We start from the raw sequence: 55,955 nt of genomic DNA on the forward strand, positions 1-55,955 counted from the left end.
CGGGTCAGCGGCCGGGTGTGCCCCGCCAGTTCCTGGGCGAGCTGGTCCGAGACCGAGCGCGGGGTCAGCGTGAGGCCGCCCGGCAGCGACTCCGGATGGTCCCCACGGTCCACCGCGTCGAGGTAGTCCTTGATGACCTTCAGCGGCAGGTACTGGTCGCGCTGGAGTGCCAGGATGAAGCGCAGGCGGTCGACGTCCGCGTCCGTGTACTTCCGATAGCCCGCCGCGGTCCGCCGGGGGGTGATCAGGCCCTTCTCCTCCAGGAAGCGGATCTTGGAGGCGCTGGCCTGGGGGAAGTCCTCCTTGAGCTCGCCGAGGACCTCACCGATGTTCATCACGGCGCGGCTCGCACCGGTCCTGGCGGTCGAGACGGTGCGGCGGGAGGCTGCTGCGGTCACGGAGGGTTCCTCGGGTCTTCTTTCGGTGGCGTTCGTCGGTCTGGTCAGGCGCTGAGCCGCTGGGTGCCGGCGTAGAACGTCAGCCTGAACTTGCCGATCTGCACTTCCATCCCCGAGCGCAGGGCCACCGAGTCCACCCGGTCGTGGTTGACGTAGGTGCCGTTGAGCGAACCGGAGTCGACGACGACGAACCCCTCTCCCTGACGGCGGAACTCGGCGTGCTTGCGCGAGACGGTGACGTCATCGAGGAAGATGTCCGCGTTCGGGTGACGTCCCGTGGTGGTCACGTCCTGGTCCAGCAGGAATCGTGCCCCCTGGTTCGGGCCCGCGTGGGCCACCAACAGGGCCGAGCCGATGGGCAGGGCGTTGATCGCGGCGCGGTCCTCCGCGTCGAGCGCGCGATCGACCGGACCGCCGAGGTCAGGCAGTCCGATGCTGGTGGTCTGCGCCTCTGGCTCGGTACCCGGTTCCCTGCCGCCCGGGTGCTGGGTGCCTGACATTGCTCCTCCGAGGTGGTGTCCGACCCGCTCTGCGGCGGGCCGGACGTAGTGCTTCCGTGACCTGACTAGCCTACCTGCTGGCGGTAGCCCTCTGCATCGAGCAGGGCCTCGACCTGCGCCGGGTCCTTCACCGAGACCTCCATGAGCCAGCCCTCGCCGTAGGGGTCGGCGTTGAGCTTGGCGGGATCGGCGTCGAGCTCCTCGTTACGGGCCGTGACGGTCCCCGTGACGGGCGCGAACAGGTCGCTGACGGACTTGGTGGACTCCACCTCGCCCACGGTCGACTCCGCCTCGATCTCCGTGCCGACCTCCGGCAGGTCCACGTAGACCACGTCGCCGAGGGCGTCCTGGGCGAAGTCGGTGATGCCGATGCGGACGACGCCGTCCGCGTCGGGGCCGGAGACCCACTCGTGCTCGGCACTGTAGCGAAGCCCGTCGGGGATGTTGCTCATGATTCCTCCAGGTGATCGGGGACGCTGGACCGTCCTGAGTGGGTCCACGCGGTACAGCACCGAGACTACTGGGGTCCCGTGCCGGGCGCCAATGGCATCCTGCCACCCTCGGCGACGCGCCCCAACAGGGTCACCAGCCGGTCCCGATCCCCTTCCGGCACCGGCGCCAGGATGCGCTCCTGGACGCGCAGGACCAAGGGGTCGACTCCCTCCAGGAGTGCTCGGCCCTCCGGGGTCAGCGCCACTTGGCGGGTCCGCCGGTCGAACGGATCGGCCGTCCGCTCCGTCCAGCCGCGTGCCTCCAGCCGGCCCAGCACGTCCGAGGCACTGGAGCGGTCCACGGCCGAGGCCTCGGCCAGCGCGCCCTGTCCCATCCCCCCGGCCCGCCGGAGCACGTCCAGCACCGCGAACTGGGGTCCGGTGAGCTGCCCGCCCACCTCCTCGGACCACAGCACCGAGTGCCGCTGCTGGGCCAGCCGGATCAGGTGACCGGGCCGGCGGTCCCGGCCCGACGGACCGACGTCGGCCACCAGCGCCAGCCGCTCCGTGAACCAGTCCCGGGCCCCGGACGGCAGGGGCTCCAGGAAACGTGACTGGACGCGTGCCACGGGCACGGCGAGTCCCGCCAGCGCCGCGCCGGAGGGCGCGGTCAGCGTGATGACCTGCCGCCGGCCGTCGCGGGGGTCCCGGGACTGCCGGATCCACCCCTGGTCCCGGAGTCGCCGCACGATCCCCGCCGTGGTGGACCGGTCAAGCCCGGCCCGGAGGCCGATCGTGTTCTGGTCCAGGCCGTCGTCGGCCGCCGTGAGGGTGGCCAGAAGAGAGTACTGGGAGGGGGTGAGCGTGGAGCCGACCTCCTCGGACCACAGGACGTTGTGCACCTGCTGGCACCGGCGCAACAGGTGTCCGACGAGTGCCCCCGTCCCCGGGCCCCGATCCTGCCCGTCCCCTTCCGTCGCCACCATGCACTGCCTTTCCGAGTAGGTTCCCTCCGCCGCGTCCATGCGTAGGCGGACGATGCAGCGCCGGGCGTCCGTACCTCACCGGACGACGGGCGCGGACGCGTCGGACCCAGCATACTGTGGCTCGAGTCACGCGACTGCGTTATGATCGCCACGGAATCATTCAGCACACGGACGATTGGTGGGCGACCCGCCACGCACCTGTCCCCTCCGGCGAGAAGGAGCCTCATGCAATATCACCTGAACGGCTACCGCTACGGCGATCCCACCATCCAGCCCGCGGCCACCGGTCGTGAGGGCGGGCAGGGCCCCCTGCCCGAGGAGGTGGACGTCCTCGTCGTGGGCACCGGGCCCGCCGGTACCGTCCTGGCCGCCCAGCTGGCCGAGTTCCCCGAGATCACCACGCGCGTGGTCGAGCGCCGCCAGGGCCCGCTGCCGGTGGGCCAGGCCGACGGCGTGTCCTGCCGGACCGTCGAGATGTTCGACGCCTTCGGGCTCGCATCCACGCTGGTGGACGAGGCCTACTGGGTCAACGAGACCACCTTCTGGTCCCCCGACGCCGCGGACCGCACGGGCATCGCCCGCACCGGACGGGTCCAGGACGTCGCCGACGGGCTCAGCGAGTACCCCCACGTCATCGTCAACCAGGCTCGGATGCAGGAGATGCTGCTGGACAAGGCCGCCAAGTCCCCCTCCCGGCTCGAGGTCGACTACGGCTACAAGGCCCTGGGCGTCGAGGTCCCCGAGGACCCGGAGGCACTGGTCACCGTGACCCTCGAAGAGACGGACGAGCAGGGCAAGGGCAGCGGCATGACCCGCACGGTCAGGGCGCGCTACGTGGTGGGCTGCGACGGTGCCCGCTCCGCGATCCGCACCTCGATCGGCCGCGCCCTGCACGGGGACGCCCAGAACCATGCCTGGGGCGTCATGGACATCCTGCCCGTCACCGACTTCCCGGACGTGCGCAAAAAGGCGGTCATCCAGTCCGGCACCGGATCCCTGCTGCAGATCCCGCGCGAGGGCGGGAACCTGGTGCGCTACTACGTGGACCTCGGGGACATCCCGGAGGGTGACCGCAGCATCCGTGACCGGACCACCTTCGAGGACATCCTCACCGCGGCGCAGAGGGCACTTCACCCCTACACCCTGGACGCCCGGGACGTGGCGTGGTGGAGCGTCTACGAGGTGGGCCAGCGCGTCACGGACGGCTTCGACGACGTCACCGAACCGGGCAGCCGGGACCCGCGCGTGTTCATCGCCGGCGACGCCTGCCACACCCACTCGGCCAAGGCCGGCCAGGGCATGAACGTCTCCATGCAGGACACCTACAACCTGGGCTGGAAGCTCGCCGCGGTCCTACAGGGCCGATCCCCCAAGTTGCTGCTCACCACCTACTCGGAGGAGCGCCAGACGATCGCCCAGGACCTCATCGACTTCGACAAGCGCTGGTCGAGGATGATGGGCTCCAAGGTCGCGGACCCCGACCGCCCCGAGGCCGGCGGGGTGGCCGCCACGGACGTCGAGGCCCACTTCGTGGCCGGCGGCGTGTTCACCGCGGGCCTGTCCACCGTGTACCGCCAGTCCCTGCTGACCGGCGGGACGGCGCACCAGGACCTCGCCACCGGGTTCGAGGTCGGGACCCGCTTCCACTCGGCCCCGGTCATCCGGGTGGCCGATGCCAAGCCCGTACAGCTCGGGCACGTCCACGAGGCCGACGGCCGGTGGCGCCTGTACGCCTTCGCCGACGCCGCGGACGCCGGGTCCGAGGGTTCGGCGCTGCGCGGGCTCGTCACCTTCCTGGACGAGTCCGCGTCCTCCCCCGTCCGCCGCTTCACCCCGGCTGACTGGGCCGACGACGCCGTGTTCGACGTCCGCGCGATCCTGCAGCAGGAGCACCTGGACGTCGACCTGAACGCCCTCCCGCAGTTCCTGCTCCCCGCGAAGGGGAGGTTCGGCCTGCGCGACTACGAGAAGGTGTTCTCGGCGGAGAGGACCAACGGCCGCCTGCTCGGTGACGTGCCCGGACTGACGGCCACGCAGGACATCTACGACCTGCGCGGCATCGACCGCGAGCGCGGCGCCCTCGTGGTCGTCCGGCCGGACCAGTACATCGCGCAGGTGATGCCGCTGGATGCCCACGAGGAACTCGCCGGGTTCTTCGCGGCCTTCATGGTCGAGCAGTCCTGACCCCTCCCCGGCATCACCCGTGAGGGCCGGCCCGCCCCGTGGCGGGCCGGCCCTCGGCGTACCCGCCCGATGTCAACCGGCACGAGATGCGGCGCCGCGGGCTCAGTCGCCGTCCGGCATTCCCGCCACGTAGGCCGCCTGGCCCACGTGCTGGAGCGCATCGGCGAAGATGCTGACCAGGCGCACCCCCCGCGTGACCGGCGGGTGCCAACCCTCGTCGACGACCACGCCGAGGTCTTCGGACCGCAGCCGGCCCAGGTAACCCGTCGCGGCCTGCGTGACCGCGACGAGGTAGTCCCGGAGCAGGCCCTTGTCCGTCACGACGACGGCCCGGGCCTCGGCCGGTGAGTGACCGAAGCCGTGGCCCTCGGCCGGCACCGTCGGCCCGAAGCGGCCGGACCAGTCCCCCGCGGTCCACGTCTCCTCGACGCCGGCGAGCGCGGCGACCTGGGCGTCGGTCTCGCGGCCGGCATGCCAGACGAGCCAGGCGATCGAGTTCGGGTGCCCACCGGAATGCGCATTGAGCCGGGTGGGGTGCACGTCACCCCAGAACAGGTCGAGCTGGTCGAGGGGCCTGCGGGCCAGGTCGGTGAGGATCTCGGTGGCGTCCATGGCGCCAGTCTGGTCCATGGGCGGGCTCCCCGTCAGGGCCGGGCGGGCACGGGTTCGGCATAGGCGGCCGAGATCCGGTGATAGGCCGGCGACAGCCACGCCACCACCGCCGCGAGGACCATGACCAGTCCCGCGACGAGGAAGACGAGCGCGATCCCCCGGGCCGTCCCCGCGCCCAGCAGTGGTTCCAGGGCCGCGCCACCCTCGGCGCCCCGGGCGAAGGGGATGATCCAGACCTCGGCGATCGGGGCCACCACGAAGGCCGTCACCGGTGCCGCCGCCGACTCGACGGCCGCGGCGAACCCGAAGACCCGTCCCTGGCGGTGTAGCGGCACGACCTTCTGGATGACGGTCTGCTCGGCGGCCTCCACGGCCGGGATGCCGAGCATGTACAACCAGATGCCCAGGACGTACAGCCACCCCCACTCCCGGATGGTGAACAGCGCTCCGATCACCCCCATGATCGCGACGATGCCCAACAGGGTGCGGATGGGGTTGGGCCCCAGCCCGAGGCGTCCGACGAGGACTCCGCCGAGGATGAAGCCCGTGGCTCCGAGGGCGAACCAGGCGCCCCAGAGCTCGACCGTGAACAGTTCCAGGCCGTAGGGGTCCATCAGGGCCAGGTACACGCCGCCGATGAAGTTGTTGAACGTCGTGAACAGGATCAGCGCGACCATGCCCGGAATGTCCCGGATCGCGGACCATGCACCCGCGAGGTCGAACCCCCCGTGGGCGTCGGAGGAGGCCGGTGCCGCCTCCTCGGGCAGGCGCAGGACCGCCAGGTGAGCCAGGGCCAGGGCCGAGAGGACGACGGCGACCAGCACGGTCGGGCCCATCCCCAGCACCCCGATCGAGAGCCCGGACAGGACGGAGGTGGCGATGAAGGCCAGCCCCTGCACCATGCCCACGTAGCCGTTGGCGTTGGCCCGCCGGTCCTGGTCGATGAGCAGGGTGACGGTGGTCGACAGCGCGATGTTCCGCAGGTTCTCGACGACGGCCCCCGCCAGGACGGACAGGGCGAACGCCCAGAACCACGGGCGGTCCAGGGCGTTGCGCTCCTCGGCCGGCGCCACCAGGAACACCAGTCCGGCCACGGTGAACATCGCCAGCGTGACGACTGCCGCGAACCGCATCACCGGGAGCTTGCGGAACCGGTCCACGTAGGTGCCGAAGCTGATCCCGGTGGCGGCCAGCAGCAGCATGTAGGCGCCGCCGATGACTCCGGTGGCGATCACGTTCCGCGTCTCGAGGTAGATCCAGAAGGTGATGGCGAACCACAGGTAGCTGGTGGTGAGGTTGGCCAGGGCAGTGTTGGCCAGGATGCCGGCGAAGGTGCGGTTGCGCTCCCCCGCCGTGCGCACCGGGCGCGTCTGCATGCGCACAGCGTACGCCCACCGGTGGGCCGGGGGCGACGAGCCGGCGTCGTGGTCCCGAGTCGGCAGAACCGGGCACGGAATCTCCAGAAGCAGGTGTGCTTTCCGTCACACGTGGGTACCGTGTCCCCATGAGCATCGACATTCCCTCAGCAGAAGACTTCGCCGAGCTCACGCAGCACCGGCACGCCGCGAGCGTGTCGTTGTATGTTGCGTCGTCCGGGGCCGACGACGCCCGGGCGCCGATCGGCAGGAACCCCGAGGCGGCCCAGGTGGCCCTGCGCACGATGGCCACGGAGGCACTGGCGACGCTGCCCGGGTCCGTGCCCGCCGAGGACCGGGAACGCGTCATCGCCGAGGTGACCGCGCTGGAGGAGGACCGGGGCTTCTGGTCCACCCAGGCGCGCTCCATCGCGGTGTTCGTCTCGCCGTCGGGGTTGCGGGCCTTCCGGCTCATGAACAACCTGAACAGTCACTGCAGCGTCGGCGACCGGTTCGACGTCGGCCCCCTCATCCGGGCCACGACCTTCGCCCACAGCGGGTACGTCCTGGCGCTGACGAAGGGATCGGTCCGGCTGCTGGCCCTGGAGGCCGACGCCTCCTGCCACGAGGTGCCGCTGACCGGGCTGCCCGACGACCTCGGCCTCGAACTGCAGACCGCCGACAACGAGGGCCGCATGGACCGCCAGCGCGCGGACGGGAACCAGCGGCCAAAGGTCCAGCGCCGTGACTACTGCTCGACCGTCCAGGAGGCGGTCCTGCGCCAGATCAACGGGTCCGCCCACCCGCTGGTGCTGGCGGCCAGCCCCGACCTGGAACCGGCATACCGGGAGGTCAACACCTACCAGCGGCTCGTGGAGGAGGGCATTGGCGTCAACCCGGCATCACTGTCCCTGGAGGACCTGGGCAAGCGCGGCCGGGAGGTCCTGGACCGCAACTACGCCACCCAGCTGGCCGCCTGGCGCGAGCGCTTCGGCACGCAGCGCGCCCATGGCCGGGCCAGTGCCAAGCTGCGGGAGATCGCCAGGGCGGCGACCGCGGGCCGGGTGGACGTGCTGCTGTTCGATCTCGCGGCCGAACGCGAGGGCACCATCGACGAGTACGGCGAGGTGACTGTCGCGGAGGAGCCCAGCGCCCACACCTACGGCCTGGCGGATGAGGTCGCGGCCCGGGTGCTGCGTACCGGCGGCACCGTCAAGGCCGTGCGCTCGGCGGACCTTCCCGACGGCGCGCTGATCGCGGCGACGTTCCGTTCACCGGCCTGAGTCCCGGCGGGGGCGGGTGCTGACCGGATCGTCCCGGTCAGCACCCGCCCCCGCTCGGCAGGTCAGTGGATCCCGCGCATGGCCCGGTGCACCGGGCGGGAGATGACCAGCATGACCACGCCGATGGCGATGGTCACGGCGCCGAGGATCCCGAAGTAGGTGCCCTCCGTCTCGGCCGTGTAGTAGCCGGCGAGCGCGCCCGACAGCGCGGTGCCCAGGGCCACCGAGAGGTTGTACAGGGCCACCATCATCACCGGGAACGCCGCGGGTGCGAGCTTGGTGGACAGGGACAGCCCCACCGGCGAGACCATGAGCTCACCCATGGTGGCCACGAGCATGATGAACCCGATCCACAGCACCGGTACCGCGCCCGTGCCGACCATCGGCAGGAACAGCAGGAACGCGGTGCCCATCAGGGCGATGCCCACCCCGAACTTGACCGGGGTGTTCGGCTGGCGGCGGCCCAGTCTCGTCCACAGCATGGCGAACACCGGGGCCAGCAGGATGATGAAGAGCGGGTTGAAGGACTGCACCCACGGGATCGGCATCTCCCAGTCACCCAGCATGCGGTCGAGCCGCGTGTCCGAGTAGAGGGTGATGACGGTGAACTGCTGCTGGAACAGGGCGAAGAAGGCCGCCGAGCCGATGAACAGCGGGATGAAGGCCAGCACGCGGCTGCGCTCCTCGCCGGTGGTCTTGGCCGACGTGAGGATGACCGCGAAGATCGCGATGGCGGCCACGGCGGACAGGACGACGACGACGTCGGCCAGGTTCGCGGCGTTGACCAGCCCGGTGGCCACGGCCACGGCGATCACCGCCAGGGCCACGACGGTGATGCCGATCCACCGGCCGTACTGGCTGCGCGGCAGCGGGCTGGGCACGTGGTGGACGTGCTCCGGCAGGCTCTTGCGGGTCAGCGCGTACTGGGTCAGGCCAATGGCCATGCCGACCGCCGCCAGTCCGAAGCCGACGTGGAAGCCCCAGGTCTGGGCGGTCCAGCCGGTCAACAGGGGCCCGACCAGGCCACCGATGTTGATACCCATGTAGAAGATGGAGAACCCTGCGTCGCGGCGCGGATCGGCCCGCGTGTAGAGGTTGCCGACCAGGTTGGCGACGTTCGCCTTCAGCCCGCCCGAACCGAGTCCCACCAGGACCAGGCCCAGCGCGAGCCCGGGGACCCCCGGGACCAGGGCCAGCGCGATGTGCCCGCACATGATGAGCACCCCGCTGATGAACATCGTCCGTTCCGAGCCCAGCAGCCGGTCGGCCACCCAGCCACCGATGATGCAGAACACGTAGACCATGCCGCCGTAGGCACCGACGATGCCGGTTGCCACCGCCTCGTCGATCCCCAGGCCGCCCTCGGCGACCGTGAAGTACATGTAGATGAGCAGGATGCCCTGCATCCCGTAGAACGAGAAGCGCTCCCACAGCTCGACGCTGAACAGGTTGGCGAGCGGGCCCGGCTGGCCGAAGAACGTCCTGCCCGAGGGGTTCCGCTCAGCGGCGGTGGGTTCGATGGTTTCTGGAGAATGCACCCATACACTTTCCTCCTCTCCTCTGGCCCGTGCAAGTTCACCTGATGGACCCGCTGGACCTGACGGCCGGGGACGTTAGATTCGGGGCATGGACCTACCGTTCTACACCGTCGGTCATTCGACGCGGACGCTGGACGAGTTCCTGGACCTGCTGCGCTCGGTGGACGTCCGGCTGCTCGTGGACGTGCGGCGGCTGCCCGGTTCGCGCCGCTACCCGCACTTCGACCAGGAGGCCCTGGCGGCGTCCCTGTCCGGGGCGGGCATCGAGTACCGGCGTCTTGAGTCCCTCGGCGGCCGGCGGTCACGCGACCGGTCCGTCCCGGAGGAGGTCAACGGTTTCTGGGAGAACCGCAGCTTCCACAACTATGCGGACCACGCCCTGTCGGAGGAGTTCAGGACGGGACTGGCCGAGCTGCGGGCGTGGGGTGCCGAGCGGACGGCGGCGGTGATGTGCTCGGAGGCCGTGTGGTGGCGGTGTCATCGCCGGATCATCGCCGACCACCTGCTCGCGGCGGGCGAGGCCGTGCATCACCTCATGGAACCGGGCAAGGCTCCCCCGGCCCAGCTCACCGCCGGGGCCGTGGTGGATCCCGACGGCGGCCGGGTCACCTACCCCGCGCCCTGAGCGGTCGGCTCCGGGGCGGCGAACCGGTCCACGAGGCGGACGCTCGCCGGGTGCGTGCTCGACCGCGCCACGCTGCGCGCCTCCGCGCGCAGGTGCTCCTCCCAGTCCGGCCCGTAGCGACCGGCGCGCAGCAATGCCTTGGTGGGGCCGACCACGTGGTCCGGGTTGGCCGCGAACGCGTCCTCGGCCTCCGTCAGCCGGCGGGCGAAGTCGGCGGCCGGGACGGACTGGCTGGCCAGCCCCCACTCCACGGCCTCCACCCCGCCCAACCGGCGTCCACCCAGGGTCAGCTCGACCGCCCGGTGATATCCGACGGTACGCGGCAGCAGGTAGGACACCCCGGTGTCCGGGGTGAGCCCGACCCCGGCGAAGGCCCCGACGATCTTCGCCTCGTCACTGGACAGCACCCAGTCCGCGGCGAGCAGCAGGCCCAGCCCGGCCCCGGCCGTGGCGCCGTTGACCCCGGCGACCACCAGCAACCGCGTCCGGGACAGGGCGGTCATCAGGGTGCTCGTCGCCGTCGCCAGGGACAGCAGGAGCTCGTCCCTCTCTCCGGCAGGCACCGAGGCCATAGATCGGACGTCACCGCCGGCACAGAAGAAGCGGTCGCGGCCCGTCACGGTCAGCACCTGGACCCGCGGCTCTGCCTCGGCGCGTTCGAGTTCCGTGACCAGGGCCTCTGCCAGGGGCTCGTCGAGGGCGTTGCCGGCGGAGACGCGGTCCAGGACGAGCCGGACCACCCCCTCGCGGCGTTCGACCCGCAGCGCCGCCGTCACGACTGCACCTTCGGCACCGGGGTCTCGGTGCGCTCGGCGCGCAGCTCGCGCTTGAGGAGCTTGCCGGACTGGTTGCGGGGCAGTTCGGCGACGAAGTCCACGCGCTTGGGCACCTTGTAGTCGGCGATCCGGTCCCTGACGTGGGCTCGCACGGCCTCGGCGGTCAGGGCGGCACCGTCCTTGAGGACCACGACCGCGGTGATGGCCTCGATCCAGCGCTCGTCCGGCAGGCCGATGACGGCCACCTCGGCCACCTCCTCGAGCTCGTAGATGCAGTCCTCGACCTCCCGCGGAGCCACCATGACCCCGCCGGTGTTGATCACGTCCTTGATGCGGTCCACCACCTGGATGTACCCCTGGGCGTCCCGGGTCACCTGGTCCCCCGAGCGGAACCAGCCCTCGGAGAAGGCCTCGGCGGTGGCCTCGGGCTTGTTCCAGTACCCGTCCATCAGCTGTGGGGAGCGGTACTGGATCTCCCCGGGCTCACCGGGTTCGGCCACGCGCCCCTCGGCGGTGACCACCCGGGCCTCGACGAAGTACACCGGCCGCCCGCAGGAGGCCGGCCGGGCGTGGTGCTCCTCCGGGCGCAGCACCGTGCACAAGGGGCCCAGCTCGGACTGGCCGAAGCAGTTGTAGAACCCCAGTCCCGGAAACCGGGACCGCAACCGGCCCAGCACGGTCACCGGCATGATCGAGGCCCCGTACTGGGCCTTCGTCAGGGAGGACAGGTCACGGGTGTCCAGCTCGGGATGGTTGGACAGCGGCACCCACACCGTGGGGGCCAGGAACAGGGAACCGATGTGCTCCTCCTCCACGTAGCGCAGGATCTCCGGCACGTCCGGCTTGGCCAGCAGGCGCACCGTGGCCCCCAGGGAGAGATACGGCAGCAGGAAGACGTGCATGGCCGCCGAGTGGTACAACGGCATCGCCACCAGCGGCCGGTCCTCGGCCGTGAAGTCCAGGGCGATGACCGAGGAGACGTACTCGGCCATCAGCGCCCGGTGGGTCATCATCGCCCCCTTCGGGGCCGACGTCGTCCCCGAGGTGTAGAGCAGCTGCAGTAGGTCCGTCTCGACCGGGCCCGTGCCGGGCTCCGCCCCCGCACCCGGGCCGGACCCGGGGCCCTCGCCCTGAGCGGTCTCCAGGAGGGACTGCTCCCCCGTGCCGGAACCGGGGAACATCGGCAGGACGGTCTCGACGCCGGCCGCGCGGCCCTCGTCCAGGACCTCACGGACCAGCGGGGCCAGGGCGTTGTCCGCCACGATCAACCGCGCCCCGGAGTCCTCCAGGATGTAGGCGAGCTCACCGCCCTTGAGGGCGAAGTTCACCGGGACGTGGACCACCCCCGCCTGGGCGCAGGCCAGGAACAGCACGAGGTACGCGTCCGAGTTCACCCCGTAGGCCGCCACCCGGTCCCCCGGTGCGAGCCCGAGGTTCCTCAACCGGTGGACCACGCGGTCCACGGCCGCCCCCAAGTCGCGGTAGCTCCAGTGCCGGTCCTGGAACCGCAGCGCCACGGTGTCGCCGAAGGTGGACACGGCGCGGCGCACCAGGGCGCTCACCGTGTTCTGCTGGGCCTGCTGGACGGCCGCCCCCACGCCCCTGCCGGTGTCGTTGCCGGTGTCGGTGTCGGTCGATGTCATGGTCAGAGCCTCTCGATGATGGTGACGTTGGCCTGGCCGCCGCCCTCGCACATGGTCTGCAACCCGTAGCGGCCCCCGGAGCGTTCGAGCTCGTGCAACATCGAGGTCATCAGCCGCGCCCCGGTGGCCCCGATCGGGTGGCCCAGGGCCATCGCCCCACCGTTGACATTGACCCGGGTCATGTCGGCCCCGGTCTCGGTCTGCCAGGCCAGCACCACGGCCGCGAACGCCTCGTTGATCTCGATCACGTCCATCTCGTCGAGCGTCATCCCGGTCCGCTCCAGGGCGTGCCGGGTGGCACGGATCGGGGCCGAGAGCATCATCACCGGGTCATCACCGCGGGCCGAGACGTGGTGGATCCTCGCCCGCGGGGTCAGGCCGTACCGCTCGACGGCGGCCGGCGAGGCGATCAGCAGGGCCGCGGCCCCGTCGGACATCTGCGACGCGGACGCGGCGGTGTGCAGGCCCCCGGGGACGATCGGTTCCAGCGAGGCCATCTTGGCCCGGTCGGGCCGGCGCGGCCCCTCGTCCGCGGTGATCCCCGGCGCCTGGGGCACCGGGATGATCTCCCGCTCGAAGCGCCCCTCGGCCTGGGCGGCCAGGGCCCGCTCGTGCGAGCTCACCGCCAGGTCCTCCAACGCCTCGCGGGTCAGGCCCCAGCGTTCGGCCATCATCTCCGCACCCCGGAACTGGGAGATCTCCTGCTCCCCGTAGCGGTCCGCCCAGCCCGCCGAACCGGTGAACGGGTCCGGGTGGCCGAACTCCGCGGCCGCCTTATTGGAGTACGACAGCGGGATCGTGGACATCGACTGCACTCCGCCGGCCACCACCAGGTCACTGGTGCCGGACATCACCGCCTGGGCGGCGTAGTGCACCGCCTGCTGGCCGGAGCCGCACTGGCGCTCCACCGTGGTCCCGGGCACGGCCTCGGAGCCCCCGGCCGCCAGCCAGGCGTTGCGGGCGATGTCCATCGCCTGCGGGCCCAGCTGGTCGATGCACCCCAGGATCACCTCGTCGTACTCGGCGGAGTCGATCCCGGCCCGTCGGACGATCTCCGCGATCGGCGCGGCGGCCAGGTCCAGGGGGTGGACCTGCGCCAGGCCCTTCCCGCGCCGACCCACCGGGGTCCGCACGGCATCGACGATGTAGGCCTCGGCCACGATTGCTCCTCCAGGTCAGGATGGTCGGCGCGCAGTGGCAAGGGGCTCACGACGTGTGATCCGACCCACGTGTACGAGGATGTCCAACCACTGGGGATCTGTCCAGAGCGAGGGAAGGAAAAGTTACCGACCGGTTCGTGGGGGCGTCCGCGTCCGGTCGGTGGTGGCCCCGCCTCATCCCCGGTGTGGTGGGCCCGCAGTGCTGCGTGCCCCACCGCGCAAGAAGTCAGCGGCGTTCCTGGCGCCGCCGGTGGGAACCGCACACGTTCACCTTCTCGCTACCCACCGGCCGTACACTGCGCGCATCGGTGGCAGGCCGCCCGCCCGGTGCGAGCACCGACCCGGCCCGGCCGAGGCGGGCACACCAAGGCCGCCGCCGTGTTTGTCTCACCCAGTACCGCCTGCTTGCCCCCCCGATAGAAAGACACCACCATGGCCACCGGCACCGTCACCTCGTTCAACACCGTGGAAGGGTACGGGCTGATCACCCCCGACGATGGCTCCCCCACCGTGTACGTGCACTACACCGCCGTCTCCGGCGACGGTTTCCGTGACCTCCGCGAAGGCCAGAAGGTCACCTTCGAGACCGCGCAGGGCCCGGACGGTCTGCAGGCCACCACGGTCCGTTCCCTCTGATCCGGTCTGGAACGGCCGCCACGTTCCGGCCCTATCAGATGGGGTACACCCCAGCCTGCCCTCAGGCGAGCTTGTCAAGGCACCGGGGATGAGATCGCGAGATCACCGTCCTCCGTGATCACTTGGCGGCGGCTCCGACCATGGCCCACGCGTGTCCTCGAGAGATCGTTAGGCAGGATGGTCCCTCACTGCGGGACGCCGGAACACCGGCGCCAATCTTTGCGTGGGTCGCGTGAACTTCACCGTCGCCTACCACGGGCCAATCTCAGTAGATCCCCCGGGACACGCGCATCGGGAACATGATGGACTCCACTCTCCGAAGGGAGCGACCGTGAAGGATGCCGCCACCAGCCTGTCGGCGCTCATTACGTCCAAGAGGCGACTGTCCGTTCCCGAGCAGATCCAGGCCACGGTCCATGCCACCGACGGCAGCTCAACCCGCGTCTTCGACGTGATCGCCCGCTCTCCCACCGGTGAGTACCGCAGCATCACCCACGACGAGACCGTGACCTACAACCCCCGCACCCAGGAGCTGGTCCTCGAGCCGGTATACGATCGAGCGCTGCGCAGACACCGAGAAGAGTTCCCGATGGCACGCCCTATCCTGGCGATGTTCAGCCCCCTGGACCTCCCGATCTGGGATCACACCTCGAACTACGAGGTCGTGGACGCCTGGCGGACCGGAGACAATATCCGGCTGGAGTTCGCCGGCCCGGCCGGGCACGGCCATGCGATCGTGGACCTGGAGAACCACATCGCCGTGGAACTGCGGTACCTGGACTGGCTGTACACGGTGCGCGAGCTGTCCACCATGCTCCACGTCGATATCGCAGGGCCGTCAGGGCCTGGACTCCAGAAGTGAACGACCAGCATCCGGCAAAGCCTGGATGACGGCTCGCAAGATCTGCTGCGCCATGTCCGTAGGAGGATCGGTTTGCGGGACGTCAGGCAGCGCAGCCCCGCCCGCATCGTCCGGGAGCGGAAGCCGCCACTGTCTCTGCGATGGTGAGGGGGACAGCTGCTGGAGGGCGGGAGGTATCCAGATCGATCGTGTGGGTCAGCTGTTCTCTGCCGTTGGAATCGGTGATCGCCACCGCGGTCCCGGTCCGTTCGATCCGCTGGTATCTCCAGGGTGTCCGGCCGGGTGGCCTGGCGCGGCAGAGGCTGGCCATGTCCGCGGAGTACTGGCCCAGATCGTGCAGGACCTCCGCCCACCAACGCTGCTGGACCAGGGCCGTGGGATCTGGGTGCGGTGCATCCGGCGTCGTGGCAGCCTCGGTCGACAGCGCCTGCAGCGCGTGGGTAATGATCTGCCGGTCGGCGTCCACGCTGATCGTGCAGCTGCCTGCGGGCTGGCTGAGCTGGGCCAGGTCGTGGCCGGTGAAGTCGATCCGCTGACAGGGCGGGATTGCGTGGCTGCGTTCGGCGTCAGAGAGCTCGGAGAGGAAGGTCCCAATGCGGTCCACGTGCACCTCCTCAAAGGTGAAGCGGGCGGGCCGCGATGAACATACTTGGCGTCGGCGGCGGCGCCCACCGGTGGATCCCGCGGCGTGTGTCACGGCGTGCTCCACCGATGGGTTCCGACAGTCCGGGGTGCGTGCTGTCGCGGAGTTGGTTAGGCCTGAGCGGCGCTGCGGAGTTCGTCCCAGAGGGCTGTCACTCGGGTGTCGATGGCGTCGACGATCGCCTCCACGCCCTCGCGGGTCTGCGCGGCCGGGTCGTCGATCTCCCAGTCTAGGTAGCGCTTACCCGGGTAGACCGGGCAGGCGTCCCCGCAGCCCATGGTGATGACATAGTCCGCGGCGCGGACCACGTCGTCGGTGAGCGGCTTGGGGTACGCGCCGGCCAGGTCGATCCCGCGCTCGGCCAGGACCTGGGTAACAAGGGGGTGAACCTCGGATCCGGGCAGTGATCCGGCGGAACGGACCTCCACACCGTCTCCGGCCTGGTGGGCCAGCAGGGCCGCGGCGATCTGGGAGCGGCCGATGTTGTGCACGCACACGAAGAGCACTTGCGGAACCGGGGAGGCGATCTTGCCCTCGGCCTGAGCCAGGGCACGGAGGCGGTTGTCGGCGAAGTGTGTGGCGGTGGAGGCCAGGTAGGTCCGCACCTTCGCGGTGCGCGAGAGAGTGGCGTAGGACTCGAAGACGTAGCGTTCGACGGTTTCCCGGGAGAAGACCCCGGCGTACTTCTCGGCCAGGTGCTCGGCGTTGCGCTGCAGCACGTGAGTGTCCAGGGTGGTCGGCTCGGATGTGATGGGCTCGGACATGGTCGGCTCCTGCGGGGTGCTCAGAGGGAGGGGTGGGTCAGCAGCAGGCGGGGGCCCGGACGGGCAGCAGCACCGGGGCGGTCGCGGGTGTGGACGGGATGTCGATGGATGCGGTCGTGGGGGCCGGAGTGCAACAGCCCTGGTTGGCAGTGTCGGCGACGGGGGTCGGGACGTCACAGGACCCGCCGAGATCGGTGGAGCAGACCCCGGTCTCGGGCAGCTCCAGCTCCACGTGGTCGGCGGCGGCCTGGTCCCCGGCCAGGGCGGCCGCGATGGAGCGGACCTGTTCGTACCCGGTGGCCATCAGGAAGGTCGGCGCCCGCCCGTAACTCTTCATGCCCACGATGTAGAACCCCGGTTCGGGGTGAGCGAGCATCTTCTCCCCATGCGGGGCGACCGAACCGCAGGAGTGGAACTCCGGATCGATCAGCGGGCCCAGTCGCCTCGGGGCCTCCACGGCGGGGTCCAGGTCCAGGCGCAGCTCGGACAGCATGCCCAGTTCGGGACGGAACCCGGTGGCCGGCACCACCACGTCCACCACCAGCCGTTCTTCCCCGGCCGGGGTGGACGCACGCACCATCATCCCCAGGCCGGTGGGGGTGAAGGCGTTGATGGTGAAGGAGGGGTGGACCTGAATGGTCCCGGCCTCCACCAGCTGGCGCAGCCGGGAGCCCAGGGCGCCGCGGGCGGCCAGTTCGTCACGGTCCTCACCGCCATAGACCCGGGTGACGTCGGCCGAGCGGACCGCCCAGGAGATCCGGGTGCCCGGGGTGTCCTGGGCCAGGGCGCCGAGCTCGAGCAGGGTGTTGGCCGCCGAGTGCCCGGCCCCCACCACCAGCACGTGCTGACCGGCGAACCGGGCCCGGTCGGCGCCCAGGACGTCCGGCAACGGGGCGGTGATGGTCCCCGCCGCGCGGGCCGCGGCCTCCCCCGGTGCCTCCAGTCCGGCCTGGCCCAACGGGTTGGGCTGGGCCCAGGTGCCGGAGGCGTCCAGGACCGCCCGGGCGCGCAGGTCCTCCACGGTGCCATCGGCATGGGCAATGCGGACCAGGAAGGGAGTGTCCAGGCGGCCGGCGGTGCGGGTCTTGTCCATCCCGTCCCGGGACACGGCGATGACGCGGGCACCGGTGCGGATCCGGTGTGCGAGGGCCTCGGTGGCGGCCAACGGTTGAAGGTACTGCTCGACCAGTTCGGTCCCGGTGGGCAGGGCCTCCGGGTCCGGGGTGACCCATCCGGTGGGCTCGAGCAACCGGGCCGCGGCGGCGTCGACGTTGTACCGCCACGGGGAGAACAACCGCGTGTGGCCCCAGGCCCGGATGGCTGCCCCGACTTCTGGGCCAGCTTCCAGGACCAGTGGGTCCAGGGCGCGCTCGACCAGGTGGGCGGCGGCGGCCAGGCCCACCGGCCCGGCGCCGATGACCACGACCGGAAGCCCGGTGGGGTCCGCGGTGATGTCGGTGGTGCTGGTGCTGCTGGCCGTGGTGGTGGTACGGGTGGTGTCAGCCATGAGTGGGCTCCTCGACGAGTGCGGTGGCGATGCTGTCGGCATCAGTCAGGGCGGCCAGGTAGCGTTCAGCGTCCAGGGCGGCGGCGCAGCCGGTGCCGGCGGCGGTGATGGCCTGGCGGTAGCGGTGGTCCACCGCGTCCCCGCAGGCGAAGACCTCGGTCAGGTTGGTGTGGGTGGTGCGGGCGTCCACGACGGTGACGGAGCGGGCGAAGCGGGTCAAGAACAGGGCCTCCTCCATGCCCGAGTCCCCGCCGCCGACCACGGTGTCCTGGTCGCGGAAGAAGAACCCGTCGCAGGTGGCGCACCAGGACACCCCGTGCCCGCTCAGGCTCTTCTCCTCGGGCGGGCCGAGCTCCTCGTAGGCCGAACCGGTCGCCACGATCACCGCCGGGGCCCGGTAGGTCTTCCCGGCCAGGGTGGTGACCTCCTTCAGGTGCCCGGCGAGGTCCACGGTGGCGGCGTCGTCGTACTCGACGACGGCCCCGAACCGGGTAGCCTGCTCGGCCAGTCCGGCCATCAGTTCCGGGCCCTGGATGCCGCCGGGGAAGCCGGGGAAGTTCTCGACCTCGGTGGTGTTCATCAGCGCCCCGCCGTCAGTTCGCGGGAGTGCCGGCCGGGAGCAGCTCGGTGATGAGCTGCTGGATGCGGGTCTTGATCTCGTCGCGGATGGGGCGCACCCCGTCGAGGCCCTGGCCGGCAGGGTCCTCGAGCTTCCAGTCCTCGTAGCGCTTGCCCGGGTAGAACGGGCAGGCGTCCCCGCAGCCCATGGTGATGACCACGTCGGAGTCCTGCACGGCCTCGTCGGTGAGGACCTTGGGCCGGTTGGCGCTGATGTCGATGCCCTCCTCGGCCATCGCCTGCACCGCCGCCGGGTTCACCGTATCGCCCGGGGCGGAACCGGCGGAGCGGACCTCGATCCGGCCCAGCGAGAGGTGGTGGAGGTAGGCGGCAGCCATCTGGGAACGCCCGGCGTTGTGCACGCACACGAACAGCACCGACGGCTTCTGGGCGGTGGGGGTGGTCTCCGGGGTGGTCTCTGGAGTCATCGGGTCATCTCTTCTCGGTCGGTGGGTCACGGAGCAGTCGGTCATGAGCAGGTCAGGGGCCGGGGGTACCGGTGAGGTCGGTGAGCAGGGCCCGCACGCGGGCGTCGATATCGTCACGGACCAGGCGCATCCGCACGGCCCCTTCGATGCCGCGGGTGGAGGGCTCGTCGGTGTGCCAGGTCTCGATGGTCCCTGCCATACCCTCCACCGGGTCGACCTTCGCCTCGTCCCCCAGGACGATGACCCGGTCCACGCGTGCCAGCAGGTCCGCGTCGATGGGCTTGGGCTGGCCGCCGGACATGTCCGCCCCGACCTCGGCGACGACCTCGGCCGAGAGGGTGTTGATCGCCTCGCCGGGTTTGGTTCCGGCGGAGTGGACTTCCACGGTGCCGGCGGCGTGGTGGTCCATCAGGGCCGCGGCCATCTGGGACTTGCCACCGTTCTTGGCACACACGAACAACACGGCCGGCCGGGACGCGGACTCTGAGGTGATCATCTGTTGCTCTCCCCTCGGGGATGAGGGGTTCAGGCGCGGGTCGCGGCGACGGTCTCGGCGCGGACCGGGACGGTGGGGTCCCCGGGGAACAGCCTGCGCCCGGCCCACAGGGACACGTAGACCAGCCCCACCAGCACGGGAACCTCGATCAGCGGGCCGACGACACCGGCCAGGGCCTGGCCGGAGGTCACCCCGAAGGTGCCGATGGCCACGGCGATGGCCAGTTCGAAGTTGTTGCCCGCGGCGGTGAAGGCCACCGTGGTGGCCTTCGCGTAATTCAGCCCCACCGCCTTGGAGGCGATCAGGGCGATGCCGAACATCAGCACGAAATAGGCCAGCAGCGGCAGCGCGATCCGGGCCACGTCCCAGGGGTTGGAAGTGATCGCCTCGCCCTGCAGGGCGAACAGCAGCACGATGGTGAACAGCAGCCCGTACAGCGCCCACGGCCCGATCCTGGGCAGGAACCTCTCCTCGTACCACTGGCGCCCCTTGGCCTTCTCGCCAAGGGTGCGGGTGAGGAAGCCGGCCAGCAAGGGGATGCCCAGGAACACCAGCACGCTGAGCACGATCGCCCACACGGAGAAGTCGGCGGACGTGGTGGGCAGGCCTAGCCAGGACGGCAGCACCTGGAGGTAGAACCAGCCCAGGGCGCCGAAGGCGATGACCTGGAAGACGGAGTTGATGGCCACCAGCACGGCGGCGGCCTCCCGGTCCCCGCAGGCCAGGTCGTTCCAGATGAACACCATGGCGATGCACCGGGCCAGTCCGACGATGATCAGTCCGGTCCGGTACTCGGGCAGGTCCGGGAGCAGCATCCAGGCCAGGGTGAACATCAGTGCTGGGCCGACGACCCAGTTCAACGCCAGGGAAGTGACCATCAGGCGCCGGTCCCCGGCCACACGATGGGTCTCGTCGTAGCGGACCTTGGCCAGCACCGGGTACATCATCACCAGCAGCCCGATCGCGATCGGCAGGGATACCTCCCCGATCTTCACCGCCTCCAGGGCGGTGTTCAGTCCCGGCACGAACCTGCCCAGGGCCAGGCCGACGACCATGGCCAGCCCGATCCAGGCCGGCAGCCAACGGTCCAGGAAGGACATCTCCTTCATCACGCCGTGCTGGGCGGCCGGCGGTGCGGTGGTGGGGACGCTCATGAAAGCCCATCTCTCGTATCGACCAATATCGATGCGAACCCTACCGGGACATATTGGCAGTCGTCAATGTAAGATGGGGTGATGGTCGCGACCACTACTCTTCCCGCTCCCGAGACCACCGACCGCCGCATTGCGACCGCCGGCGCGCCGGGATCGGTGGCGTGTTGTTCCCTGTCCGATGGCCCGATCAACGCCGAGCAGGCCCAGCGGGCCGCCGGGATGCTCAAGGCCCTGGCCGACCCGATGCGGTTGCGCCTGCTCTCCCACGTCGCCGCCCAGGGCTGTGAGGCCGTGTGCTCCTGCGACCTCACGGAGGAACTCGGCATCAGTCAGCCCACCGTCAGCCACCACATGAAGAAGCTCGTGGACGCAGGACTCCTCACCCGGGAACAGCGCGGCCGGTGGGCGCACTACACCGTGGTCCCGGCCGCCTTCGCCGAGCTGCGTCGGATGCTGGAGCTGGGCTGACCCGCCAGTCCTGGGGACCATGAAGTCCGACGAGGTCGACGTCCTGGTGATCGGCGGGGGTCAGGCCGGGCTGGCCGCCGGGTTCTACCTGCACCGCCTGGCCCGCGACGCCGCCCGCGGCCGCGGCGGACCCGCTCCCAGCTTCGCGATCCTGGATGCCAACGACCGCCCCGGCGGGGCCTGGCAGTACTACTGGGACACCCTGGAGCTGTTCTCCCCGGCTGCCTACAGCTCGCTGCCCGGTTACCAGATGCCGCCCTGGGCCGGGGTGGGCAACCCCTCGGCCGCCGACGTGGTGTCCTACCTGCGCGCCTACGAGCAACGGTACGAGCTGCCGGTGCAACGGCCCGTCACGGCCCAGGTCGTCACAGACGGACCGGACGGGAATTACCTCACCCGCACCGACCGGGGCACCTGGAGAAGCCGGGTGGTCATCAACGCGACCGGGTCCTGGCGCCGTCCCTTCATCCCCCGCGTCCCCGGGGCAGAGCAGTTCACCGGGCGCCAGTTGCACACCACCGGCTATCGAGGCCGGAAGCCCTTCACCGGCCAGCGGGTGGTGGTGGTCGGCGGGGGCAACTCCGGGGCGCAGATCTCCGCCGACCTGCTGGACGCCGCCGCCTCGGTGACCTGGGTGACCCGCCGGCCACCCCGGTACCTGCCCGACGACGTCGACGGCCGGGCCCTGTTCGCCGTGGCCACCGCCCACGTCCAGGCCGCGCGCCGGGGTGAACCCAGCCCCGGCGGGGTCGGCTCCCTCGGCGACATCGTCGCCGTGCCCCCCGTCCGGGCAGCCCGGGACGCCGGGCGGCTGGAGGCCGCCTCGATGTTCTCGGCCTTCACCCCCACCGGCATCCGGTGGGACAACGGCCGCCGGGCAGAGGTCGACGCGGTCATCTGGTGCACCGGCTTCCGCCCTGACCTGGGCCACCTGCGCCCCCTGGACCTGAGCATGGAGGGAACCGTCCCGGCCACCACCGGCACCACGCCCACACGCGCCCGCGACCGGCCCGGGCTGTTCTTCCTCGGCTACGGGGACTGGTGCGGCCCGGCCTCGGCCACCCTGATCGGCGTGGGAGCCCCCGCCCGTGCCACCGTCTCTGTCGCGACCGACCACCTCACCGGCCCCGTGGAAAACGACCGGAAAGACTAGTCCCACGGTCTTGACCTTGGAGTGGACTCCAAGGTTTATCGTTGCCGCATGACGACCCAGACAGTGGTTCAACGCGGCATGCGGATCGGTGAACTCGCCGCAGCGACCAGCCTGAGCCCGGACACGATCCGGTACTACGAGAAGGCCGGCCTGCTACCCGACCCGGCCCGTACCCCGGCCGGGTACCGCGCCTACGGCCCCGAGGCCGTCGATCGACTGCACTTCATCCAGGGCGCCCAGCGGCTCGGCCTGCGGCTCGAGGACATCCGCAACCTCCTGGCCATCCGGGACACCGGGACCTGTCCGTGCGAACCGGCCGCCGACCTGCTGACCCGACGCCTGGCCGAGCTGGACGAGAAGATCAGGCACCTCGAGGTCCTGCGGGCCGAGATGGCCGCCATGCTCGACGCCCTGCCCGCCGAGGACTGTCCCCAGCCCACCCCCGGCACGTGGCTGACACCGGAGAGGAGGTGTTGAGAGATGAACGACTGCTGTGACGACCCGACCTGCCCGCCAGAGTCCTGCGGCTGCGGCTGCTAGGCCACCGGCCCGGTCCATCCCGGGAACGCCGACAGCCCGGACCCTTGATCATGGGTCCGGGCTGTCGCTGATCTCTTGGGAGATCACATGGTCGGGCTAGCGGGATTCGAACCCACGACCTCCTGACCCCCAGTCAGGCGCGCTACCAAGCTGCGCCATAGCCCGTGAGGAGAACGCCTGCGGCGTTTTCCACCGGACTCACTCTACCCCATCGCGGGCGGTGCCGTGGACACGCCACGATGCGGTGAGCCGCGGCCGTGGGACCGGCCCCCTTCCGCCCCTGGATCAGGTGAGCCTGACGATCATCTTGCCCCGGTTCTCGCCGCGCATCATGGCCAGGAACGCCTCGACGGTGCGGTCGAGACCGTCCATCACCGTCTCCTCGAAGACGACCTCCCCGGAGGACAACCACCCGGTCATCCGCTCCTGGAACTCCTCCACCGCCCCGGGGTGGGCGGCGGCCACCTCCGTGACGATGAAGCCCTGCATGCGCAGCCGACGGGTGAGGACGTTGCCGAGGTTGTCCGGCCCGGGCGGGCGCTGCGTGGCGTTGTACCCGGAGATCTGCCCGCACAGGGCGATCCTGCCGAAGTCGGCCATGACGTCCAGGGCCGCCTCGAGGTGGTCCCCGCCCACGTTGTCGAAGAACACGTCCACCCGGTCCTGGCCGACGGCCCCCGCCAACTGCTCCCGGATCGGCGCGTCCCTGTAGTTGAGCGCCACGTCATAGCCGTACTGCTGCGTGAGGGCGGTCGTCTTCTCCGTCGTGCCGGCCGAGCCGATCACCCTGGCTGCCCCCAGCAGCCGGGCGATCTGACCCACGGCGGTGCCCACGGCACCGGCGGCGCCCGAGACCAGGACGGTGTCCCCTTCCCGAAGCCCGGTGATCCTGGTCAGGCCGAGGTACGCGGTCATGCCCGGCATGCCGAGGATCCCCAGATAGGCCGAGTGCGGCAGGCCCTCGAGCGCGGGGACGGGCCGGAAGTCCTCCGCCCCGGCCTGGACCCGGTCCGTCCAGCCGTGCTGGTGCAGCACCAGTGTGCCCGGGGGCAGGTGGTCGGCTGCCGACTCCACCACGCGGCCCACCGCGCCCCCGGTGATGGTCTCCCCCACCTGGTACGGCGTGACATAGCTGCGTGCCGCGCTCATCCGGCCGCGCATGTACGGGTCCACGGAGAGGAACTCGTTGACCACGCGCACCTGTCCGGGCCGCAGGTCTGCGTACTCCACCGACTCCGTGGCGAAGTCCTGGGGCGTGGGCCATCCCTGCGGGCGGGCGGCCAGGCGGATCTGGGTACTGGTGAACGTGCTCATGGACTCACTCCTGGTGGCGTGTCGGTCGCTTCCGGCACCGACCCTACGCCCGGACCGGCACGCACCCCCGACGTGTCCGCGGCGCGCGGACACGTCAGTTTTCCGGACGCCGAGCAGGGGCCCCGAGACGGGGGCCGTACGGTCAGAACGAGTACGTGCGCTCGCCCACCCGGAACTCGACGGTCTCCAGGTCCTGCACGCGTTCCTTGGCCTGGGCCGCGACCCGCTCCATGGTCTCCTGCAGCACGGCGGGATCGACCTCCGCGGCCTGCTCCCCGTAGTGGACGACCAGCGTGCCCTCGTCCCCCTTGATCTCGAAGGACTCCATGTCCGGGCCGGAGGGCATGGACCGGAAGAACTCGGTCACCCTGGAGTTGTCCCCCAGGAGGATGCCGTCGAACTCGGCCAGGGACGACCAGTCGAAGTCCCGGACCTGCTCCACCGTGAGGTCGCCCATCTGTCGCGCCTCGGTCCAGAGCTGCTCGGCCTGGGCGGTGACCTCCTCGGCCTGGCCCCTGATCTCCTCGACCTGGGCACAACCTGTCAGTGACACCGTCAGCAGGACTGCCGCACCGGCGGCCCGACGTCGCGAGGTCTTCATCCCGGTATCTTCTCACGGCAGGATGTGACCATGAGCGGCACCTGTGTGGTCGTGGGCGGCGGGCCCGCGGGAATGGTCCTGGGGCTCCTGCTGGCCCGGGCCGGCATCGAGGTGACCGTGCTGGAGAAGCACGGCGACTTCCTCCGGGACTTCCGCGGGGACACCGTGCATCCCAGCACCCTGACCCTGCTCGAGGACCTGGGGCTGTTCGAGGCGTTCGACGCCCTGCCGCAGACCCGGCTGGATGGCGTCGGCTTCCCGGCCCCCGACGGCAGCTCGGTGCGCCTGGTGACCCTCGGGCGGTTGCGGGTGCCCCATCCCTACATCGCGATGGTCCCGCAGTGGGACCTGCTGGACCTGCTGGCCCGGGCGGCCGGCGAGGAACCCACCATCGCCCTGCGGATGAGCACCGAGGCGGTGGACGTACTGCGCGAGGGCGGCGGGGTCACCGGGGTCCGGTACCGGTCCTCGGAGGGGGCCGGGGAGCTGCGCGCCGACCTCGTCGTCGCCTGCGACGGCCGGGGGTCGATCCTGCGGCGCGCGGCCGGGCTCCCCGTGCGGGAGTACCCGGTTCCCTTCGACGTGTGGTGGTTCCGCCGGCCCGCCCTCGGGGACCCGGGCATCTCCCTGCTCCCCCGGTTCCGCGCCGGTGCCGCCGTCGTCGCCATCCCGCGGCGGGGGTACTTCCAGGTCGCGTACCTGGGCCGGAAGGGTGGCGACGCCGGGTTGCGCCGCCGGGGCGTCGAGGCTCTCCGCCGGGAACTGCGCGGCCTGCTGCCGCCGGAGGCCGACGTCGGCGCCCTGACCTCGATGGACCAGGTCAAGCACCTGGACGTGCGGGTGGACCGGCTCCGGCGGTGGCACACCGACGGCCTGCTGTGCATCGGGGACGCGGCGCACGCGATGTCCCCCGTCGGCGGGGTCGGGATCAACCTGGCCGTGCAGGACGCCGTCGCGACCGCCCGTCTGCTGGCCCCCGCGATCCGGGCGGGCCGCGTGCGCCCCCGCGTGCTCGCCCGGGTGCGGCATCGTCGGCTGATGCCGACCGCCCTCATCCAGGCGGTGCAGCGGGTCGCGCACGCCCGGTTCGTCGAACCCGTACTGGACGGCACGTGGGCCGCTCCGTCACCATGGTTCGTCTCCCTGGTCCGCCGGTTCCCCGCGCTGACCCTCCTGCCCGCTTACCTGATCGGCGTCGGCCCGTTGCCGGAGCGGGCCCCGGACTGGGCCCGCCGCCCGTCGCTGCCGAAGACGGCGTCCCCGGCCCACCCGGTGGCCGCGGACTAGTGCTTGCGGCCGCGCTTCTCGCGGACTCGCATCCCGAGTTCGATCGGGGTCCCCTCGAAGCCGAAGGTCTCCCGGAGCCGGCGGATGATGAACCGCCGGTAGCCCGGGTCCAGGAACCCGGTCGTGAACAGCACGATGCGCGGGGGCCGGGTGGAGGGCTGCGTGGCAAACAGGATCCGGGGCTGCTTGCCACCGCGCACCGGGTGCGGGTGGGCTGCCACGAGCTCGCCGAGGAAGGCGTTGAGCTTGCCGGTGGGGATGCGCCGGTCCCAGGACTCCAGCGCGGTGTCCAGGGCGGGCACCAACCGGTCCTTGTGCCACCCGGTCTTGGCCGAGAGGTTCACTCGCGGGGCCCAGGCCACGTGGGCTAGGTCCTGCTCGATCTCCCGGTCCAGGTAGAAGCGGCGGTCCTCGTCCATGAGGTCCCACTTGTTGAAGGCCAGCACCAGCGCCCGGCCGGAGTCCACGACGGTCTGCAGGATGCGCACATCCTGCTCGGACAGCACCTCGGAGGCCTCCAGCAGGACCACGGCCACCTCGGCCTTGTCCAGGGCGGACTGCGTCCGCAGGGAGGCGTAGTAGTCCGCACCGTGGGCCATGTGCTGGCGGCGGCGGATGCCGGCGGTGTCCACGAACCGCCAGAGCCGGCCGCCGAGCTCGATCAGCTCGTCCACGGGATCACGGGTGGTGCCGGCGGTGTCGTCCACCACCACGCGGTCGGACCCGGCCAGCTTGTTCAGCAGCGAGGACTTGCCCACGTTGGGCCGTCCCAGCAGGGCCACGCGGCGCGGGCCACCACGCGGGACGAGCCCGCCGTGGGCGGACTCCTCCGGCAGGACCGCCAGGGCCGCGTCCAGCAGGTCACCGGTCCCCCGGCCGTGCACCGCGGAGACGGGGTGGGGTTCGCCGAGGCCGAGGCCCCACAGGGTGGCGGCGTCCGCCTCCTGGGTGATGTCGTCGACCTTGTTGGCCACGAGGATCACCGGCTTCTTCTTGCGCCGCAGCAGGCGGACGACGGCCTCGTCGGTCGAGGTCGCGCCGACGGTCGCGTCCACGACGAACAGCACGGCGTCGGCCACGTCCACGGCCAGCTCGGCCTGCTCGGCCACGCGCTGGTGGATGCCCTTGGCATCGTGCTCCCACCCGCCGGTGTCCACTACGGTGAACACCCGCCCGTTCCACTCGGCCTCGTAGCTGACGCGGTCACGGGTCACCCCGGGCACGTCCTCCACCACGGCCTCTCGGCGACCGATGATCCGGTTGACCAGGGTGGACTTTCCCACGTTGGGCCGGCCCACGATGGCCAGCACCGGGGGCACGGGTTCGTCCTCGGGTTCGGCGTCGCCCTCCTCCCAGCCCTGGAGCAGGGCGGCGTCCTCGTCGTCGAGCTCGTAGTCCTGCAGGCCGGCGCGCAGGGCCTCGGCCCGCTGGCGCGCGTCCTCGTCCGAGAGGGCGGCCAGCCGCTCGGCGACGTTGTCCTCGCCGGCGGGCACGTACTCGGGCCCGTCCCCGTCCTGCGGCCCGGTGCCGGTGGTGTTCTCGGTGCTCATGCGCGGTTCCCCTTCGGGGTCGTCGGTGCTGCGGTGTCTGGTGTGGCCACCGGTGCGGTGGTTCCGGCCGCCTCGGTGCCGGGGGCGTGGTGGGCGTCGCCGAAGACGCCCTGGCCGGACTGGCCGGCGATCTCGGCCAGGACGGCCTGCACGGTGGACTCGAGGTCGAGCTCGGAGGAGTCGACGAGGCCCACCCCCGCGGCGGGGGTCATGAAGTCCACCACGGTGGAGTCCTTCGCGTCCCGGTCCACCACCTGGGCGGTCAGGTCCTGCCGGCCGACGGTGCCGCCGAGCTGCTCGCCGCGCCGGGCGAGGCGGACCTCCGCGGTGGCGGTCAGCAGGATGCGGGCATCGGCGTCCGGGGCCACCACGGTGGTGATGTCCCGCCCCTCGGCCACGATCCGGCGGTGGGAGTCGATCAGCTCGCGCTGACGGGCCACGAGCAGCTCGCGGACGGCCCGGTTGGTGGCCACCACCGAGACGACGGCGGAGATGCCCGGTGCGCGGATGGCCTCGGTGATGTCGTGGGTGCCCACCACCACGCGGTCGACGTCAGGGTCCACGGACAGCCCCAGGTCGATGTCCTGCACGGCGGCGACGACGGCGTCGTCGTCCTCGAGCACCCCGGCCTCCCGGCAGTGCCAGGCCACGGCGCGGTACATCGCCCCGGTGTCGAGGTAGGCCGCGCCCAGCCGACGTGCGACCTCGCGGGACACGGAGGACTTCCCCGACCCCGAGGGACCGTCCACGGCCACCACGAGGCGCCGTGCTGCCGCCGCCGTCGTCTCGTCCACCATTCAGACCACCTTCCATCCCCGCGCGGTCAGCGCGTCCGTCAGTTCCTGCCGGCGTCCGGGCAGTACGGAGATCTCCAGCATGCCCACCTGGTACCCGGCCGAGTGGTCCATGCGCAGGTCCTCCACGTTGACGCCGGCGGCGCCGACGTCCTGCAGGACCGCGGAGATCTGGCCCGGGGTGTCGTCCACGATCACGGTGACCACGGCGAAGGCCTGCGGCGGACCGCCGTGCTTGCCCGGGATCCGGGCGTGCCCGGCGTTGCCCTCGGCGATCAGCTGCGCGATGTCCAGGCGTGCGCCGGGCGCCGACGGGTCCTCCATCGTGCCGATCAGCCGGTCCAGGTCCTCGCGCACCCCGTAGAGGATCCGCAGGATCTCCGGCGCGTTCGCTGCGAGGATCTGCACCCACAGCTGGGGGTCGGAGGCGGCGATGCGCGTGGTGTCCCGCAGTCCGTTGCCGGCCAGGGCGAGCGAGGCCGCCGGGGTCTCCTGGAGGCGGGAGGACACCAGGGAGGCGGCGATCTGCGGCAGGTGCGAGATCAGCGCCACCGAGGCGTCGTGGTCCTCGGCGCTCATCCGGTGCACGGTGGCGCCCAGGCTGCGCGCGATCTCCTCGGCCGCCGCGACGGCGGACGGATCGGTCGCCTCGGTCGCGCAGACCACCCAGGGGGCCGCGGTGAACAGCTGGCCGCGGGCCGCCACCGGGCCGGAACGCTCGGAACCGGCCATCGGGTGGGTGCCCACGTAGCGGGCGGCCTGGTCGGGGGCCAGGGTCCCGTCCGCGACGGCGGCCTGCACCTCCGCGGCGATCGCCCCCTTGACCGAGGCGATGTCCAGCACGACGGCCTCCGGGAACCGGCGCAGCGAATCGATCACGACCTGACCGGTCACGTCCGGGGGCGAGGCCACCACGACGGTACCCGGCTGCCGGACGTCCGGCGCGCCCGTGGCGCCGTCGAGCCCGGTCGGGTAGGGGTCGCCGGCGCCGATGTCCACGGCCACGGCCTGCGCGGAGGGCGATGGGTCGGCGAGCCAGACCTCGGCGCCCGCGGCACGCAGGCCCAGCCCGATCGAGGCACCCAGCAGCCCGGTGCCCCGGATGAGGACCGGTTCCTCCAGGACCCGGGATATCAGCAGGGCCCGGGCCATCACAGTCCGACCGAGGCCATCAGGTGGCCCATCTCCTGCCGGCCCATCTGCCGGACCGTGCCCTGCTTCTGGTCGCCGAGGGCGATCGGCCCGAACTTCACGCGCACGAGCCGTTCGACCGGGTAACCGACCTCCTTGAACATCCGGCGCACGATCCTGTTCTTCCCGGAGTGCAGCACGACCTCCACGAGCACGTGCCCCGGGGTGGAGTCCACCAGCTTGAAGGAGTCCACCTGGGCGAAGCCGTCCTCCAGGTGGATACCCTCCTTGAGCTGGGCGCCGACGCCCTTGGCCATCGGCCCGGGCACCTGGACGAGGTAGGTCTTCGGGACCTCGTAGCGGGGGTGGGTCAGCCGGTTGGCCAGCTCACCGTCGTTGGTCAGCAGCAGCAGCCCCTCGGTCTCGGTGTCGAGCCGGCCGACGTGGAACAGGCGCTCCTGGCCCTTCTTGAGGTAGTCGGAGATGCACGGGCGCCCCTCGGGGTCGTCCATGGTGGAGACCACGCCGCGGGGCTTGTTGAAGGCGAAGTAGCGCAGGGTGGTGTCCAGCTGCAGGCGGATGCCGTCCACGTGGATGACCGAGGTCTCGGGATCCACGCGGACACCGGTCTCGGTCACGACCTTGCCGTCCACCTCGACCCGTCCCTCGGCGATCAGGTCCTCGCAGACGCGCCGGGAGGCCACGCCGGCAGAGGCCATCAGCTTCTGCAGGCGCACCCCGGACGGGTCGTGGACCTCGGAGAAGTTCTGTTCGCGCCGGGCGCGGTTCGGACGCTGCGGCTTGCGCGCGGCGCCCAGGTTGCGGTCGTACCCCTCCCGCGAGTCGTCGCGGAACGGCCCGCCCTTCTGGCCCGGCTGCGGGGTGCGGCCACCGCCGCCGGCAGGGCCGCCGCGGGCAGCCCCCTTACCGGAATGCCCCTTGCTGGCCGATGCGCCGTAGCCCTTGCCGGGCTTACCGGTCTTGCCGGGCCTCCCGGGACGCGATGCGCCCTGGCCGCGGCGGCCGCCGGAGCCCTGGGGCCCGCCGGAGGAGTTCTGGTGTCCGGGGGTACGTGGAGTCATGATGTCCTTTCAGTGCCTCACGGCATGTGCAGGGGTCGGAGTGGGCGGGGATCACGGGACCTCGGGTCACCGGTCACGGCATCACGACCGTGCCCCACCGAACACTCCATCATAGTCCAGCCCCTCCTGCGCAAGGTCACGCGGGCGCGGTGATCTTGCGCACTGCCGGTAGCCCAACCGGGTGGTCCCGGCCGCGGTTCAGCCGCGGAAGCCCTCGTCCTGCTCGGCGAGGGCCGCGAGGTCGCCCAGGCCCGGCAGGTGCTCGGAGAGCCGGGGCAGCTCGTCGAGGCTTCCCACCCCGAGGGCCTCCAGCAGGTATCCGGTGGTCCGGTACAGCACCGCTCCGGTGTGGGGATCCGTTCCCGCCTCGGCCACCAGCCCCCGGCTGACCAGGGTGCGCATCACGGAGTCCGAGTTCACGCCGCGGATGCCGGCCACGCGGGACCGCGTCACCGGCTGGAGGTAGGCCACCACGGCCAGGGTCTCGAGTGCGGCCTGCGTGAGCCGGGCGGTCTGGCCCTCGACGACGAACCGCTCCACGACGTCGGCAAGGGCGGGCCGGGAGTAGATGCGCCAGCCGCCCGCGAGCTCGCGCAGTTCGAAGCCGCGCCGGGGCCCGCCGGAGCGTCCGTCATAGTCGTCCGCCAGGGCCGACAGGGTCGCGGCGATCCTCGCGGGCTCCGCGTCGGTCGCCTGGACCAGCTGTGCCACGGTCACCGGTTCGTCCACCACCATCAGCACGGCCTCGAGCTGCTCGCGCAGGTCCGCCGGGTCGTCACCGGCCGGGGGCGCCGGCGCGGGCCGTGGTCCCGGTTCACTCATGCGTCGTCTCCTCGTCCAGGTGCTCGTCCAAATGCTCGTCGTGCTCCTCGTCCCACTCGCCACCGGGATCCGTCAGCACGTCCGGGGCATCCGGGTCCCACACGACCACCAGCTCCCCCAACGGCGTGTCCTGGTGGAACGTCACGGCCCGGTCCCGGAACATCTCCAACAGGGCCAGGAAACGGGCCACCACCTCCAGGGTGGTGGCGGCGTCGTGGACGAGCTCGCGGAAGGTGAGCCGGCCGGACGCCCGCAACCGGGCCGCCAGGATGCCGCTCTGCTCGCGCACCGAGACGGGCGGGGCGTGCAGGTGGCCGAGCCCGACGGCGTCGGGTTCGGCCGGGGTGCGGGAGAGGACCTGCTCGGCCAGCGCACCGAACTGTTCCGGGCTCACTGTCCACACCAGTGGGGGCAGGACGGAGGCGAACCGCGGGTCCAGTGTGGTCTGGCGCGGGAAGCGCCGGGACTCGGACTCCATGCGGCTGCGCATCAGTGCGGAGACGTCCCGGAACGCCTTGTACTGCAGCAACCGGGCGAACAGCAGGTCGCGGGCCTCCAGCAGTGCCACGTCCTCCTCGGCCTCCGCGGTGCCGGCCGGCAGCAACCGGGCCGTCTTCAGGTCCAGCAACGTGGACGCCACCACGATAAAGGCGCTGGACTCGTCCAGCGCCGCCAGGTCCGGTCGGCCGCGCGCGTCCTCGTCCCGTTCCCCGGGCTGCTGCCGCAGGGTGCCGATGTAGGCGATGAACTCGTCCGTGACCTCTGCCAGGGCGACCTCGGTGATGTCCATCCGGCGCCGGGCGATCAGGGAGAGCAGGAGGTCGAACGGGCCGGAGAAGTTCTGCAGGGTGACCGAGAAGCCGGACGGCGTCCCGTCCAGGCCGGCCTCGTCCAGGGCCGTCCGGGACGGGACGGCCACGCCGGGGCCACCGTCGTCCGCGGCGAGGCCGGCCAGGGCGCCGGTCACCGCCGCGGACGCTGGGCTCACGGCGCTCCGCCGCGCCAGATCAGCTCGCGGGCCAGCGTGCGGTAGGCCTTGGCACCCTCGTGCTTCTGCGCGAAGGCGGTGATCGGCTCGGCGGCGACGGTGGCGTCGGCGAACTTGATGGAGCGCTTGATCACGGTCTCGAAGACCCGGTCCCCGAAGGCCTCGACCAACCGGCCCACGACCTCCTTGGAGTGCAGGGTACGGGCGTCGAACATCGTGGCCAGCACGCCGTCGACCTGCAGGTCCGGGTTGATCCGGTCCTGGATCTTCTCGATGGTCTCCACCAGCAGGGCCACCGCGCGCAGGGCGAAGAACTCGGCCGTCAGCGGGATGATCACCCCGTGCGAGGCGGTCAGCGCGTTCACGGTGAGCAGCCCCAGGGACGGCTGGCAGTCGATGAGGATGACGTCGTAGTCGTCACGGACCTGCCGCAGGGATCGCTCGAGCACCTGCTCGCGGGCCACCTCGTTGACGAGCTGGACCTCCGCGGCGGAGAGGTCGATGTTGGCGGGCAAGAGATCGATGTTCTCGAACTCGGTCTCCACGAGCGCGTCCCGCGCGCTGACGCTGCGCTCCATCATGACGTTGTAGATGGTCGTGTCCAGCTCGTGCGGGCTGACCCCGAGACCGGCGGACAGGGCGCCCTGGGGATCGAAGTCGACCATGAGGACCTTGCGGCCGTACCCGGCGAGCGCGGCGCCGAGGTTGATGGTGGAGGTGGTCTTGCCCACCCCGCCCTTCTGGTTGACCATCGAGATGATCCTGGCGGGACCGTGCGAGGTCAGGGGGGCGGGCTCCGGGAACTCGTGCTTGGGCCGTCCCGTGGGCCCGATCACCGGATCCCCGGTGACCATGAGCACTGGCGTGGGCTCTTGCTGGTTCACGATGCTGCCGACTCCTGCCATCTGTCCGTCTGTCCGCCGTTCTGTGAGGTGCCTTCGCTGGATAACGCCGGCTGCTGCGGCATGGGTACACCCTAGTCCGGATCTCGGCCGGCCCGGAGAATTCACGCGGACCCGCGGCGAGCCTTGACGTTCAACCGCAGGGTGAAGGTGTATAGGCAAGTCGGTTCCCGCCCACGTCGGCGGCCGGGCCCCCGTGCAGGGGCCCGGCCGCGGTCGTGGGGTCCGTGGGACCCGGTCGCCGGACTACCGGCGGCTGCCGGCGGTGTCGAGGTCGCGGGTGACGTTCAGGCTGGACTCCGGGTGCCCCTCCACCGCCTGCTCGGCGATGGTCGGCGACTCGTACGGGTCGAAGCCGCGCCCCCGGGACTCCGCGTCGGCCTCCGCGGCCGGTGCGGCCTCGGGCGCGCCGTGTCCGGCCACCAGGGCCTCGTCGAACGCCAGCCGGCCGGAGAGCACCTGCCGTGCGCGGTCGGCGTCGAACTCACCGACCCACTTGCCGATCAGCATCGTCGCCACGGCGTTGCCGGTGAAGTTGGTCAGGGCCCGGGCCTCGGACATGAACTTGTCGATGCCCACGATCACGCCCATCCCGCCCAGCAGCGCCGGGCTGTGGGACTGCAGGCCGGCGGCCAGGGTGGCCAGGCCGGCGCCGGTCACGCCGGCGGCACCCTTGGAGGCGATGATCATGAAGACCAGCAGGCCGATCTGCTCGCCCAGGTTCATCTCCAGGCCCATGGCGTTGGAGACGAACAGGGCGGCCATGGTCAGGTAGATGGCGGTGCCGTCGAGGTTGAACGAGTACCCGGTCGGGACGGTCACCCCGACCACGGGCTTGGACACCCCGGCGTACTCCATCTTGGCGATCAGCCGCGGCAGGGCCGACTCGGAGGAGGAGGTCGCGAAGATCAGCAGGTACTCCCGGCCCAGGTACTTCATCAGGGAGAAGATGCTCATCCCGGTGACGATCTTCAGCAGGGTGCCGAGCACCAGGACGATGAACAGGATGCAGGTGGCATAGAACGCACCCATCAGCAGCGCCATGGCCCCGATGGCGGACCAGCCGGTGGAGCCGACGACGGCGGCGATGGCACCGAAGGCGCCGATGGGGGCGACCCACATGATCATCATCAGGATCCGGAACACCACGCCCTGGACGAGGGAGAGGATGTTCAGCAGCGGCTTGCCGGCCTCGCCCATCTTCTGCAGGGCGAACCCGACGAGCAGGGCCACGAACAGGACCGGCAGCACCGGGACGGAGTCCGGGATGATCTCCAGCACGAACGCGACGGTCGGGTCCAGTTCGGCCTTGGCGGCCGGGTCGTAGGGGGTCAGAGCGAGACCCTCACCCGGGTGGATGAGGTTGCCCACGACCAGGCCGAGGCCCAGGGCGAAGGTGGACATGATGACGAAGTACAGCAGGGCCATGCCACCGACCTTGCCGACGGTGGCGGCCTTGGCGATGGAACCGATGCCCAGCACGATGGTGCAGAAGATGACCGGGCCGATCATCATCTTGATCAGGGAGACGAAGCCGTCGCCGAGGGGCTTGAGGGACTTGCCGAACTCCGGGAACAGCAGGCCCACGGCGGCCCCCAGGACCACCGAGGCGATCACGGAGATGTAGAGCCAGTGGGTCCGGTCCTTGGTCTTCTTCGCCTCGGAGCGCTCTGCGCGCGGGGCGGTGGTGGTCTCTGCCATGGTGGTCCTTGCTGCGATGGTGGATCGGGGTGTGATGATGGTGGCGGACGCCGTCGATGCCGGGGTGTGGCGCCACCGGGACTGCGGTCAGTGATGATCCTCGCCCCGTACTGTGGGGATCGTCACGGTTGCGGTCATAAAGTTCATGACGCCGCTCACAGACCCGGGAGGTGACCATGCGCCGGTGGAGCATCGCCCGGCGGCTCGCCGTGGCCCAGCTGGCGGGGCTGGTCGTCATCGCGGTCCTCGCGATCGGCGTGAGCTACCTGCAGACCCGGCAGACCTTCTACGCCCTGGAGCGTGAGCACGTGGTGGCCACCGCACAGCTGATCGCGGACGAGAGCACGGTCCGTGAGGGCTTCGCCGCGGCGGACCCCTCGGCGGCCCTGCAGCCGTTGACCCGGGAGCTGCCCGGCCCGGCCGACGTGGACTGGGTGACGTTCTTCGGCACGGATGCCACGCGCGTGGCCCACCGGGACCCGGCCCTGCAGGGCACGCACTTCCCCGGGGACCTCTCGCAGGTCCGGGCCGGAAGGGTCAGCGTGGACACCGTCGCGACGGGCCCGGCCGGCCTGTCGTTGCGCGCACTGGCCCCGGTCCTGTCCGCGGACGACGAGACGGTCATCGGGGTGGTCGGCGTCGGCCAGCGTGTCCCGGAACTGGACATCGCCGTGTCCGCCCAGATTCCCCGGATCCTCGTGGTCACCGGGGTGCTGGCCGCGCTGGCGCTGTCCGGAGCGGCGGTCCTGGGCCGCTACATCTCCCGGACCACCCACGGGCTGGGTCCCGAGGAGCTGGCCGCACGCTTCGCGGTGCTGGACACGGCACTGCACAACGTCTCGGAGGGCATGGTCCTGATCTCGCCGACGAGGCACCTGACGCTGTACAACGACCGCGCCGCCGAGTTGCTGGACCTGCCCCCGTCCCAGGAGACCGGGGTGATCGGCGATCGACCGCCGCACGTGAGGGACCTCGGCCTGCCCGCGCCGCTCGCCGATCTGCTGGGTGCGGGACGGCAGGCCCGGGACGAGCTCTATGCCGTGGGCGAGCGGATCCTCGTGGTGAACCAGCGACCCGCCCGCCCGGGGACCACGCCGACGGCACGGCCCTGGACCCGGTCGCGGCGCCGGTCGTCCGAGGTGCCGGCTGCGGGCCCGGGGACGGTGGTCACGCTGTACGACCGCACCGAGGTCCAGGAGATGAACCGGGAGCTGGAGACCACCCGGTCCCTTACCGACGCCCTGCGCTCGCAGACCCACGAGCACGCCAACCGGTTGCACACCCTCTACTCCCTGCTCGAGCTGGGCCGCCCGGAGCAGGCCCGCGAGTTGATCGAGGAGTCCCTGGACGCCCGGGGCACCGGCGCGGGCCTCGCCACGACCGCCGAGGCCGAGCCCGCGCTGGACGCGCTGATGATCGCCAAGGCCTCCCAGGCCCGCGAGCGCGGGGTCACGATGGACCACCGCAACGAGGTCGACTCCCCCACCGGCGTCCCGGCCCAGGACCTGGTCACCCTCATGGGCAACCTGCTGGACAACGCCATCGACGCCGCGGCCGACCCGGCCCGGGACCCGGCGGACCGGTGGGTGGACGCCGAGGCGCGCCTCGAGGGGCGCTGGCTGGTCCTCCAGGTGGCCGACGGTGGACCGGGGCCCTCCGCGGAGGACCGTGAGCGGATCTTCGAGCTGGGCTGGTCCACCAAGCCGGCCGGGCCCGCCGGCCGCGGGGTGGGACTGGCCCTGGTCCGCCAGACGGCCCGACGGCTGGGCGGGACGGTGGACCTGGCCCAGGACTCCGGGACCGTGTTCACCGTCGAGCTGCCCCTGGGGGCCCCGTATCTCGGCCTCCCGGCCCCGGGGAACGCAGGGCACCCGGAGAGGATCGACGGCCATGCGTGACTACCGGGTGCTGGTCCTCGAGGACGAGCAGGTCACGGCGGACACCTACGTGGAGTACCTGGCCCGCACCGGCGGCTTCGAGGTGGTCCATGTCTCGCCCACCGCCCGGGACGCGCTGGGCTTCCTGGCCGAGCAGATGCGCCGGAGCGGCTCCTTCGGCATCGACGTGGTCCTGCTGGACATGAACCTGCCGGACGGCCACGGGCTCGACGTGCTGCGGCAGATGCGCTCGGCCGGCTTCACCGGCGGGGTGCTGGCACTGACCGCCTCGACGGAACTGCGCACCATCCGCCGGGCCGTGGCCCTAGGCGTGGTGCAGTACCTGGTCAAGCCGTTCGGCTACCAGCAGTTCGCGGAGCGGATGCGCGCGTTCCGCGAACTGGCGGCCGAGTTCGCCGGCACCGGCACCGCACCGGGCCAGGACGTGGTGGACCGGGCCTTCCCGCGCTCCCGGCCCGCCGGTCCCCCGGAACTGCCCAAGGGGCTGACCGAGCCGACCCTGGACACCGTCGTCGCGCTGCTGCGGGGCGCCGCCGCGGGTGCACTGAGCGCGGGTGAGGTGGGCCACGCCGTCGGGACGTCCCGGGTCACCGCGCGACGGTACCTGGAACACCTCTACCGGGTGGGGATGGTGGAACGGTCCCCGCGGTACGGCACGCCGGGCCGGCCGGAGAACGAGTACCGGTGGACGGGGCCGGCGGGCTGAGCCTGCCCCGGTCCGCTCACCCGGCGGCGTCCGCGATCAGCCCGGCCAGTTCCCGGGGCCGGGACCACATCGGCCAGTGCCCGGTCGGCAGGTCCACGTAGCGCAGGTTGCGGTAGTCCGGCAGGGCGGCCAGGAAGGGGACGCCCTGACCGGCGTAGGAACGGTACTCCTCGCCGCTGTACTCCGTGCAGACCACGGTGGAGGCCACGTCGTGGCGCCGGTCGTCCGAGAGCCGGACCGCAGTGGTCAGCACGGTCGCCGCCTCCGGGACGGCGCGCTCGCGGAAGGTCGCCAATTGCCGGTCCGTCAGGTCGCGCATCGCCCCGCCCTCCTGTTCTTGCGCCCACGCGTCCTCCAAGCGGTACCACTCGGCGGTGAGACCGGGGTCCATGGCGTACCCGTCGGGCACCGGGGCGGTGTCGACCCACACGGCGTGGTCCACGAGTCCGGGATGCTGGTCGATCACCAGGGTCCCGGCGAGGGCCGCCCCGCTGTGCACCACGAGCACGCGGCGTCCGGCCGTGTGGTCCAGTGCCGCCAGGATCGCGTCGGCCTGGTCCTGGGGTCCGTCGGCCCTGGTCCCGCGCCCGGGCAGGGTCGGGGTCGCCACCGCCAGGCCCCGGCCGTCCAGGTCCGCCCGCACGTCGTCCCACGCCCAGCCGTCCAGCCAGAACCCCGGCACCAGCACGATCTGCGGCGGACTCGTCATGGGCGCAGTCTGGCACGGCCCCGCCCCCGGCGCCACGGTAGGGGGACCGTGCGGACTCCGGGCGTCCCGGTCAGGCGCGCAGCTGGTCCGCGATCCGGTCCAGCACGGAACGGTCCTCGATCGTGGAGGGCACCACGTAGTCCTCACCGTCCGCGATCTGGCGCATCGTCTTGCGCAGGATCTTGCCGGATCGGGTCTTCGGCAGGGCCTCCACGACGGTGACCTGGCGGAAGTCGGCGACCGCGCCGATGGTCCCCCGCACCGTGGACCGCAGCTCCGCCAGCAGCTCCTCGGGGTCCTCGGGCACCTCGACCCCGGACTTCAGCACCACGTATCCCGCGGCCCGCTGGCCCTTGAGCGGGTCGGCCAGGCCGATCACCGCGCACTCGGCCACCGCCGGATGGGCGGCGAGCGCCTGCTCCAGCGCACCCGTGGACAGCCGGTGACCGGCCACGTTGATGACGTCGTCGGTGCGGCCCATCACGAACAGGTAGCCGTCCTCGTCGATGAGACCGGAGTCCCCCGTGGCGTAGTACCCGGGGAAGGCGCCGAGATAGGAGTCGATGAAGCGCTGGTCGTTGCCCCACAGGGTGACCAGCGTGCCCGGGGGCAGCGGCAGGCGCAGGCAGATGTTGCCCTCGATCCCGGCCGGCACCGGTTCGCCCGCACCGTCCAGGACCTCCACGGCGTATCCCGGTGAGGGCCGGGTGCAGGAACCGATCTTCACGGGCAGTTCCTGCAGTCCGACCGGGTTCGCCCCGATCGGCCACCCGGTCTCGGTCTGCCACCAGTTATCGATGACCGGGATCCCCAGCAGGTCCCCGATCCAGCGCTGGGTCTCCGGGTCCAGCCGCTCCCCGGCGGCGAACAGGACCTTCAGCCCCGACAGGTCGTGGTCGGCGGCCAGTGTTCCCTCGGGGTCCACCTTGCGGATGGCGCGCAGCGCGGTGGGGCGGTGAACAGCGAGCGCACGCCGTGCTGCGCGGCCACCCGCCAGAAGGCCCCCGCGTCCGGGGTGCCCACCGGCTTGCCCTCGTAGAGCACTGAGGTGGCCCCCACGAGCAGGGGCGCGTAGACGATGTAGGAGTGCCCGACGACCCAGCCGACGTCGGAGGCGGTGAACATCACCTGGCCGGGGCCGACGTCGTAGATGTTGGCCATGGTCCAGGCCAGGGCGACCGCGTGCCCGCCGTGGTCCCGCACCACGCCCTTCGGCGAACCGGTGGTGCCCGAGGTGTACAGGACGTACAGCGGGTCCGTGGCGGCGACCTCCACCGGCCCGGCCGGCAGCGCGGTGGACACCGCCTCGTCCCAGTCCACCCAGCGGGTCCCCGCGGTCCCGGACGCGACGTCGGCAGGGTCCGTGGCGAATCCGTCCCGGCGCCGCGCGACGACGGCGTCCACCCGGTGGCCGGCCAGGGACAGGGCCTCGGCGACGGCCGGCAGGTACTCGACCCTGCGGCTGGGCTCGATGCCGCCGGAGGAGGTGACGATGACCTTGGGACGAGCGTCGTCGATGCGGGTGGCCAGTTCCCTCGGCGCGAAACCGCCGAACACCACGGAGTGCACCGCTCCGAGCCGGGCGCACGCCAGCATGGCGACCGGGGCCTCGGGCGTCATCGGCAGGTAGATCACCACCCGGTCCCCCCGGCCGACGCCCAGTTCCCGCAACACACCGGCGAAGGTGGCCACCCGGTCCGTGAGCTCGGCGTAGCTGATGTGCTCCACGGTGCCGAGCACCGCGGAATCGTAGATGATGGCGGTCCGGTCCCCGTGACCGGCGGCGACGTGCCGGTCCAGGCAGTTCGCCGCGGTGTTGAGGGTGCCGTCCGGGAACCATCGGTACATCGGGGCCGCGGCACCGTCCAGCGCCCGGGTGGGTGGACGGGACCAGTCGATGGCGCGGGCGGCCTCGAGCCAGAAGCCCTCCGGATCGTCGATGGATCGCCGGTAGACCTCGGCGTAGTCGTGGTCCGGCCCGGTGGTGGCGTGCGCTGCGGGGGTCATGGGCACAAGATATGGCCCGGGTCACCCTCCCGTCTAGTATCTGTATACGCAGAGTTCCAGATTCGGTGAAGTTTCGGGTGAGCATCCCCTGTCTGGGCTTCTTGTGTATACACTGGCCCTGTGCGAGCCAGTGAACGTGCATACCAGGCCCTGCGGCAGGACATCATCGATGGACACCTGCCGCCCGGGGCCGTGCTCGGCGAGGTGGAACAGTCCGAACGCCTCGGGCTCTCCCGCACGCCCCTGCGCGAGGCCATCGGACGACTGGTGGCCGAGGGGCTGGCAGAGCCCTCCACCGGCCGCGGTGTCGTCGTCACGAAGGTCTCGCTCGCGGAGGCCGGCCTGCTCTTCGACCTCAGGACGGCGCTCGAGGGACTGGCCGCCCGACGCGCGGCCGAACATGCCGACGCCGCGCTCTTCGTGGACCTGGCCGATCGCTTCGAGGCGGCGACGGAACCGTTGCGCGGCGGCGCCGACCCCACGGAGTACTACGCCCTCACCGAGGAACTCGATGCCGCCGTCGACGACGCCTGCGCCAACCCCTACCTGGCGCAGCACCTGCGCGGCCTGCGGGTGCACCTGACGCGCCTGCGCAGGTTCTCCCGCAAGGACCCCGCGCGGCTGGCCGCCTCCGCCACGGAGCACGCCGCGATCGCCCACGCCCTGGCCGCGCGCAACCCGGAACTGGCCGCGGCCACCACCACCATGCACCTGCAGCACGCACTCGCCCACCTGCAGTCACACCAGGAGGGCGCCGGACCGGCGCCCACGGAGCCCCGACCCGGCACCCGGCCGGGACACGAGACCCATCACGACCATGACACCGTCACGACCTGAGGAGAGAACACCATGATCAACCACGACGTCCGCGTCTACCGTTCCGAGGAGAACCTGGACCGCAAGGACCAGCTGGCCTGGAAGATGGCCGAGGTCGCCACCGACCCGGTCGGCATCGACCCCGAGGTCGAGGAGATGGTCATCAACCGGATCATCGACAACGCCTCCGTGGCGATCGCGTCCCTGAACCGCGGTCCGATCGTCGCGGCCCGGGCCCAGGCCCTGACCCACGCACCCTCCACCGGGGGCACCGGCGCCTCCGTCTTCGGCATCACCGAGAAGGTCTCCCCCGAGTGGGCGGCCTGGGCCAACGGCGTGGCCGTGCGCGAACTGGACTACCACGACACCTTCCTGGCCGCCGAGTACTCCCACCCCGGTGACAACATCCCCGCCATCCTGGCCGTGGCCCAGCACCGCGGGTCCACCGGTGCGGACCTGATCCGTGGCATCGCCACCGGGTATGAACTGCAGGTGGACCTCGTCAAGGCGATCTGCCTGCACAAGCACAAGATCGACCACGTCGCCCACCTCGGCCCCTCCGCCGCCGCCGGCATCGGCACCCTGCTCGGCCTCGACACGGAGACGATCTTCCAGGCCATCGGCCAGGGCCTGCACACCACCACCGCCACCCGGCAGTCCCGCAAGGGCGAGATCTCCACCTGGAAGGCCCACGCCCCGGCCTTCGCCGCCAAGATGGCCGTGGAGGCGGCCGACCGCGCGATGCGCGGCCAGACCTCCCCCGTGCCGATCTACGAGGGCGAGGACGGCGTCATCGCCTGGCTGCTGGACGGCCCGGACGCCCGGTACTCGGTGCCCCTGCCGGCCCCGGGTGAGGCCAAGCGCGCCATCCTGGACACCTACACCAAGGAGCACTCCGCGGAGTACCAGGCCCAGGCCTGGATCGACCTGGCCCGCAAGCTGCACGGTGAGCACCCGGAGGCCACCGACCCGGACAACGTGGACTCGGTGCTGATCAAGACCTCCCACCACACCCACTACGTCATCGGCTCCGGGGCCAACGACCCCCAGAAGTACGATCCGCAGGCCTCGCGGGAGACCCTGGACCACTCCATCCCCTACATCTTCACCGTGGCCCTGCAGGACGGCTCCTGGCACCACGTGGACTCCTACGCCCCCGAGCGGGCCGCGCGCCCGGACACCGTCCAGCTGTGGCACAAGGTCACCACCGAGGAGGACCCGGAGTGGACGCGCCGCTACCACTCCCTGGACCTCAACGAGAAGGCCTTCGGCGGCGCGGTGGAGATCACCCTGACCGACGGCACCGTCATCCGCGACGAGATCGCCGTGGCCGACGCCCACCCGCTGGGTGCCCGCCCGTTCGGCCGGGAACAGTACATCGCCAAGTTCCGCACCCTGGCTGAGGGACTGGTGGCCCCCGAGGAGATCGAGCGCTTCCTCGACGCCGCCCAGCGCACCGCCTCCCTGGGCGCCGGGGAGCTGGACCAGCTCAACATCACCGCCGCCGAGGGTGTCATCGACCTGGCCGCCGCACCGGAGGGACTGTTCTGATGCTGTACTCGACACTCACCGCCGAGCAGAAGCGGGTCCGGCTCTCGGAATTGCTGCAGCCCGGTGCCGCAGTGCAGTTCCCGGGCGCCTACACGCCGATCTCGGCCAGGCTGGTCGAGGAGCAGGGCTTCTCCGGGCTCTACATCTCCGGCGCCGTCCTGGCGAACGAGCTCGCGTTGCCGGACATCGGGTTGACCACCCTGACCGAGGTGGCCCAGCGTGCCGGGCAGATCGCCCGGGTCACGGACCTGCCGGCGATCGTGGACGCGGACACCGGGTTCGGCGAACCGATGAACGTGGCCCGGACCATCCAGGAACTCGAGAACGCCGGACTGGCCGGCTGCCACCTCGAGGACCAGGTCAACCCGAAGCGCTGCGGCCACCTGGACAACAAGGCCGTCGTCGACCTGTCCACCGCCACCCAGCGGGTGGCCGCGGCCGCGAGCGCCCGCCGCGACCCGAACTTCCTCATCATGGCCCGCACGGACGTCCGCGGGGTCGAGGGGGCCGGCGGCCTGCGCGCGGCCGTGGACCGGGCCAAGGCCCTGGTGGACGCCGGGGCGGACGCCATCTTCCCGGAGGCCATGAAGGACCTGTCCGAGTTCGAGGCCGTCTGCTCCGCCGTGGACGTGCCCGTGCTGGCCAACATGACCGAGTTCGGCAAGTCCGAGCTGTTCACCCGTGAACAGCTCGCCGGCGTGGGCGTGGCCCTGGTGATCTACCCGGTCACCCTCCTGCGCACCGCACTGGGTGCCATGGAACGGGTCCTGTCCACCATCCGCACGGAGGGTACCCAGCAGGGCGCGGTCGGTGAGATGCTGACCAGGGCACGGTTGTACGAGCTCGTGGACTACGAGGGCTACAACGGCTTCGACTCGGGTGTGTTCAATTTCCAGGTGCCCGGGCTGGACACCGCCTCCTCCCCGGCCGCACCGACGCCGGCTGACCCGTCACGCGAAAGGACTCGAGATGATGACTGAGACCGAGATCGAGATCAAGAAGGGCCTGGCCGGGGTGGTGGCCGACTACACCGCCATCTCCAAGGTCAACCCGGACACCAACTCCCTGCTCTACCGGGGCTACCCGGTCCAGGAGCTCGCCGCCTCACTGCCGTTCGAGGCCGTGGCCTACCTGCTGTGGAACGGGGAGCTGCCCACCGACCGGCAGCTGGCCGACTTCACCGCCCACGAGCGGGCCCACCGCGCCCTGGACGAGCACGTCAAGGCGGCCCTGGACGCCCTGCCGGTCGACTGCCACCCGATGGACTCCGTGCGTACGGCGGTCTCCATCCTGGGTGCCCAGCACCCGAAGGCTGAGGACTCCTCCCCGGAGGCCGAGCTGGAGAAGGCGACGACCCTGTTCGCCCAGCTGCCCGCCGTCGTCGCCTACGAGCAGCGCCGGCGCCACGCCGGCGGGCCGGCAGAGCCGGTGCCCGCGCGCGAGGACCTGGACTACTCGCAGAACTTCCTGTGGATGACCTTCGGCGAGGAGGCGGCCCCGGAGGTCGTCGACGCGTTCCGGATCTCCATGGTGCTGTACGCCGAGCACTCCTTCAACGCCTCGACGTTCACCGCCCGGGTCATCACCTCCACCCTGTCCGACCTGCACTCCGCGGTCACCGGCGCGATCGGCGCCCTCAAGGGCCCGCTGCACGGCGGCGCCAATGAGGCCGTGATGCACACCTTCGACGAGATCGGGATCCGTCCCGAGGAGTCCCAGGAGGAGGCCAAGGCCCGGGCCAAGGCCTGGATGGAGGATGCCCTGGCGAGCAAGAAGAAGGTCATGGGCTTCGGGCACCGCGTGTACAAGCACGGGGACTCCCGCGTGCCGACCATGAAGAAGGCCCTCGACGCGATGATCGAGCACTTCGGCCGGCACGAGATCCTCGGCCTGTACAACGGCCTGGAGCAGGCCATGGACGAGGCCAAGGCCATCAAGCCCAACCTCGACTACCCGGCCGGGCCCACCTATCACCTGATGGGATTCGACACCGAGCTGTTCACCCCGCTGTTCATCGCCGCCCGCGTCACCGGCTGGACCGCGCACATCATGGAGCAGCGTGCCGCCAACTCGCTGATCCGCCCGCTGTCCGCGTACAACGGACCCGACGAGCGTCACCTGCCCGGCGCCTGAGGCACGGGCGCCGGACATCCGGCACGACGACGGCCCGGTCGCCTTCCGCGCGGAAGGTGACCGGGCCGTCGTCGTGGTCTCAGGGCGCGGTGACCTCCAAGGAGGTGGCCCCGTCCTTCAGCTCCCGGTATTCCTCCGAGTCCAGCACCGCGCGCAGCGCGGCCTCGCCCTCCTCGCCGGTGATCGCCTCGGCATCGGACTGGGTGATGTGTCCGTGCAGGAAGGCGGCCGTGCCCTGGTCGAAGCCCTCGGCCGGCGGCAGCATGTAGTACCAAGCGCTCCAATAGTCGTCACCGGTGGATTCGGGGTCCACGTCTCCGGGCACGCCCACGACCTCGACCGCCAGCCGGTACTCATCGCCATCGAAGAACGGCTGGTCGCCCGTCGCCCCGTTGTCCCTGAGGATGGCCGTCCGGAACCAGGTGTCCTCGTCCCCGTAGCCGGGGTCCACCGGAAAGTCCTCCAGCTGCTCCGCGTCCACTACCTCGATGACGTCCGGCTTGGCGCCGTCGTTGTCCGTCGGGCCCACGCCGGTGTCGGCCGAGAAGATGGCCGTCTCCTCCGGGTTCTGGAACACCCACCGCTCGTTCTTCACCCCGTAAGCGTCTGTCGTGTCCGGACCGGCCAGTTCCTCGGTGACCGTCCAGTCGGCCGGCAGCGTCCACCGGAAGTAGCCGCCCTCCGTGCTGTGGGTTTGCGTAGCCACATCGCCGCCGGTGCCCTCGCTGCTCTCGCCGTCCCCGGGTGCCCCGGTCGCCGTCGGCGTGGGACTGGCTTCTGCCGATTCGGTGGCATCCGCGGATTCAGTGGCGTCCGCGGTCTCGGTGGCCTGGACCGCCGCGGACTCCGACGGGCCGGTGACCTCCGAGGAGCTCCCCTCACCCGGCACGGCGGCACAGGACGCCAGGGTCATGACGGCGGCGAGACCGAGGGCGACGGGGGTCCGGCGCCAGCACCGGGACGCCACCGGCTCCCCGGGGACACGCCTGTCGTCGTCCTGGTCGCCGCCCCGCTCAGTGCCGTACCTCATCGTGGATTCCCTTCCGCCAGGGCGCCCCGGCGGCGCCGACGACTGTCTCACTGCGGCCGTCGGTCGCACGGACGGCCTCCGTCCATCTGAGCATCCCCGTGCGGCGCTGTCACGCGGTACTGCCGGGCTGACCGGTGACGTTGCGGGATCGTGATGGTGCCCTAGGCCCGGGCGCGGGGGTGCGCGGCGGCGTAGACCTCCCGCAGGGTGTCCGCCGTGACGAGGGTGTAGACCTGGGTCGTGGTCACCGAGGCGTGGCCGAGCAGTTCCTGCACCACGCGGACGTCCGCCCCGCCCTCGAGCAGGTGGGTGGCGAAGGAGTGGCGCAGGGTGTGCGGGGAGACCTCGGTCCCGAGGCCGGCGCGCTCGGCCGCCTTCTTCAGGATCGTCCAGGCGGACTGCCGGGACAGCCGGCCGCCCCGCTGGTTCAGGAACAGCGCCGGGTTCCCCGTGCCGGACCGGGAGGCCAGCGCCGGGCGGCCGCGGACCAGCCAGGCCTCGATCGCCGCGGCGGCGTAGGAGCCCAGCGGCACGATCCTCTCCTTGGAGCCCTTGCCGAACAGTCGCACGACGGCGGGACCGGCCTCGTCCTCGGTCCCGCCCCGGTCGGCGGCCGGGCCGTCGGCGGCCTGCGGAGCGGCGTCCGACAGCGCGCCGGTGGCGGGCTCGCCGGGGGCGCGGACCGCGCCGATGACGTCGTCCACGTCCAGCCCGACCGCCTCGGAGATCCGGGCACCGGTGGCGTAGAGGAACTCGAGAAGTGCGCGGTCCCGCAGTCCTGCGGGCGTGTCCGTGGGCACTGCCTCGAGCAGGGCTGTCACCTGGTCCACGCGGATGGCCTTCGGCAGTTCCCGGGCCGGTCGTGGTGGGGTGACCTCCCGGGCGGGGTCCGTCTCCGTGAGGTGTTCGAGCGTCCAGAAGCGGTGCAGTCCACGCACCGCCACGATGGTGCGCGCCGCGGACCGCGGGGCCAGGGGGTGGCCGCCGTCGGCGCCGGTGCCCAGGGCCTGGAGGAAACCGGTGATGTGCCGCCGGGTGATGTCCCGGGGTTCCGCCACGCCTTCGGTCACGAGCCAGCGCAGGTACCGCGTGACGTCCCGTCGGTAGGCGCCCAGCGTGTTCGCCGACATCCCCCGCTCCACGGCGAGGTGGTCCAGGTAGGCCTCCGCCGGCCGGACCAGGGACCGCGGGAGCTCCTCGTCGGTCACTGGTCGGGGACGGAGGCTGAGGTCGTGGTGCCCTGCCACGGGGCGTCGGCCAGGCGCAGTCCGGTGAACCCCTGCGCGGCGTGCACCCGCAGGGCCAGCAGGCCGATCGCGGTCGCGGGGTTGCGCAGCCGGCCGGAGAGCACGGCCTCCACGGCCTCGTCCACGGGCACCCAGGCCAGCGGCATGCCGGCCTCCTCCCCCGTCCGCTCGTGCCGCTGGTCCTCCGGGACCTCGCTCAGTCCACGGGCCAGGAACACCCGGATGCGTTCGGAGGAGGAACCGGGCGTGGTGTAGAAGTCGACGAGCACGTCCCACTGGTCGGCCACCAGGTCGGCCTCCTCGGCCAGCTCCCGCTGGGCGGCGGCGAGCATCGGCTCGCCGGCCACGTCCAGCAGGCCGGCGGGGACCTCCCAGAGTTCCTGGCCGACGGGATGCCGGTACTGCCGGATCATCCGCACCCGGTCCTGGTCGTCCAGGGCGACGATCGCCACCGCGCCGGGGTGGCGGATGAACTCCCGCACCAGGGGTTCCTCGCCCTCGTGCATGCGGAACGACTCCCGGGCGACGTCCCAGACCTTGCCCGCGAACGCCCTCCCGGTCTCCTCCGCGGTGCGGGCCGCGGGCAGGTCGGCCAGCGGGCCGCCGTCGTGGGGGATGTACGCCATGGGGATCAGCCCGTCCTCCCGGCCCGCTGGTGCTCGAGGCCCGCGGCCACCAGGCCCTGGAACAGCGGGTGCGGGTCCGTGGGGCGTGACTTGAACTCGGGGTGGGCCTGGGTGGACACGTAGAACGGGTGGGCCTGGCGCGGCAGCTCCACGAACTCCACGAGCGCGCCGTCCGGGGAGGTGCCCGAGACGACCAGTCCGGCCTCCTCGAGCTGCTCGCGATAGGCGTTGTTGACCTCGTAGCGATGGCGGTGCCGCTCGGTCACCTCCGTGGTGCCGTAGGCCGCGGCGACCACCGAGCCCTCCTTCAGTGCCGCGGGGTAGGACCCCAGGCGCATGGTGCCGCCGAGGTCCCCGCCGCCGGAGACGATGTGTTCCTGCTCGGCCATGGTGGCGATGACGGGGAACGCGGTGTCCGGCTCGAACTCGGTGGAGGAGGCACCCTCCATGCCGAGGACGTTGCGGGCGTACTCCATGACCATCGTCTGCAGGCCCAGGCACAGCCCCAGGGCGGGGACGCCCCGTTCGCGGGCGTGGCGCAGGGCACCGATCTTGCCGTCGAGGCCACGCACGCCGAAGCCGCCCGGCACGCAGATCGCGTCGACTCCGGCCAGGGCACGTTCGGCACCGGCCTCGGTGGAGCACTCGTCCGAGGCGACCCAGCGGATCGTGACCCGGGCGTCGTTGCCGAAGCCACCGGCCCGCAGGGCCTCCGTGACGGACAGGTAGGAGTCCGGCAGGTCGATGTACTTGCCCACCAGCGCCACCTCGACCTCGTGTGCCGGGTGGTGGACCACCTCGATGAGCCGGTCCCAGGTGGACCAGTCCACGTCCTTGAACTTCAGGTCCAGCGCCTGGACCACGTAGGCGTCCAGCCCCTGGGCGTGGATGATCTTGGGGATGTCGTAGATCGAGGGGGCGTCGGCGCAGTTGATCACGGCGTCGTTGTCCACGTCGCACATCCGGCCGATCTTGTCCCGCACGTCCTGGGGGACCTCACGGTCCGAGCGGATGACGATGGCGTCCGGCTGGATGCCGATGGAGCGCAGGGTGGCCACCGAGTGCTGCGTCGGCTTGGTCTTCAGTTCCTGGGACGGTCCGATGTAGGGCACCAGTGAGACGTGCACGAAGAACACGTTGTCCCGCCCGATGTCCTGGCGGACCTGCCGGGCGGCCTCGAGGAACGGCTGGGACTCGATGTCACCGACGGTGCCCCCGATCTCCGTGATGATCACGTCCGGTGCGGTGCGGCCCGCGGCGCGGGCGTCCTTGCGGTCCTCACTGCCGCCCCACGTGGCGGGCAGGCGCATGCGGCGCTTGATCTCGTCCGTGATGTGCGGGATGACCTGGACGGTGTCGCCGAGGTAGTCGCCGCGGCGCTCCTTCTCGATGACCGTGGAGTACACCTGGCCGGTGGTCACGTTGTTCAGCCCGTCGAGGTCCTCGTCCAGGAACCGCTCGTAGTGGCCGATGTCCAGGTCCGTCTCGGCGCCGTCCTCCGTGACGAAGACCTCGCCGTGCTGGAACGGGTTCATGGTGCCGGGATCCACGTTCAGGTAGGGATCCAGCTTCTGCATGGTCACGGACAGTCCGCGCGCCTTGAGCAGGTGGCCCAGGGAGGACGCCGTCAGTCCCTTCCCGAGCGATGAGGCGACCCCGCCGGTCACGAAGATCTGGCGGGTCGCGTTGGGCGTTTTCAGGAATCGAGAGGTTCTTTGCACCACGGAGTTCGATCGTAGCACCACGCCGGTTCCCCGCCGCCGGTCGGGGGCCGGTGTGGTCCGGACCGCCGCGGGGCTCAGGCGTGCGAGGCCTCAAGCAGTTCCCGGGCGTGGTCCCGTGCGGACCCGGATCCCGCCCGCCCGGCGAGCATCCGGGCCAGTTCCTCCACCCGGTCCTCGCCCTCCAGGGCCTGGACGTCGGAGGTGGTGAAGCCGGCATCGCTGTCCGAGTCCTTGGTGACCTTCAGGTGGCGGTCGGCGAAGGCCGCCACCTGGGGCAGGTGGGTGACCACGATGACCTGGACGTGCTGGGCCAGCCGGGCCAGCCGCCGGCCGATCTGCACGGCGGCCTCTCCGCCGACGCCGGCGTCCACCTCGTCGAACACGAACGTGGGCACCGGGTCCGTGGCGGCCAGGACCACCTCCAGCGCCAGCATCACGCGCGAGAGCTCACCGCCGGAGGCGCCCTTGCCCAGGGGGCGCGGGGCGGAACCGGCGTGGGGCTGCAACAGCAGTGCGACGTCGTCGGCACCGTGGGGGCCCGGTTCACCGCCGCCGGTGACCGAGGCATGGAACGTGGCGTCCGGCATGGACAGCGCGTGCAGTTCCTCGGTGACCTGTCCGGAGAGGTCCTGCGCTGCCGCGGCGCGCAACCGGGTGAGCTCGGCCCCCCGGCCAGGACGGCCGCCTCGAGCCGTTCGCACTGCTCGGTGAGCTCCACGATGCGGCCCGAGTCACCCTGCAGCTCATCGAGCCGGGCGCGGTGGGACCGCGCCCAGTCGAGCACGTCGGCCAGTTCCGGACCGTACAGCCGCATCAGCCGGGTCAGTTCCGCCAGCCGGGACTGCGCCGCGTCGAGGTCGGACGCGGCGTCGTCGTCCAGGCGGGCCGCGTACCCGGCCAGGTCGGCCGAGATGTCCGCCAGCACGATGCCCACCTCGGCCAGCCGTCCGGCCAGCCCGGTCAGCTCGGCGTCCTGGCCGGGTGCCTGCAGCAGGGCCTGGCGCGCCGCCTCCACGAGGGCCTCCGCGGCCGGGACGTCCACCGCCTCCGCCACGTCGGCACCGGCCAGGTGTGCGTGGGCGCCGAGGGACGCGGCGCGCAGTTCCTCGACGTTCTCCAGCCGCTGGATCCGGGCGCGCACCTCCTCGTCCTCCCCCGGCCTCACGTCGGCCTCGTCGATCTCCTCGAGCGCACGCTGCAGGTTCTCGGCCTCGCGGGCCCGGTCCTGCTCGTGCAGCGTGATCTCGGACAGTTCGGCGAGGGAGGCACGCCAGGCGTCGAAGTCCCGCCGGTAGGCCGCCAGCGCGGTGGCCAGTTCCTCCCCGGCGAAGGCGTCCAGCGCGTGGCGCTGGGCCGTCGCGGACTTCAACCGCAGCTGGTCCGTCTGTCCGTGCACCGCCACGAGGTGCCCGCCGATCTCCCCGAGGAGCGCCACCGGCACGCCGCGCCCGCCCGCCGTGGCGCGGGACCGCGAGGACCCCCCGGCCGCGCCCACCGATCGGGTGACCACCAACGACCGGTTCCCCGGCCTGCGGGCCAGGGCATTGCCGTCGCGCCTGTCGTCGTCGACCTCGTCCAGGACCGCCCCGGCCTCCTCGGCGAGCCCGACGGCGGCGTGCCCGGCTGCCAGCCGGAACCCCGCCTCGACCGTGGCGTGGGAGGCGCCGTGGCGCACGGCCCCGGCGTCGGCGCGCGCCCCGAGCAACAGGTTCAGGGCGGTTACCACCATGGTCTTGCCGGCTCCCGTCTCGCCGGTGACCACCGTGAACCCGGGATCCAGGTCCACGGTGGCGTCGCCGATGACACCCAGGGAGTCGATGGACAGGTACTCGATCATGGCCGGCCGCCTCCCCCGGGCTCGCGGTCCTCACGGGCCTCCGCCGGGGTGGTGCTGGAACGGGCCAGGGGCAGCTTCTCGTCCTCGCGCACGACCACCGGGATGGCGGCCGTGGCCGGTGGGACCACCCCGGGACGCGGGGCCAGGTGGTGGGGCTCGACCACGGAGACGCCGGGCGAACCGGGTACCTTGCCGTCGGTGTGCCGGGCGGCGTAGCGCGCCTCGCGGGCCGCCACCTCCTCCCGGTCCTGTTCGGTGACCGGGCCCCGCCAGCCCTTGGTGGGCAGGTTGAACTTGCGCACGAGGCGCTCGGAGAACGGGGTGCGGGACAACCGGGCGATCCGGACGGGGTGTTCCGATCGGGTGACCTCGATCCGGGCCCCCAGCGGCAGGTCGACGGTGCGCCGGCCGTCGCACCACAGGACGCCGGGTTCATTGGTGCGCGGGAGCACCTCCACGGTCAGGACCGAGTCCGGGGAGACCACGAGCGGACGGGCGAACAGGGCGTGCGCGCTGATGGGGACCATGAGCATGGCGCGCACCTCGGGCCAGACGACCGGGCCGCCCGCGGAGAAGGCGTAGGCGGTGGAGCCGGTGGGGGTGGCCATCACGATGCCGTCGCAGCCGTAGGTGGAGATGGGACGGCCGTCGACCGCGGTGATGACCTCGAGCATGCGTTCGCGGTTGGACTTCTCCACGCTCGCCTCGTTCAGCGCCCAGGTCCGGGCGACCAGGACGTCGTCCTCGAAGACGCGGACGTCGATCGTCATCCGTTCCTCGACGGTGTAGTCCTCGTCCACGACCGCCTCGACCGTGCGGGTGAGATCGGTGCGCTCGGACTCGGCCAGGAACCCCACATGCCCCAGGTTGACGGCCAGCAGGGGAACACCGGCCTCACGGACCAGTTCGGCGGCGCGCAGGACGGACCCGTCGCCGCCGAGGACCACGCCGAGATGGATGTCGGGCAGGTCGCAGTCCACCCCCAGCGTCTCGGGACGGGTCGCCAGCGGCGGCACCACGTCCGAGTGGATGGCCTCGCGGATGGCAATGACATCGTCCTCGAGCAGGACCGGGACCAGCCCGGACTCCTGGAGGCTCGCACACGTGCGGAGGGCGGCGCGGATGGCGTCCTCACGGCCGGTGTGGGCGAGGACGAGGATTCTGCGAGCCATGGGCACAAGGATACCCACGCTCCGTGGCCGGCCGACCGCGAGACGTCCCCGGTGTGGATGGCCCGGGCGGGCCCGGCATCCGGCCCGGTCAGTCCCAGTCCACGTCCTGCCGGGACCACCAGTCCGCACCGGGCACGGGATCCGGTGCGCCGTCCGCAACGTCCGGGATGCCCGGCGCCGCCCGGCGCAGCCACAGGAAGAACTCGGCATTGCCGTCCTGCCCGGGCAGCGGCGACCGGGCGAGTCCCCGAGGCTCCAGCCCGGCCGCGAGGGCGGCGTCGACCACCCCGGCGACGGCCCGGCGACGGGCCGCGGGGTCCACCACGACGCCGGTGCGCGGCAAGGCCTCCCGGCCCACCTCGAATTGGGGCTTGACCATCAGGACCAAGTCGGCGCCGGGCCGGCACGCCGCGGCCAGCGGGGCCATGACCAGGCGCAACGAGATGAAGGAGAGGTCGGAGACCACCAGGTCCACGGTCCCGCCGATCCGCTCCGGGGTCAGGTCCCGGATGTTGAGGCCCTCGTGGACCTCGACGCGCGGATCGCGGCGCAGCTCATCCACGAGCTGTCCGTGGCCCACGTCGACCGCGACCACCCTGGTCGCGCCCGCACGCAGCAGGACGTCGGTGAATCCCCCGGTGGAGGCCCCGGCGTCCAGGCAGCGTCGACCGGTGGGGACGACACCGGCGAACGCCTCCAGCGCCCCGGCCAGCTTGTGCCCTGCCCGGGAGGCGTAGCGCGGACCCCGTGCGGACAGCGCCAGCACGTCGTCCGGGTGGCACTTCTGCGACGGCTTGGTGGCCGGGATGCCGTTCACGGTGACCTCCCCGGCCGTCACCATCCCGGCGGCCTCACTGCGGGACCGGGCGAGCCCGCGACGGGTCAGGGCGACGTCCAGCCGCTCGGTACCGGCCGTCGCTGCTCCCGAGCGGCTCATGGCGTCCCCGGCAGCCGCGGCTGGTCCTCGAGCAGGCGGGACAGGTCATCCAGTGCCGTCCGGTAGGCCTCGACCTCGTCCCCCGGGCTCAGCGCACCGGCCCCGTCCAGGCCGGACACGATGGCGTCGGCGGCGGGATCACCGGTGGGCTCGGGCCACCCCGCGCTCACCGGTCCGTCTCCGAAGGCGCGGACCACCGTTCCGGGGGCGCCTGCAGCAGGGCTGGCAGGCCGTCCAGGACCCACGTCGGCTGGTGGTCGCAGGGCGCTGCCCGCGTCGCGTCGCGGTCATCGACGCCCGTGAGCACCAGAGCGGTGTCGAATCCCGCACGGTTCCCGCCGAGGATGTCCGTGTCGAGACGGTCACCGACGACGAGCGGACGACGACCGCCCAAGCGTTCTGCAGCCAGCCGGAACAGGACCGGTTCGGGCTTGCCCGCAGCGACCGGGACGGTACCGGTCGCCCGGGCCACCGCCTCGACCAGGGCACCGTTGCCGGGGGCGATCCCCTCGGCGCGGGGAATCGTCAGGTCGGTGTTGGTCGCCACCCAGCGGGCGCCGGACCGGATCGCGAAGGCCGCCTGGGCCAGGTCCTTCCACCCGACCGAGGGGTCGAACCCCTGGATCACCGCCTCGGGGTCCTCTGCGGCGGATTCGGCGACCTCGTGGCCGGCCTCGCTCACGAGGTCGCGCAGGTGGTCGGAGCCGACGACCAGGACCCGGGTGGTCCGGCCCTCGAGCTCCTCGCCCAGCAGGGCCACACCGGCGGCGGCGGAACCGAGCACCTGCTCACCCTCCACCGACAGTCCGAACGAGTTCAGGTGCTCGGCCACGGACTCGGGCGAACGCGAGGCGTTGTTGGTCACGTAGGCGACCGGGACATCCAGCGAGTCGAGTTCCCGGAGGGTCTCCACTGCGCCGTCGATGGCGTGTTCACCGGCGTAGACGACGCCATCCAGGTCGCACAGCAGGACGTCGTGCCCGTCGAAGAAGCGTGCAGCCACGGATCAGTCGCCCTGCGGGTCCCGGTCGGGGCGGGATGCGGTGTCCGGACGCTGTCCTGGATGATCGTCCAGTGCGTCCTCCCACGGCGCGGCGCCCTCGGACCCCTCATCGCGGGAATCCACGACGACGAGTCCCTCCTCGGCCAGGTCGTCGCCGACGGCGCGGTCCCTCCCAAGATGGTCATCATCGGGCTGGCCGTCCTCGGAGTCCTCCGCGGCCGACGCGGGCGTGGCCGCATCACCCCCCGTCTCCTCTCCGGTGCTCCCGGGTGGGACCAGGTCACGGGCCCGGGGACGACGCTCCGGTCGCACGTCCTCCTCCACCCCGAAGTCCACGATCTCCGGGTCGGAGAACTCCCCGATCCCGAGGGCCCGCTCGGCCACCCGCGCTTGGTGGCGCCAGTCCTTCGCCTCACCGCCTCGGCCGGCCTCCTCGAGGGCATCGGCATAGGCCCGGAACAGACGGGGACTGAAGGAGAATCCGCGGTTCCGGTCCAGCTCCGGGACCTGCAGCACCTTCAGTGCGGAATCGACGTCCCCGAGGTCGCGGTGGATGCCGGACAGCACCATGACGAGTTCCACGCGGACGGCACGGTCGAGGGTTCCCAGGTCCACCTCGCCGGCCAGTTCCAACGCCTTGGAATGGCGACCGAGGGCACGTTCGCTGTCCACCATCTCGGGGAGGTGGGTGTGGTCACCGGTGATCCGGCGATAGGTGCGGAACTCGCGCAACGCCTCGGCGTACTGCCCCGCGGCGTAGGCCGTCAGCCCGACGGCCTCGCGAACGCAGCCGAGTCGGCCGCCTCGGCGGCTGGCCGCCAGGGCGTGCTCGAAGGACAACTGGGGATCGATCTCGAGCAACCGGCCGGCCATGACCAGGTGCTTGGCCACCCAGGGACGATTGCGCTCGTCCAGCGAGTCGAGTTCCCGGCTGGTCGCGCGGTCCAGCTCCCTACCGGTGACGTCCTCGTCGATCTCCGGGGACTTGGCACGGTCGGGGCGGTTGGCACTGCGCAGGTCGCTGGGGTTGTGATCTGGCGCGCTGTCGCCCCGGTCGCGGAACCCGCGACGGTCCGGGCCGGCACTCCGGCCACGATCTGCTCCGGGGCGCCCACCGCGCTGATCGTCGCGGGAGCGGCCGTATCCGTCCTGGTGATCGCGACGGGGACGGTCTCCCCGCTCGCCACGGTCGTCGCGCAGGTACCCACCCTCACGACGGGGGCGATCACTCCGGTCACCACGGTCGTCCCGGCGGTAGCCACCGGCTGGGTTGTCCCGACGCGGACGGTCCCCACGGTCACCGCGGTCGTCCCGCTGGTAGCCACCCTCACGGCGCGGACGGTCATCGCGGCGGTAACCGCCCTCACGGTTGTCCCGGCCTGGACGGTCCCCACGCACGCCCCGGTCGTCCCGCTGGTAGCCACCCTCACGGCGCGGGCGATCCCCACGATCACCGCGGTCGTCCCGCTGGTACCCACCTTCGCGGCGCGGGCGATCACCGCGGTCGTCCCGGCGGTAGCCACCCTCACGAGTGTCCCGGCCCGGGCGATCCCCACGATCACTCCGCTCGTCCCGGCGGTATCCGCCGTCACGCGTGTCCCGTCGGGGACGATCCCCGCGCTCACCG

At 71.6% G+C, this 55,955-nt stretch carries 53 protein-coding genes, 1 tRNA gene and 2 pseudogenes (2 of these 56 running past the window's edge); 16 read left to right on the forward strand and 40 right to left on the reverse strand.

From position 1 onward, the window contains the following. The 4 genes from CITRI_RS0104340 to CITRI_RS18325 form a co-directional block, all read right to left on the reverse strand. A protein-coding gene (locus CITRI_RS0104340) for a MerR family transcriptional regulator (RefSeq protein WP_010143414.1) crosses the window boundary here: on the reverse strand, window positions 1–335 show its beginning. Its footprint begins 352 nt before the window's first position; the window shows 335 of its 687 coding nt (coding positions 1–335); the start codon lies at window positions 333–335; its stop codon lies off the left edge, out of view. Window positions 336–442: 107 nt separating this feature from the next. Further along, window positions 443–898, reverse strand: coding sequence for an FHA domain-containing protein (locus tag CITRI_RS0104350; RefSeq protein ID WP_010143415.1), 456 nt, complete (start codon window positions 896–898; stop codon window positions 443–445). 65 nt (window positions 899–963) lie between these two features. Next, entirely contained in the window at window positions 964–1,350 is a 387-nt protein-coding gene (gcvH, locus tag CITRI_RS0104355) for a glycine cleavage system protein GcvH (protein WP_010143416.1), read from the reverse strand. Window positions 1,351–1,415: 65 nt separating this feature from the next. Continuing rightward, entirely contained in the window at window positions 1,416–2,315 is a 900-nt protein-coding gene (locus tag CITRI_RS18325; RefSeq protein WP_010143417.1) for a MarR family winged helix-turn-helix transcriptional regulator, read from the reverse strand. Between the two features lie 225 nt (window positions 2,316–2,540). On the opposite strand from CITRI_RS18325, the gene CITRI_RS0104370 reads away from it, so the two are divergent. Beyond that, on the forward strand, window positions 2,541–4,499 hold the full coding sequence (locus CITRI_RS0104370; RefSeq protein WP_010143418.1) for an FAD-dependent monooxygenase: 1,959 nt from the start codon (window positions 2,541–2,543) through the stop codon (window positions 4,497–4,499). A 102-nt stretch (window positions 4,500–4,601) separates the two neighbouring features. On the opposite strand, the gene CITRI_RS0104375 is transcribed toward CITRI_RS0104370, so the two are convergent. Beyond that, window positions 4,602–5,129, reverse strand: a complete 528-nt coding sequence (locus CITRI_RS0104375) for a DUF664 domain-containing protein (protein WP_010143419.1) — start codon at window positions 5,127–5,129, stop codon at window positions 4,602–4,604. A 14-nt stretch (window positions 5,130–5,143) separates the two neighbouring features. Next, on the reverse strand, window positions 5,144–6,487 hold the full coding sequence (locus CITRI_RS0104380; RefSeq protein ID WP_050813582.1) for an MFS transporter: 1,344 nt from the start codon (window positions 6,485–6,487) through the stop codon (window positions 5,144–5,146). Window positions 6,488–6,615: 128 nt separating this feature from the next. Here CITRI_RS0104380 and CITRI_RS0104385 point away from each other — a divergent pair, with 128 nt between their 5' ends. Further along, entirely contained in the window at window positions 6,616–7,749 is a 1,134-nt protein-coding gene (locus tag CITRI_RS0104385; protein ID WP_029139038.1) for a hypothetical protein, read from the forward strand. 62 nt (window positions 7,750–7,811) lie between these two features. Here the strand turns inward: CITRI_RS0104385 and CITRI_RS0104390 are convergent, their stop codons facing one another. Further along, window positions 7,812–9,287 (reverse strand): peptide MFS transporter, encoded by a 1,476-nt coding sequence (locus CITRI_RS0104390; protein WP_010143422.1) that lies wholly within the window; start codon window positions 9,285–9,287, stop codon window positions 7,812–7,814. An 88-nt stretch (window positions 9,288–9,375) separates the two neighbouring features. Between CITRI_RS0104390 and CITRI_RS0104395 the strand changes: the two genes are divergently transcribed. Next, window positions 9,376–9,912 carry a DUF488 family protein gene (locus CITRI_RS0104395; RefSeq protein WP_010143423.1) on the forward strand — a complete coding sequence of 179 codons (537 nt, stop codon included), beginning with the start codon at window positions 9,376–9,378 and terminating at the stop codon, window positions 9,910–9,912. On the opposite strand, the gene CITRI_RS0104400 is transcribed toward CITRI_RS0104395, so the two are convergent. From CITRI_RS0104400 to CITRI_RS0104410, 3 genes are read right to left on the reverse strand one after another with little or no spacing between them, the layout of a single operon-like run. Then, complete coding sequence (locus tag CITRI_RS0104400; RefSeq protein WP_010143424.1) at window positions 9,897–10,688, reverse strand: enoyl-CoA hydratase/isomerase family protein; 792 nt, start codon at window positions 10,686–10,688, stop codon at window positions 9,897–9,899. The two genes, CITRI_RS0104395 and CITRI_RS0104400, sit on opposite strands and share 16 nt — an antisense overlap. Beyond that, complete coding sequence (locus CITRI_RS0104405) at window positions 10,685–12,331, reverse strand: fatty acyl-CoA synthetase (RefSeq protein WP_010143425.1); 1,647 nt, start codon at window positions 12,329–12,331, stop codon at window positions 10,685–10,687. Before CITRI_RS0104405 ends, CITRI_RS0104400 begins: the two co-directional genes overlap by 4 nt. A gap of 2 nt (window positions 12,332–12,333) precedes the next feature. Continuing rightward, window positions 12,334–13,491, reverse strand: a complete 1,158-nt coding sequence (locus tag CITRI_RS0104410) for an acetyl-CoA C-acetyltransferase (protein WP_010143426.1) — start codon at window positions 13,489–13,491, stop codon at window positions 12,334–12,336. A gap of 432 nt (window positions 13,492–13,923) precedes the next feature. Here CITRI_RS0104410 and CITRI_RS0104415 point away from each other — a divergent pair, with 432 nt between their 5' ends. Both CITRI_RS0104415 and CITRI_RS16305 read left to right on the forward strand, forming a co-directional pair. Next, window positions 13,924–14,127 (forward strand): cold-shock protein, encoded by a 204-nt coding sequence (locus CITRI_RS0104415; protein ID WP_010143427.1) that lies wholly within the window; start codon window positions 13,924–13,926, stop codon window positions 14,125–14,127. Window positions 14,128–14,458: 331 nt separating this feature from the next. Beyond that, window positions 14,459–14,989, forward strand: coding sequence for a hypothetical protein (locus tag CITRI_RS16305; RefSeq protein ID WP_010143428.1), 531 nt, complete (start codon window positions 14,459–14,461; stop codon window positions 14,987–14,989). Between the two features lie 82 nt (window positions 14,990–15,071). Here CITRI_RS16305 and CITRI_RS0104425 read toward each other — a convergent pair whose 3' ends face one another. The 7 genes from CITRI_RS0104425 to arsB form a co-directional block, all read right to left on the reverse strand. Then, window positions 15,072–15,593, reverse strand: a complete 522-nt coding sequence (locus tag CITRI_RS0104425; protein WP_010143429.1) for an ROK family protein — start codon at window positions 15,591–15,593, stop codon at window positions 15,072–15,074. 149 nt (window positions 15,594–15,742) lie between these two features. After that, window positions 15,743–16,396: a low molecular weight phosphatase family protein gene (locus tag CITRI_RS0104430; protein WP_010143430.1), complete on the reverse strand. Its 654-nt coding sequence runs from the start codon at window positions 16,394–16,396 to the stop codon at window positions 15,743–15,745. A gap of 37 nt (window positions 16,397–16,433) precedes the next feature. Next, entirely contained in the window at window positions 16,434–17,903 is a 1,470-nt protein-coding gene (locus tag CITRI_RS0104435; RefSeq protein ID WP_010143431.1) for an FAD-dependent oxidoreductase, read from the reverse strand. Then, window positions 17,896–18,603 (reverse strand): NAD(P)/FAD-dependent oxidoreductase, encoded by a 708-nt coding sequence (locus CITRI_RS16310; protein ID WP_141565943.1) that lies wholly within the window; start codon window positions 18,601–18,603, stop codon window positions 17,896–17,898. Before CITRI_RS16310 ends, CITRI_RS0104435 begins: the two co-directional genes overlap by 8 nt. Continuing rightward, window positions 18,497–18,949, reverse strand: a complete 453-nt coding sequence (locus CITRI_RS0104445) for an arsenate reductase ArsC (RefSeq protein WP_010143433.1) — start codon at window positions 18,947–18,949, stop codon at window positions 18,497–18,499. The genes CITRI_RS16310 and CITRI_RS0104445 overlap by 107 nt, the downstream gene beginning before the upstream one ends. Window positions 18,950–19,001: 52 nt before the next feature. Then, entirely contained in the window at window positions 19,002–19,445 is a 444-nt protein-coding gene (locus CITRI_RS0104450; RefSeq protein ID WP_010143434.1) for a low molecular weight phosphatase family protein, read from the reverse strand. 29 nt (window positions 19,446–19,474) lie between these two features. Beyond that, on the reverse strand, window positions 19,475–20,599 hold the full coding sequence (gene arsB, locus CITRI_RS0104455) for an ACR3 family arsenite efflux transporter (protein ID WP_010143435.1): 1,125 nt from the start codon (window positions 20,597–20,599) through the stop codon (window positions 19,475–19,477). A gap of 81 nt (window positions 20,600–20,680) precedes the next feature. Between arsB and CITRI_RS0104460 the strand changes: the two genes are divergently transcribed. The 3 genes from CITRI_RS0104460 to CITRI_RS0104470 are packed head-to-tail and all read left to right on the forward strand — an operon-like array spanning window position 20,681 to window position 22,697. Further along, entirely contained in the window at window positions 20,681–21,067 is a 387-nt protein-coding gene (locus tag CITRI_RS0104460; protein WP_083843295.1) for a helix-turn-helix transcriptional regulator, read from the forward strand. 19 nt (window positions 21,068–21,086) lie between these two features. Beyond that, window positions 21,087–22,220, forward strand: a complete 1,134-nt coding sequence (locus tag CITRI_RS0104465) for an ArsO family NAD(P)H-dependent flavin-containing monooxygenase (RefSeq protein ID WP_010143437.1) — start codon at window positions 21,087–21,089, stop codon at window positions 22,218–22,220. A 48-nt stretch (window positions 22,221–22,268) separates the two neighbouring features. Further along, entirely contained in the window at window positions 22,269–22,697 is a 429-nt protein-coding gene (locus CITRI_RS0104470) for a heavy metal-responsive transcriptional regulator (RefSeq protein WP_029139042.1), read from the forward strand. A gap of 151 nt (window positions 22,698–22,848) precedes the next feature. On the opposite strand, the gene CITRI_RS0104475 is transcribed toward CITRI_RS0104470, so the two are convergent. The 3 genes from CITRI_RS0104475 to CITRI_RS18330 all read right to left on the reverse strand — a co-directional run bounded on the left by CITRI_RS0104475 (window position 22,849) and on the right by CITRI_RS18330 (window position 24,675). Further along, window positions 22,849–22,925 (reverse strand) — tRNA-Pro (locus CITRI_RS0104475). A gap of 120 nt (window positions 22,926–23,045) precedes the next feature. Further along, a complete protein-coding gene (locus tag CITRI_RS0104480) occupies window positions 23,046–24,074 on the reverse strand; it encodes an NADP-dependent oxidoreductase (protein WP_010143439.1) in 1,029 nt (342 codons plus the stop codon). 142 nt (window positions 24,075–24,216) lie between these two features. Continuing rightward, on the reverse strand, window positions 24,217–24,675 hold the full coding sequence (locus tag CITRI_RS18330) for a hypothetical protein (RefSeq protein WP_010143441.1): 459 nt from the start codon (window positions 24,673–24,675) through the stop codon (window positions 24,217–24,219). 30 nt (window positions 24,676–24,705) lie between these two features. Between CITRI_RS18330 and CITRI_RS16320 the strand changes: the two genes are divergently transcribed. Next, window positions 24,706–25,962: an FAD-dependent oxidoreductase gene (locus tag CITRI_RS16320; RefSeq protein WP_010143442.1), complete on the forward strand. Its 1,257-nt coding sequence runs from the start codon at window positions 24,706–24,708 to the stop codon at window positions 25,960–25,962. On the opposite strand, the gene der is transcribed toward CITRI_RS16320, so the two are convergent. From der to CITRI_RS0104530, 8 genes are all read right to left on the reverse strand, one after another. Continuing rightward, the gene (gene der / locus CITRI_RS0104495; protein ID WP_010143443.1) at window positions 25,959–27,512 is read right to left on the reverse strand and encodes a ribosome biogenesis GTPase Der; all 1,554 of its coding nucleotides are present in this window, start codon (window positions 27,510–27,512) and stop codon (window positions 25,959–25,961) included. The two genes, CITRI_RS16320 and der, sit on opposite strands and share 4 nt — an antisense overlap. Then, on the reverse strand, window positions 27,509–28,309 hold the full coding sequence (gene cmk, locus CITRI_RS0104500) for a (d)CMP kinase (RefSeq protein WP_010143444.1): 801 nt from the start codon (window positions 28,307–28,309) through the stop codon (window positions 27,509–27,511). The genes der and cmk overlap by 4 nt, the downstream gene beginning before the upstream one ends. Then, entirely contained in the window at window positions 28,310–29,458 is a 1,149-nt protein-coding gene (locus CITRI_RS0104505; RefSeq protein WP_010143445.1) for a prephenate dehydrogenase, read from the reverse strand. Next, window positions 29,458–30,519, reverse strand: coding sequence for a pseudouridine synthase (locus CITRI_RS0104510; protein WP_010143446.1), 1,062 nt, complete (start codon window positions 30,517–30,519; stop codon window positions 29,458–29,460). Before CITRI_RS0104510 ends, CITRI_RS0104505 begins: the two co-directional genes overlap by 1 nt. 198 nt (window positions 30,520–30,717) lie before the next feature. After that, window positions 30,718–31,341 (reverse strand): SMC-Scp complex subunit ScpB, encoded by a 624-nt coding sequence (gene scpB, locus CITRI_RS0104515; RefSeq protein ID WP_010143447.1) that lies wholly within the window; start codon window positions 31,339–31,341, stop codon window positions 30,718–30,720. Then, a complete protein-coding gene (locus tag CITRI_RS0104520) occupies window positions 31,334–32,329 on the reverse strand; it encodes a ScpA family protein (protein WP_369732104.1) in 996 nt (331 codons plus the stop codon). The genes scpB and CITRI_RS0104520 overlap by 8 nt, the downstream gene beginning before the upstream one ends. Next, on the reverse strand, window positions 32,326–33,183 hold the full coding sequence (locus CITRI_RS0104525) for a ParA family protein (protein WP_050813592.1): 858 nt from the start codon (window positions 33,181–33,183) through the stop codon (window positions 32,326–32,328). Before CITRI_RS0104525 ends, CITRI_RS0104520 begins: the two co-directional genes overlap by 4 nt. Window positions 33,184–33,477: 294 nt before the next feature. Further along, window positions 33,478–34,932, reverse strand: coding sequence for a C4-dicarboxylate transporter DctA (locus CITRI_RS0104530; RefSeq protein WP_010143450.1), 1,455 nt, complete (start codon window positions 34,930–34,932; stop codon window positions 33,478–33,480). A 176-nt stretch (window positions 34,933–35,108) separates the two neighbouring features. On the opposite strand from CITRI_RS0104530, the gene CITRI_RS16325 reads away from it, so the two are divergent. Both CITRI_RS16325 and CITRI_RS0104545 read left to right on the forward strand, forming a co-directional pair. Then, window positions 35,109–36,830, forward strand: coding sequence for an ATP-binding protein (locus tag CITRI_RS16325; protein ID WP_237708987.1), 1,722 nt, complete (start codon window positions 35,109–35,111; stop codon window positions 36,828–36,830). After that, window positions 36,823–37,536: a response regulator gene (locus CITRI_RS0104545; protein WP_010143453.1), complete on the forward strand. Its 714-nt coding sequence runs from the start codon at window positions 36,823–36,825 to the stop codon at window positions 37,534–37,536. The genes CITRI_RS16325 and CITRI_RS0104545 overlap by 8 nt, the downstream gene beginning before the upstream one ends. A 16-nt stretch (window positions 37,537–37,552) precedes the next feature. On the opposite strand, the gene CITRI_RS0104550 is transcribed toward CITRI_RS0104545, so the two are convergent. Together CITRI_RS0104550 and CITRI_RS16330 are read right to left on the reverse strand one after the other, a co-directional pair. Further along, window positions 37,553–38,245 carry an alpha/beta fold hydrolase gene (locus tag CITRI_RS0104550; protein ID WP_029139045.1) on the reverse strand — a complete coding sequence of 231 codons (693 nt, stop codon included), beginning with the start codon at window positions 38,243–38,245 and terminating at the stop codon, window positions 37,553–37,555. A 70-nt stretch (window positions 38,246–38,315) separates the two neighbouring features. Then, window positions 38,316–40,252, reverse strand: a pseudogene (locus CITRI_RS16330) (AMP-binding protein). 120 nt (window positions 40,253–40,372) lie between these two features. On the opposite strand from CITRI_RS16330, the gene CITRI_RS16335 reads away from it, so the two are divergent. Genes CITRI_RS16335 through CITRI_RS0104575 form a run of 4 tightly spaced genes read left to right on the forward strand, consistent with a single transcriptional unit; the run spans window position 40,373 to window position 44,752 of the window. Next, window positions 40,373–41,089 carry a GntR family transcriptional regulator gene (locus tag CITRI_RS16335; RefSeq protein WP_010143457.1) on the forward strand — a complete coding sequence of 239 codons (717 nt, stop codon included), beginning with the start codon at window positions 40,373–40,375 and terminating at the stop codon, window positions 41,087–41,089. 12 nt (window positions 41,090–41,101) lie between these two features. Beyond that, entirely contained in the window at window positions 41,102–42,619 is a 1,518-nt protein-coding gene (locus CITRI_RS0104565) for an MmgE/PrpD family protein (RefSeq protein ID WP_010143458.1), read from the forward strand. Then, a complete protein-coding gene (gene prpB / locus CITRI_RS0104570; protein ID WP_010143459.1) occupies window positions 42,619–43,599 on the forward strand; it encodes a methylisocitrate lyase in 981 nt (326 codons plus the stop codon). The genes CITRI_RS0104565 and prpB overlap by 1 nt, the downstream gene beginning before the upstream one ends. Then, complete coding sequence (locus tag CITRI_RS0104575; RefSeq protein ID WP_010143460.1) at window positions 43,592–44,752, forward strand: bifunctional 2-methylcitrate synthase/citrate synthase; 1,161 nt, start codon at window positions 43,592–43,594, stop codon at window positions 44,750–44,752. Before prpB ends, CITRI_RS0104575 begins: the two co-directional genes overlap by 8 nt. A gap of 79 nt (window positions 44,753–44,831) precedes the next feature. Here CITRI_RS0104575 and CITRI_RS0104580 read toward each other — a convergent pair whose 3' ends face one another. From CITRI_RS0104580 to CITRI_RS16350, 10 genes and pseudogenes are all read right to left on the reverse strand, one after another. Continuing rightward, window positions 44,832–45,782: a hypothetical protein gene (locus CITRI_RS0104580; protein ID WP_010143461.1), complete on the reverse strand. Its 951-nt coding sequence runs from the start codon at window positions 45,780–45,782 to the stop codon at window positions 44,832–44,834. Window positions 45,783–45,943: 161 nt separating this feature from the next. Then, window positions 45,944–46,990: a site-specific tyrosine recombinase XerD gene (locus tag CITRI_RS0104585; RefSeq protein WP_010143462.1), complete on the reverse strand. Its 1,047-nt coding sequence runs from the start codon at window positions 46,988–46,990 to the stop codon at window positions 45,944–45,946. Next, the gene (locus CITRI_RS0104590) at window positions 46,987–47,655 is read right to left on the reverse strand and encodes an NUDIX hydrolase (RefSeq protein ID WP_010143463.1); all 669 of its coding nucleotides are present in this window, start codon (window positions 47,653–47,655) and stop codon (window positions 46,987–46,989) included. The genes CITRI_RS0104585 and CITRI_RS0104590 overlap by 4 nt, the downstream gene beginning before the upstream one ends. A gap of 5 nt (window positions 47,656–47,660) precedes the next feature. Further along, window positions 47,661–49,397 carry a CTP synthase gene (locus tag CITRI_RS0104595; protein WP_040385672.1) on the reverse strand — a complete coding sequence of 579 codons (1,737 nt, stop codon included), beginning with the start codon at window positions 49,395–49,397 and terminating at the stop codon, window positions 47,661–47,663. Between the two features lie 56 nt (window positions 49,398–49,453). Beyond that, window positions 49,454–51,216 (reverse strand): annotated as a pseudogene (recN, locus tag CITRI_RS16340) (DNA repair protein RecN). Then, complete coding sequence (locus tag CITRI_RS16345; RefSeq protein WP_010143467.1) at window positions 51,213–52,388, reverse strand: NAD kinase; 1,176 nt, start codon at window positions 52,386–52,388, stop codon at window positions 51,213–51,215. Before CITRI_RS16345 ends, recN begins: the two are co-directional and overlap by 4 nt. 88 nt (window positions 52,389–52,476) lie before the next feature. Further along, window positions 52,477–53,325 (reverse strand): TlyA family RNA methyltransferase, encoded by an 849-nt coding sequence (locus CITRI_RS0104610; RefSeq protein ID WP_010143468.1) that lies wholly within the window; start codon window positions 53,323–53,325, stop codon window positions 52,477–52,479. After that, window positions 53,322–53,495 (reverse strand): hypothetical protein, encoded by a 174-nt coding sequence (locus CITRI_RS19585; RefSeq protein ID WP_157998899.1) that lies wholly within the window; start codon window positions 53,493–53,495, stop codon window positions 53,322–53,324. The genes CITRI_RS0104610 and CITRI_RS19585 overlap by 4 nt, the downstream gene beginning before the upstream one ends. Further along, on the reverse strand, window positions 53,492–54,328 hold the full coding sequence (locus tag CITRI_RS0104620) for an HAD-IIA family hydrolase (protein ID WP_010143470.1): 837 nt from the start codon (window positions 54,326–54,328) through the stop codon (window positions 53,492–53,494). Before CITRI_RS0104620 ends, CITRI_RS19585 begins: the two co-directional genes overlap by 4 nt. Before the next feature lie 3 nt (window positions 54,329–54,331). Next, on the reverse strand, window positions 54,332–55,219 hold the full coding sequence (locus CITRI_RS16350) for a hypothetical protein (RefSeq protein WP_010143471.1): 888 nt from the start codon (window positions 55,217–55,219) through the stop codon (window positions 54,332–54,334). 138 nt (window positions 55,220–55,357) lie between these two features. Between CITRI_RS16350 and CITRI_RS16355 the strand changes: the two genes are divergently transcribed. After that, a protein-coding gene (locus CITRI_RS16355; RefSeq protein ID WP_040385583.1) for a hypothetical protein crosses the window boundary here: on the forward strand, window positions 55,358–55,955 show its 5' portion. It continues 368 nt past the right edge of the window; only the first 598 of its 966 coding nucleotides appear in the window; it begins with the start codon at window positions 55,358–55,360; its stop codon lies off the right edge, out of view.

Origin of the sequence: Citricoccus sp. CH26A (assembly GCF_000224415.1) — a bacterium.
Classification (GTDB): Bacteria; Actinomycetota; Actinomycetes; order Actinomycetales; family Micrococcaceae; genus Citricoccus.

Bases quoted from the DNA above. Each gene is read 5' to 3' on its own strand.
- CITRI_RS0104370 (WP_010143418.1), top strand. From the start codon at position 2,541: ATGCAATATCACCTGAACGGCTACCGCTACGGCGATCCCACCATCCAG.
- prpB (WP_010143459.1), top strand. From the start codon at position 42,619: ATGCTGTACTCGACACTCACCGCCGAGCAGAAGCGGGTCCGGCTCTCG.
- cmk (WP_010143444.1), bottom strand. From the start codon at position 28,309: ATGGTGGACGAGACGACGGCGGCGGCAGCACGGCGCCTCGTGGTGGCC.
- CITRI_RS0104510 (WP_010143446.1), bottom strand. From the start codon at position 30,519: ATGACTCCACGTACCCCCGGACACCAGAACTCCTCCGGCGGGCCCCAG.
- gcvH (WP_010143416.1), bottom strand. From the start codon at position 1,350: ATGAGCAACATCCCCGACGGGCTTCGCTACAGTGCCGAGCACGAGTGG.
- CITRI_RS0104430 (WP_010143430.1), bottom strand. From the start codon at position 16,396: ATGTCCGAGCCCATCACATCCGAGCCGACCACCCTGGACACTCACGTG.
- arsB (WP_010143435.1), bottom strand. From the start codon at position 20,599: ATGAGCGTCCCCACCACCGCACCGCCGGCCGCCCAGCACGGCGTGATG.
- CITRI_RS0104380 (WP_050813582.1), bottom strand. From the start codon at position 6,487: ATGCAGACGCGCCCGGTGCGCACGGCGGGGGAGCGCAACCGCACCTTC.
- CITRI_RS0104565 (WP_010143458.1), top strand. From the start codon at position 41,102: ATGATCAACCACGACGTCCGCGTCTACCGTTCCGAGGAGAACCTGGAC.
- CITRI_RS0104480 (WP_010143439.1), bottom strand. From the start codon at position 24,074: ATGAGCACGTTCACCAGTACCCAGATCCGCCTGGCCGCCCGCCCGCAG.
- CITRI_RS0104385 (WP_029139038.1), top strand. From the start codon at position 6,616: ATGAGCATCGACATTCCCTCAGCAGAAGACTTCGCCGAGCTCACGCAG.
- CITRI_RS0104550 (WP_029139045.1), bottom strand. From the start codon at position 38,245: ATGACGAGTCCGCCGCAGATCGTGCTGGTGCCGGGGTTCTGGCTGGAC.
- CITRI_RS16325 (WP_237708987.1), top strand. From the start codon at position 35,109: ATGCGCCGGTGGAGCATCGCCCGGCGGCTCGCCGTGGCCCAGCTGGCG.
- CITRI_RS0104470 (WP_029139042.1), top strand. From the start codon at position 22,269: ATGACGACCCAGACAGTGGTTCAACGCGGCATGCGGATCGGTGAACTC.
- scpB (WP_010143447.1), bottom strand. From the start codon at position 31,341: ATGAGTGAACCGGGACCACGGCCCGCGCCGGCGCCCCCGGCCGGTGAC.
- CITRI_RS16320 (WP_010143442.1), top strand. From the start codon at position 24,706: ATGAGCGGCACCTGTGTGGTCGTGGGCGGCGGGCCCGCGGGAATGGTC.
- CITRI_RS18325 (WP_010143417.1), bottom strand. From the start codon at position 2,315: ATGGTGGCGACGGAAGGGGACGGGCAGGATCGGGGCCCGGGGACGGGG.
- CITRI_RS0104415 (WP_010143427.1), top strand. From the start codon at position 13,924: ATGGCCACCGGCACCGTCACCTCGTTCAACACCGTGGAAGGGTACGGG.
- CITRI_RS0104610 (WP_010143468.1), bottom strand. From the start codon at position 53,325: ATGAGCCGCTCGGGAGCAGCGACGGCCGGTACCGAGCGGCTGGACGTC.
- CITRI_RS0104395 (WP_010143423.1), top strand. From the start codon at position 9,376: ATGGACCTACCGTTCTACACCGTCGGTCATTCGACGCGGACGCTGGAC.
- CITRI_RS0104525 (WP_050813592.1), bottom strand. From the start codon at position 33,183: ATGGTCACCGGGGATCCGGTGATCGGGCCCACGGGACGGCCCAAGCAC.
- CITRI_RS0104375 (WP_010143419.1), bottom strand. From the start codon at position 5,129: ATGGACCAGACTGGCGCCATGGACGCCACCGAGATCCTCACCGACCTG.
- CITRI_RS0104530 (WP_010143450.1), bottom strand. From the start codon at position 34,932: ATGGCAGAGACCACCACCGCCCCGCGCGCAGAGCGCTCCGAGGCGAAG.
- CITRI_RS0104545 (WP_010143453.1), top strand. From the start codon at position 36,823: ATGCGTGACTACCGGGTGCTGGTCCTCGAGGACGAGCAGGTCACGGCG.
- CITRI_RS0104445 (WP_010143433.1), bottom strand. From the start codon at position 18,949: ATGACTCCAGAGACCACCCCGGAGACCACCCCCACCGCCCAGAAGCCG.
- CITRI_RS0104575 (WP_010143460.1), top strand. From the start codon at position 43,592: ATGACTGAGACCGAGATCGAGATCAAGAAGGGCCTGGCCGGGGTGGTG.
- CITRI_RS0104460 (WP_083843295.1), top strand. From the start codon at position 20,681: ATGGTCGCGACCACTACTCTTCCCGCTCCCGAGACCACCGACCGCCGC.
- CITRI_RS0104405 (WP_010143425.1), bottom strand. From the start codon at position 12,331: ATGACATCGACCGACACCGACACCGGCAACGACACCGGCAGGGGCGTG.
- der (WP_010143443.1), bottom strand. From the start codon at position 27,512: ATGAGCACCGAGAACACCACCGGCACCGGGCCGCAGGACGGGGACGGG.
- CITRI_RS18330 (WP_010143441.1), bottom strand. From the start codon at position 24,675: ATGAAGACCTCGCGACGTCGGGCCGCCGGTGCGGCAGTCCTGCTGACG.
- CITRI_RS0104350 (WP_010143415.1), bottom strand. From the start codon at position 898: ATGTCAGGCACCCAGCACCCGGGCGGCAGGGAACCGGGTACCGAGCCA.
- CITRI_RS0104465 (WP_010143437.1), top strand. From the start codon at position 21,087: ATGAAGTCCGACGAGGTCGACGTCCTGGTGATCGGCGGGGGTCAGGCC.
- CITRI_RS0104580 (WP_010143461.1), bottom strand. From the start codon at position 45,782: ATGAGGTACGGCACTGAGCGGGGCGGCGACCAGGACGACGACAGGCGT.
- CITRI_RS0104505 (WP_010143445.1), bottom strand. From the start codon at position 29,458: ATGGCCCGGGCCCTGCTGATATCCCGGGTCCTGGAGGAACCGGTCCTC.
- CITRI_RS0104450 (WP_010143434.1), bottom strand. From the start codon at position 19,445: ATGATCACCTCAGAGTCCGCGTCCCGGCCGGCCGTGTTGTTCGTGTGT.
- CITRI_RS0104590 (WP_010143463.1), bottom strand. From the start codon at position 47,655: ATGGCGTACATCCCCCACGACGGCGGCCCGCTGGCCGACCTGCCCGCG.
- CITRI_RS16345 (WP_010143467.1), bottom strand. From the start codon at position 52,388: ATGGCTCGCAGAATCCTCGTCCTCGCCCACACCGGCCGTGAGGACGCC.
- CITRI_RS0104435 (WP_010143431.1), bottom strand. From the start codon at position 17,903: ATGGCTGACACCACCCGTACCACCACCACGGCCAGCAGCACCAGCACC.